Annotated in this window: 66 protein-coding genes, 1 other RNA gene, 1 pseudogene and 1 other annotated feature (1 of these 69 running past the window's edge); of the genes and pseudogenes, 61 read left to right on the top strand and 7 right to left on the bottom strand. The window is 35.4% G+C overall.

Translation table 11 applies throughout. From position 1 onward, the window contains the following. Both F5ESL0225_RS06095 and F5ESL0225_RS06090 read right to left on the bottom strand, forming a co-directional pair. On the bottom strand, positions 1–377 hold the 5' portion of the coding sequence (locus F5ESL0225_RS06095) for a DJ-1 family glyoxalase III (RefSeq protein WP_122022104.1). It extends 208 nt beyond the left edge of the window; 377 of the gene's 585 nt are visible here — the first part of the coding sequence; it begins with the start codon at positions 375–377; its stop codon lies off the left edge, out of view. A gap of 34 nt (positions 378–411) precedes the next feature. Further along, the gene (locus F5ESL0225_RS06090) at positions 412–1,050 is read right to left on the bottom strand and encodes an HAD hydrolase-like protein (protein WP_122024875.1); all 639 of its coding nucleotides are present in this window, start codon (positions 1,048–1,050) and stop codon (positions 412–414) included. A 326-nt stretch (positions 1,051–1,376) separates the two neighbouring features. On the opposite strand from F5ESL0225_RS06090, the gene F5ESL0225_RS06085 reads away from it, so the two are divergent. The 5 genes from F5ESL0225_RS06085 to F5ESL0225_RS06065 all read left to right on the top strand — a co-directional run bounded on the left by F5ESL0225_RS06085 (position 1,377) and on the right by F5ESL0225_RS06065 (position 4,898). Then, positions 1,377–2,057 (top strand): histidine phosphatase family protein, encoded by a 681-nt coding sequence (locus F5ESL0225_RS06085; RefSeq protein WP_122048078.1) that lies wholly within the window; start codon positions 1,377–1,379, stop codon positions 2,055–2,057. Positions 2,058–2,102: 45 nt separating this feature from the next. Continuing rightward, on the top strand, positions 2,103–2,987 hold the full coding sequence (locus tag F5ESL0225_RS06080; protein ID WP_122022101.1) for a cation diffusion facilitator family transporter: 885 nt from the start codon (positions 2,103–2,105) through the stop codon (positions 2,985–2,987). Positions 2,988–3,001: 14 nt separating this feature from the next. Further along, positions 3,002–3,184, top strand: a complete 183-nt coding sequence (locus F5ESL0225_RS06075; RefSeq protein WP_122022100.1) for a hypothetical protein — start codon at positions 3,002–3,004, stop codon at positions 3,182–3,184. Position 3,185: 1 nt separating this feature from the next. Further along, positions 3,186–3,860: a 2,3-diphosphoglycerate-dependent phosphoglycerate mutase gene (locus tag F5ESL0225_RS06070; protein WP_122024873.1), complete on the top strand. Its 675-nt coding sequence runs from the start codon at positions 3,186–3,188 to the stop codon at positions 3,858–3,860. Between the two features lie 102 nt (positions 3,861–3,962). Beyond that, positions 3,963–4,898: an AAA family ATPase gene (locus tag F5ESL0225_RS06065; RefSeq protein ID WP_122022098.1), complete on the top strand. Its 936-nt coding sequence runs from the start codon at positions 3,963–3,965 to the stop codon at positions 4,896–4,898. Between the two features lie 394 nt (positions 4,899–5,292). On the opposite strand, the gene pepC is transcribed toward F5ESL0225_RS06065, so the two are convergent. Next, positions 5,293–6,639: an aminopeptidase C gene (gene pepC / locus F5ESL0225_RS06060; RefSeq protein ID WP_122022092.1), complete on the bottom strand. Its 1,347-nt coding sequence runs from the start codon at positions 6,637–6,639 to the stop codon at positions 5,293–5,295. Positions 6,640–6,718: 79 nt separating this feature from the next. Then, on the bottom strand, positions 6,719–7,018 hold the full coding sequence (locus tag F5ESL0225_RS06055; protein WP_122024871.1) for a hypothetical protein: 300 nt from the start codon (positions 7,016–7,018) through the stop codon (positions 6,719–6,721). Positions 7,019–7,206: 188 nt separating this feature from the next. Here F5ESL0225_RS06055 and F5ESL0225_RS06050 point away from each other — a divergent pair, with 188 nt between their 5' ends. The 22 genes from F5ESL0225_RS06050 to F5ESL0225_RS05945 all read left to right on the top strand — a co-directional run bounded on the left by F5ESL0225_RS06050 (position 7,207) and on the right by F5ESL0225_RS05945 (position 24,063). After that, positions 7,207–7,758, top strand: coding sequence for a dUTP diphosphatase (locus F5ESL0225_RS06050; RefSeq protein WP_122022090.1), 552 nt, complete (start codon positions 7,207–7,209; stop codon positions 7,756–7,758). Continuing rightward, positions 7,758–9,134, top strand: coding sequence for a DNA repair protein RadA (gene radA, locus F5ESL0225_RS06045; protein WP_122048077.1), 1,377 nt, complete (start codon positions 7,758–7,760; stop codon positions 9,132–9,134). Before F5ESL0225_RS06050 ends, radA begins: the two co-directional genes overlap by 1 nt. A gap of 73 nt (positions 9,135–9,207) precedes the next feature. After that, a complete protein-coding gene (gene gltX, locus F5ESL0225_RS06040; protein ID WP_122024870.1) occupies positions 9,208–10,707 on the top strand; it encodes a glutamate--tRNA ligase in 1,500 nt (499 codons plus the stop codon). 121 nt (positions 10,708–10,828) lie between these two features. Next, complete coding sequence (gene cysS, locus F5ESL0225_RS06035; protein ID WP_122024869.1) at positions 10,829–12,253, top strand: cysteine--tRNA ligase; 1,425 nt, start codon at positions 10,829–10,831, stop codon at positions 12,251–12,253. Next, entirely contained in the window at positions 12,246–12,686 is a 441-nt protein-coding gene (locus F5ESL0225_RS06030; protein ID WP_090093799.1) for a Mini-ribonuclease 3, read from the top strand. The genes cysS and F5ESL0225_RS06030 overlap by 8 nt, the downstream gene beginning before the upstream one ends. Beyond that, the gene (rlmB, locus tag F5ESL0225_RS06025; RefSeq protein ID WP_090093800.1) at positions 12,673–13,428 is read left to right on the top strand and encodes a 23S rRNA (guanosine(2251)-2'-O)-methyltransferase RlmB; all 756 of its coding nucleotides are present in this window, start codon (positions 12,673–12,675) and stop codon (positions 13,426–13,428) included. The genes F5ESL0225_RS06030 and rlmB overlap by 14 nt, the downstream gene beginning before the upstream one ends. Positions 13,429–13,701: 273 nt before the next feature. Beyond that, positions 13,702–14,274 (top strand): sigma factor, encoded by a 573-nt coding sequence (locus F5ESL0225_RS06020; protein ID WP_122024868.1) that lies wholly within the window; start codon positions 13,702–13,704, stop codon positions 14,272–14,274. Positions 14,275–14,338: 64 nt separating this feature from the next. Next, complete coding sequence (locus F5ESL0225_RS06015) at positions 14,339–14,557, top strand: hypothetical protein (RefSeq protein WP_122022086.1); 219 nt, start codon at positions 14,339–14,341, stop codon at positions 14,555–14,557. A gap of 138 nt (positions 14,558–14,695) precedes the next feature. After that, positions 14,696–14,845, top strand: coding sequence for a 50S ribosomal protein L33 (rpmG, locus tag F5ESL0225_RS06010; protein ID WP_118895935.1), 150 nt, complete (start codon positions 14,696–14,698; stop codon positions 14,843–14,845). Positions 14,846–14,851: 6 nt separating this feature from the next. Next, a complete protein-coding gene (gene secE / locus F5ESL0225_RS06005) occupies positions 14,852–15,022 on the top strand; it encodes a preprotein translocase subunit SecE (RefSeq protein WP_090093804.1) in 171 nt (56 codons plus the stop codon). 99 nt (positions 15,023–15,121) lie between these two features. Further along, positions 15,122–15,670 carry a transcription termination/antitermination protein NusG gene (nusG, locus tag F5ESL0225_RS06000; RefSeq protein WP_090093805.1) on the top strand — a complete coding sequence of 183 codons (549 nt, stop codon included), beginning with the start codon at positions 15,122–15,124 and terminating at the stop codon, positions 15,668–15,670. A 125-nt stretch (positions 15,671–15,795) separates the two neighbouring features. Then, on the top strand, positions 15,796–16,221 hold the full coding sequence (gene rplK / locus F5ESL0225_RS05995) for a 50S ribosomal protein L11 (protein ID WP_090093806.1): 426 nt from the start codon (positions 15,796–15,798) through the stop codon (positions 16,219–16,221). A gap of 71 nt (positions 16,222–16,292) precedes the next feature. Beyond that, entirely contained in the window at positions 16,293–16,985 is a 693-nt protein-coding gene (gene rplA, locus F5ESL0225_RS05990; RefSeq protein ID WP_090093808.1) for a 50S ribosomal protein L1, read from the top strand. Positions 16,986–17,125: 140 nt separating this feature from the next. Beyond that, positions 17,126–17,992 (top strand): phosphate ABC transporter substrate-binding protein, encoded by an 867-nt coding sequence (locus F5ESL0225_RS05985; RefSeq protein ID WP_122022085.1) that lies wholly within the window; start codon positions 17,126–17,128, stop codon positions 17,990–17,992. Between the two features lie 2 nt (positions 17,993–17,994). Next, positions 17,995–18,987, top strand: coding sequence for a phosphate ABC transporter permease subunit PstC (gene pstC / locus F5ESL0225_RS05980; RefSeq protein ID WP_122022084.1), 993 nt, complete (start codon positions 17,995–17,997; stop codon positions 18,985–18,987). A 7-nt stretch (positions 18,988–18,994) separates the two neighbouring features. Next, the gene (gene pstA / locus F5ESL0225_RS05975) at positions 18,995–19,888 is read left to right on the top strand and encodes a phosphate ABC transporter permease PstA (RefSeq protein WP_090093814.1); all 894 of its coding nucleotides are present in this window, start codon (positions 18,995–18,997) and stop codon (positions 19,886–19,888) included. A gap of 9 nt (positions 19,889–19,897) precedes the next feature. Next, complete coding sequence (gene pstB / locus F5ESL0225_RS05970; protein WP_090093816.1) at positions 19,898–20,698, top strand: phosphate ABC transporter ATP-binding protein PstB; 801 nt, start codon at positions 19,898–19,900, stop codon at positions 20,696–20,698. Positions 20,699–20,710: 12 nt separating this feature from the next. Then, positions 20,711–21,466: a phosphate ABC transporter ATP-binding protein PstB gene (gene pstB, locus F5ESL0225_RS05965; protein WP_122022082.1), complete on the top strand. Its 756-nt coding sequence runs from the start codon at positions 20,711–20,713 to the stop codon at positions 21,464–21,466. 19 nt (positions 21,467–21,485) lie between these two features. Beyond that, the gene (gene phoU, locus F5ESL0225_RS05960) at positions 21,486–22,154 is read left to right on the top strand and encodes a phosphate signaling complex protein PhoU (RefSeq protein ID WP_090093820.1); all 669 of its coding nucleotides are present in this window, start codon (positions 21,486–21,488) and stop codon (positions 22,152–22,154) included. 32 nt (positions 22,155–22,186) lie between these two features. After that, positions 22,187–22,312, top strand: a sequence feature (ribosomal protein L10 leader region). 34 nt (positions 22,313–22,346) lie between these two features. Next, positions 22,347–22,856, top strand: a complete 510-nt coding sequence (gene rplJ, locus F5ESL0225_RS05955) for a 50S ribosomal protein L10 (RefSeq protein ID WP_090093822.1) — start codon at positions 22,347–22,349, stop codon at positions 22,854–22,856. 48 nt (positions 22,857–22,904) lie between these two features. Beyond that, the gene (gene rplL, locus F5ESL0225_RS05950; RefSeq protein WP_090093824.1) at positions 22,905–23,267 is read left to right on the top strand and encodes a 50S ribosomal protein L7/L12; all 363 of its coding nucleotides are present in this window, start codon (positions 22,905–22,907) and stop codon (positions 23,265–23,267) included. Between the two features lie 664 nt (positions 23,268–23,931). Beyond that, complete coding sequence (locus F5ESL0225_RS05945) at positions 23,932–24,063, top strand: IS3 family transposase (protein ID WP_147441728.1); 132 nt, start codon at positions 23,932–23,934, stop codon at positions 24,061–24,063. Positions 24,064–24,168: 105 nt separating this feature from the next. On the opposite strand, the gene F5ESL0225_RS05940 is transcribed toward F5ESL0225_RS05945, so the two are convergent. Continuing rightward, a complete protein-coding gene (locus F5ESL0225_RS05940; protein WP_122048075.1) occupies positions 24,169–24,567 on the bottom strand; it encodes a hypothetical protein in 399 nt (132 codons plus the stop codon). A gap of 587 nt (positions 24,568–25,154) precedes the next feature. Between F5ESL0225_RS05940 and F5ESL0225_RS05935 the strand changes: the two genes are divergently transcribed. The 17 genes from F5ESL0225_RS05935 to tsaD all read left to right on the top strand — a co-directional run bounded on the left by F5ESL0225_RS05935 (position 25,155) and on the right by tsaD (position 36,268). After that, positions 25,155–25,775, top strand: a complete 621-nt coding sequence (locus F5ESL0225_RS05935; protein WP_122048074.1) for a class I SAM-dependent methyltransferase — start codon at positions 25,155–25,157, stop codon at positions 25,773–25,775. Then, entirely contained in the window at positions 25,775–26,305 is a 531-nt protein-coding gene (gene tadA, locus F5ESL0225_RS05930) for a tRNA adenosine(34) deaminase TadA (RefSeq protein ID WP_122022078.1), read from the top strand. The genes F5ESL0225_RS05935 and tadA overlap by 1 nt, the downstream gene beginning before the upstream one ends. 28 nt (positions 26,306–26,333) lie before the next feature. Next, positions 26,334–26,427: signal recognition particle sRNA small type (gene ffs / locus F5ESL0225_RS05925), an RNA gene on the top strand. A 55-nt stretch (positions 26,428–26,482) separates the two neighbouring features. Beyond that, positions 26,483–28,273 carry a DNA polymerase III subunit gamma/tau gene (gene dnaX, locus F5ESL0225_RS05920; protein WP_122048073.1) on the top strand — a complete coding sequence of 597 codons (1,791 nt, stop codon included), beginning with the start codon at positions 26,483–26,485 and terminating at the stop codon, positions 28,271–28,273. A gap of 14 nt (positions 28,274–28,287) precedes the next feature. Then, positions 28,288–28,617, top strand: a complete 330-nt coding sequence (locus tag F5ESL0225_RS05915; RefSeq protein WP_090093831.1) for a YbaB/EbfC family nucleoid-associated protein — start codon at positions 28,288–28,290, stop codon at positions 28,615–28,617. Further along, positions 28,618–29,217 carry a recombination mediator RecR gene (recR, locus tag F5ESL0225_RS05910; RefSeq protein WP_118895926.1) on the top strand — a complete coding sequence of 200 codons (600 nt, stop codon included), beginning with the start codon at positions 28,618–28,620 and terminating at the stop codon, positions 29,215–29,217. It begins immediately after the preceding gene. After that, complete coding sequence (locus tag F5ESL0225_RS05905) at positions 29,217–29,447, top strand: YaaL family protein (protein ID WP_090093835.1); 231 nt, start codon at positions 29,217–29,219, stop codon at positions 29,445–29,447. Before recR ends, F5ESL0225_RS05905 begins: the two co-directional genes overlap by 1 nt. A gap of 103 nt (positions 29,448–29,550) precedes the next feature. Further along, complete coding sequence (tmk, locus tag F5ESL0225_RS05900) at positions 29,551–30,198, top strand: dTMP kinase (protein WP_122022076.1); 648 nt, start codon at positions 29,551–29,553, stop codon at positions 30,196–30,198. A gap of 5 nt (positions 30,199–30,203) precedes the next feature. Then, entirely contained in the window at positions 30,204–30,527 is a 324-nt protein-coding gene (locus F5ESL0225_RS05895) for a cyclic-di-AMP receptor (protein WP_118895924.1), read from the top strand. Then, a complete protein-coding gene (locus F5ESL0225_RS05890; protein WP_122048072.1) occupies positions 30,528–31,388 on the top strand; it encodes a DNA polymerase III subunit delta in 861 nt (286 codons plus the stop codon). Positions 31,389–31,399: 11 nt separating this feature from the next. Next, entirely contained in the window at positions 31,400–31,735 is a 336-nt protein-coding gene (yabA, locus tag F5ESL0225_RS05885; RefSeq protein WP_090093887.1) for a DNA replication initiation control protein YabA, read from the top strand. 12 nt (positions 31,736–31,747) lie between these two features. Then, positions 31,748–32,608 carry a 16S rRNA (cytidine(1402)-2'-O)-methyltransferase gene (rsmI, locus tag F5ESL0225_RS05880; protein WP_122048071.1) on the top strand — a complete coding sequence of 287 codons (861 nt, stop codon included), beginning with the start codon at positions 31,748–31,750 and terminating at the stop codon, positions 32,606–32,608. Between the two features lie 9 nt (positions 32,609–32,617). Beyond that, positions 32,618–33,355, top strand: coding sequence for an acyl-[acyl-carrier-protein] thioesterase (locus tag F5ESL0225_RS05875; RefSeq protein WP_122024862.1), 738 nt, complete (start codon positions 32,618–32,620; stop codon positions 33,353–33,355). A gap of 57 nt (positions 33,356–33,412) precedes the next feature. Beyond that, the gene (locus F5ESL0225_RS05870; RefSeq protein ID WP_122048070.1) at positions 33,413–33,931 is read left to right on the top strand and encodes a folate family ECF transporter S component; all 519 of its coding nucleotides are present in this window, start codon (positions 33,413–33,415) and stop codon (positions 33,929–33,931) included. Positions 33,932–33,956: 25 nt separating this feature from the next. Continuing rightward, the gene (tsaB, locus tag F5ESL0225_RS05865; RefSeq protein ID WP_122048069.1) at positions 33,957–34,697 is read left to right on the top strand and encodes a tRNA (adenosine(37)-N6)-threonylcarbamoyltransferase complex dimerization subunit type 1 TsaB; all 741 of its coding nucleotides are present in this window, start codon (positions 33,957–33,959) and stop codon (positions 34,695–34,697) included. 52 nt (positions 34,698–34,749) lie between these two features. Then, positions 34,750–35,211, top strand: coding sequence for a ribosomal protein S18-alanine N-acetyltransferase (rimI, locus tag F5ESL0225_RS05860; protein ID WP_158592402.1), 462 nt, complete (start codon positions 34,750–34,752; stop codon positions 35,209–35,211). A 19-nt stretch (positions 35,212–35,230) separates the two neighbouring features. Beyond that, a complete protein-coding gene (gene tsaD / locus F5ESL0225_RS05855; protein WP_122048067.1) occupies positions 35,231–36,268 on the top strand; it encodes a tRNA (adenosine(37)-N6)-threonylcarbamoyltransferase complex transferase subunit TsaD in 1,038 nt (345 codons plus the stop codon). Positions 36,269–36,315: 47 nt separating this feature from the next. Here tsaD and F5ESL0225_RS05850 read toward each other — a convergent pair whose 3' ends face one another. Then, positions 36,316–36,720: a GNAT family N-acetyltransferase gene (locus F5ESL0225_RS05850; protein ID WP_090093853.1), complete on the bottom strand. Its 405-nt coding sequence runs from the start codon at positions 36,718–36,720 to the stop codon at positions 36,316–36,318. 53 nt (positions 36,721–36,773) lie between these two features. Further along, positions 36,774–38,684, bottom strand: coding sequence for an ABC-F family ATP-binding cassette domain-containing protein (locus F5ESL0225_RS05845; protein ID WP_122048066.1), 1,911 nt, complete (start codon positions 38,682–38,684; stop codon positions 36,774–36,776). Between the two features lie 262 nt (positions 38,685–38,946). Between F5ESL0225_RS05845 and F5ESL0225_RS05840 the strand changes: the two genes are divergently transcribed. The 17 genes and pseudogenes from F5ESL0225_RS05840 to F5ESL0225_RS08280 all read left to right on the top strand — a co-directional run bounded on the left by F5ESL0225_RS05840 (position 38,947) and on the right by F5ESL0225_RS08280 (position 57,010). Further along, positions 38,947–39,579: a redox-sensing transcriptional repressor Rex gene (locus F5ESL0225_RS05840; protein WP_090093857.1), complete on the top strand. Its 633-nt coding sequence runs from the start codon at positions 38,947–38,949 to the stop codon at positions 39,577–39,579. Positions 39,580–39,764: 185 nt separating this feature from the next. Continuing rightward, the gene (groES, locus tag F5ESL0225_RS05835; protein ID WP_090093860.1) at positions 39,765–40,049 is read left to right on the top strand and encodes a co-chaperone GroES; all 285 of its coding nucleotides are present in this window, start codon (positions 39,765–39,767) and stop codon (positions 40,047–40,049) included. Positions 40,050–40,065: 16 nt separating this feature from the next. Further along, positions 40,066–41,691 carry a chaperonin GroEL gene (gene groL / locus F5ESL0225_RS05830; RefSeq protein ID WP_122048065.1) on the top strand — a complete coding sequence of 542 codons (1,626 nt, stop codon included), beginning with the start codon at positions 40,066–40,068 and terminating at the stop codon, positions 41,689–41,691. 193 nt (positions 41,692–41,884) lie between these two features. Continuing rightward, on the top strand, positions 41,885–42,031 hold the full coding sequence (locus tag F5ESL0225_RS08360) for a hypothetical protein (protein ID WP_158592401.1): 147 nt from the start codon (positions 41,885–41,887) through the stop codon (positions 42,029–42,031). Between the two features lie 218 nt (positions 42,032–42,249). Then, a pseudogene (locus tag F5ESL0225_RS05825) lies at positions 42,250–42,911 on the top strand (5-oxoproline transporter, DUF969 family subunit). Continuing rightward, complete coding sequence (locus F5ESL0225_RS05820; protein WP_122048064.1) at positions 42,912–43,835, top strand: DUF979 domain-containing protein; 924 nt, start codon at positions 42,912–42,914, stop codon at positions 43,833–43,835. Between the two features lie 21 nt (positions 43,836–43,856). Next, positions 43,857–44,504, top strand: coding sequence for a pyroglutamyl-peptidase I (gene pcp / locus F5ESL0225_RS05815; protein WP_122048063.1), 648 nt, complete (start codon positions 43,857–43,859; stop codon positions 44,502–44,504). Between the two features lie 149 nt (positions 44,505–44,653). Continuing rightward, positions 44,654–47,233 carry a DNA mismatch repair protein MutS gene (mutS, locus tag F5ESL0225_RS05810; protein ID WP_122048081.1) on the top strand — a complete coding sequence of 860 codons (2,580 nt, stop codon included), beginning with the start codon at positions 44,654–44,656 and terminating at the stop codon, positions 47,231–47,233. 2 nt (positions 47,234–47,235) lie between these two features. Then, the gene (mutL, locus tag F5ESL0225_RS05805; RefSeq protein ID WP_122022064.1) at positions 47,236–49,119 is read left to right on the top strand and encodes a DNA mismatch repair endonuclease MutL; all 1,884 of its coding nucleotides are present in this window, start codon (positions 47,236–47,238) and stop codon (positions 49,117–49,119) included. 2 nt (positions 49,120–49,121) lie between these two features. After that, entirely contained in the window at positions 49,122–49,706 is a 585-nt protein-coding gene (gene ruvA, locus F5ESL0225_RS05800) for a Holliday junction branch migration protein RuvA (protein WP_122048062.1), read from the top strand. A 43-nt stretch (positions 49,707–49,749) separates the two neighbouring features. Next, on the top strand, positions 49,750–50,763 hold the full coding sequence (ruvB, locus tag F5ESL0225_RS05795) for a Holliday junction branch migration DNA helicase RuvB (RefSeq protein WP_122048061.1): 1,014 nt from the start codon (positions 49,750–49,752) through the stop codon (positions 50,761–50,763). A 62-nt stretch (positions 50,764–50,825) separates the two neighbouring features. Beyond that, the gene (yajC, locus tag F5ESL0225_RS05790) at positions 50,826–51,248 is read left to right on the top strand and encodes a preprotein translocase subunit YajC (RefSeq protein ID WP_122024856.1); all 423 of its coding nucleotides are present in this window, start codon (positions 50,826–50,828) and stop codon (positions 51,246–51,248) included. Between the two features lie 93 nt (positions 51,249–51,341). Then, positions 51,342–52,790, top strand: a complete 1,449-nt coding sequence (zwf, locus tag F5ESL0225_RS05785) for a glucose-6-phosphate dehydrogenase (RefSeq protein WP_122022060.1) — start codon at positions 51,342–51,344, stop codon at positions 52,788–52,790. Further along, the gene (dinB, locus tag F5ESL0225_RS05780) at positions 52,783–53,922 is read left to right on the top strand and encodes a DNA polymerase IV (RefSeq protein ID WP_233551658.1); all 1,140 of its coding nucleotides are present in this window, start codon (positions 52,783–52,785) and stop codon (positions 53,920–53,922) included. The genes zwf and dinB overlap by 8 nt, the downstream gene beginning before the upstream one ends. A gap of 55 nt (positions 53,923–53,977) precedes the next feature. Then, on the top strand, positions 53,978–54,934 hold the full coding sequence (locus F5ESL0225_RS05775; protein WP_122022058.1) for a bifunctional oligoribonuclease/PAP phosphatase NrnA: 957 nt from the start codon (positions 53,978–53,980) through the stop codon (positions 54,932–54,934). Further along, positions 54,927–56,282, top strand: a complete 1,356-nt coding sequence (locus F5ESL0225_RS05770; RefSeq protein WP_122048060.1) for a DEAD/DEAH box helicase — start codon at positions 54,927–54,929, stop codon at positions 56,280–56,282. Before F5ESL0225_RS05775 ends, F5ESL0225_RS05770 begins: the two co-directional genes overlap by 8 nt. Positions 56,283–56,677: 395 nt before the next feature. Next, the gene (locus F5ESL0225_RS08280; RefSeq protein ID WP_147440987.1) at positions 56,678–57,010 is read left to right on the top strand and encodes a TetR-like C-terminal domain-containing protein; all 333 of its coding nucleotides are present in this window, start codon (positions 56,678–56,680) and stop codon (positions 57,008–57,010) included. Positions 57,011–57,149 lie beyond the last annotated feature (139 nt).

Genomic DNA, 57,149 nt, shown 5'->3' with positions numbered 1-57,149 from the left:
TTGTCAAAACCTGGATAACAAGTATAATCAGCGTTGTCTAATATGCCATAACGGGCTAAGGCAATTGGAGCAGCACACATCGCTGCATTCCATTTGCCTTCTTCGTGACGCTTAACCATTAAGTCACGAAGGTTTTTATGATCGCGTAAATTTTCGGCACCGCTTTTTCCGCCTGGGAAAGCAACTAAGTCATAATCTAATAAACTATCATCTAATACTTTGTCACATGTAAGTAGAATTTGGTGATCTCCAGTGATTTTTGGGCTAGTTAGACCAACCATGTCAGTTGGAATGCTTAAGCGTCGCAAAACATCAACTACGCTTAATCCTTCTACTTCTTCACAACCATCGGCAAATACAACGGCAACTTTTTTCATGGTAATACCTCTTCTTTCTATATAATATTATAAACTAGCTGAGATCAAGATAAAATAATAAGTCACTTAACTTATTTAAATGTAAGGTGGGGCGCGGACTAATTGGTAATTTGCTTTTTTTGGGTGCAAGCCATAGTGATTGCAAGTTTGTATTTACGGCTCCTTGAATTTCATCAGCTAAATCTGTTCCAATGACTAAACATGTATCAGGGTCTAATTGCTCTTGGCGGACAACTTGCGCTAAAACTGATTTAGCAGGCAATTCTTGGGTAAAATCATCAGCAAAATAGGTAGCAGCAAAATAAGTTAGCAGTGCACTTTGCTCTAAGCGAGGAGTGATAATCTGTTTTGACTCTTTAGCCAACATGATTAAATTAACCTGGTCAACGACTGCATCTAAAAACGAAATAGTTCCTTTGACTAATTGATGCTGTTTTTGTAAATTTATAGTAAAAATTTCTGGCTGAAGATTGAACGCATTTAGGATTAATGAAATTCGCTTGTTTAATCCTAGTAGTTTGGTTTTTTCTTGTAATTTGGTATATTTTAAACGCTCACTTGGACCAAATGGCTGCTTTGATTTTAGTGTTTGACTTAGAGCCTTTCTTTCAGCGACTTGTTCATTAAGTAAACTACCTTCTGGAATAAATATTAACGTTTCAAATTTTGTCACTTAAATTTACCTTCTTAAATTGGTTTATTAAGTATATTATAATCGATATGATGATCAAGAAGGGCCAATACCTATAATTCTATAATGTGTTTTGATTTTTTGGGAGGAATTATGACAAAAATTTTATTAGCGGTAGTGTTGATAATCGTTCAATTTGATATCTAAGTTTGATCACTATATATTTACCGATAAAAATTTACTGTAGTCCATGCAATTAAAAATATTATTTATAACACTAATCTTACTGCAGGTAGGCTATTTATTTTATAAGGCATATATGTTATAGTTTAATCCACGTTATGCTATAGCTGAAAGGAGAATATAAGTTGGCAACGGAAATTTATTTAGTGCGTCATGGCGAGACCATGTTTAACCAGTTGAATAAAGTTCAGGGCTGGAGTGATTCGCCCTTAACAATAAAGGGAATCGACGACTTGAAAAAAACGGCTAATGCATTAAGTCAAGTTCATTTTGACAATATGTATTCTTCTGATCTTAAGCGAGCAATTGACACAGTTCATTTAATAAAAGATGCTAATCAAGTTTCTGAAATAGGTAAAATAAAGAAATTACCAGAATTTCGTGAGGTTTTCTTTGGCTCATTTGAAGGCGACGATATTGACAATACTTGGCAACAAGTTGCATTAGCTGCTGGTTTGAAAGCAGAAAAAGATATTACGAGTATTATTAATCAAGTTGGAATTGCTAGATTCCGGCAAGCAACGAAAAAAGCTGATCCACGGCATTTAGCAGAAAATAGCCAGGAATTAGATAAGCGAATGGAACGGGCAATTTCTGTTTTACAGGAATTGACTAAAAATGAGCAACGGATATTAATTGTTTCCCATGGTGATTTTATTAAAACTTTAGCAATTAAGTATTGGCAGCAAAGTGATGGTCAGCATGATATTATTTTTCCTAACAACGGCAGTATAAGTCGGGCACTTTTAGCTGATAATGGCAAGTTTGAAATTATTGATTACAATATTGATGCTGAAAATATTTAGAGTCCTACTAAAAGTAGGGCTTTTTGCTATTGAGAGGTGAAGTTAATGAATGATCATCGGACTAAGAGATATATTTATGTAACTGTTTTGAATGTAATTATAACGGTTAGTGAATTTTTAGGCGGTATAATATCTGGCTCGCTATCGTTATTGTCGGATGCAGTTCACAACTTAAGTGATGTTGGTGCAATTATTATTTCATTTATAGCTCATTTAATTAGTAAACGCCGTAGTAATCAGTATAAGACATTTGGTTATGAGCGTGCAGAAACTTTAGCTGCATTCACTAACGGAATTATTTTAATTATTATTAGTATTGTCTTATTTATTGAAGCAATTGAGCGTTTTTGGCAGCCTAATGAAATTAGTGGGCCAATTATGTTAGTAATAGCGATAATTGGGCTAGTGGCGAATGTGATTTCAATGTTAGTCATGCATCAAGCTGAACAAAATAATTTAAATGCTCGTTCAACTTTTATTCATATGCTAAGCGATGCGCTCTCAAGCGTAGCAGTGGTGATTGGTGCAATATGTATTTATTTTTGGCATGTCAGTTGGCTTGATCCAGTAATGACTATCTTAGTGTCACTCTTTGTTTTACACGAGGCTTATGGCTTAACCAAGCAGGCAGCTAATATTTTGATGGAATCTAACCCAGATATTGACTTAGCTGAAATAAATAAAATTGTATTGTCTTTTCCTGAAATTAAAAATATGCATCATGTTCATGTTTGGCGTTATAGTGAGCGCTATATCATGTTAGATGCTCATGTTAATGTAGCTCCCGAATTGACAGCGGAAGAATTTGAACAATTGACACAGGTAATTAGTCAAAAGCTGATAACTTTGGGTATCAACCATATTAACTTTCAAGTTGAATGTGAACGGGGGAAGAATCATCGGCTGATTGAGACTAATCATGATTATTAAGAATAGGAGAAAAAATGAATTTTCAAGTTAATCTTTTTACAGCAATTATTGTTTTAATCGTTGGCTTATATGATATGGCCTATGCTTTTAATAGAAAACGCTACAAGCAAAGTAAAGGTTATAATGCCTTTATGATTTTAGGGCTTATTTTTACAATTAGTGGCATTATTTTGTTAATTATGCATTGGGTGAAGTAAAATGGTGAAATTGGTACTATTGCGTCACGGAGAAAGCATTGCTAATTTTACCAATACTTATACTGGATGGAATGATGTCGCCTTAACTACGAAAGGAAGAGAGCAGGCCAAAGCAGCAGGTCAATTACTTAAGGAAATTGCAGATTTCAATCCTACTCATATTCATACTTCTATTTTAGTTCGAGCTATTGAAACAGCCAATATTGTCGCAGAAGCGGCCAATATTTTATATTTACCGCTAACTAAGACATGGCGCCTAAATGAACGACATTATGGCATTTTACGTGGAGTCAATAAAGACCTGTCACGACAAATTTATGGTGATAAGCAGGTTTTGAAGTGGCGTCGAGGTTTTTATTCAATTCCACCTGCTGGAAAAACACTTTATGATCGGCGCTATATTAATTGTGATATAAGACGTTTACCGCAAGCTGAAAGCCTCTACCAAACGCAACAACGTCTATTGCCGTACTATCAAACAGCAATTATAAGTAAAATGCTTAAAGGTGAAGATCAACTAGTAGTAGCTCATGGCTCTAGTTTACGAGCATTAATTAAAAAAATCGAACAAATAGATGATAATGAGATCGTAAAACTTGAAGTAGCTAATGCAGAACCCATTATTTATACTTTTGATGATTACTTACATATTTGTGATAAAAAAATTTTAAACTAAATTTTTAATTGCTTTTTACTTATAATTAAGAATTAGCCAAATTTATGTTAAAATTTACTACGATACTAAATAAATTTACATTCTTAGTTTGGAGTATAAGGTATGCGTAAAATATTTTTATTACGAGGCGCACCTGGCTCCGGTAAATCTTCTTTCATTTCACGCCATCATTTACAGCCATATGCGATCAGCCGCGACCAAATTCGCTTGTTGTTGGCTAATTTAACCTATTATTATGAAGAAGATACCGATTGCCTGCGTCAAGTTATTCCGCGCTCAGCAAATGAACAAACGGAAAAAGTGGTAGATTACCTCGTAGAAGAAAAAATGAAGCGTGGCGAAACCGTTATTGTTGATAGTACTCATATTTCTGTTGAAACTATTGAGCATTATCAGCCGTTGCTTGAACGCTATCGCTATGAATTATTTGTGGTTGATTTAATGTATCACAAGAATTTGCAAAATTTACTTAATCGTAATGAAATTCGCCGGCAATATGATTGGGTTAAGCCTGAGGTTGTGCGGGAAATGTATTTATCTTATCAAGATAATTTTGACTTGCCAGAATGGGCGCATGTAATCAATCCTAATCAAATGGCTAAAGTTTTGTCACAAAGAGAAAGTAATTTGGATCATTTTGCTCATGTAGTTGCCATTCCTGATCAGATGGCTGAAGCAGACTTTCCCCATGTACATATTTCTAATTTTTATTTTTCATTTAATGATAAATTTACTGCAAAGTATGGTACATATCGTAACGTAGTAACAATTGGTAAAACAAAAGATGAAATTATTAATCAATTTCGTTTACCCTATTTTGTATTTAAGTTTCATCATAAGCACTTTTTAATTTCTGCTTATCCAATTAGAAATGAACTGCTAGATCCAATTAAAAAGGTCAAAGGTGTTTGGACTTATTCAACTGGTTTAGTAAATTTAGCTGACTTCGTTGCACCTTTCCCGTCAAGTAAGCCACAGCATGTTCATCAATTCAACTTAAGTAAATTGCAACCAGACCGACTATTGCATATTTGGTAAAATTACGACGCAAGTAGGTCATTGTTGATAAAGAATTAGGATCTGATTCGATATTTAATCGGCATCAGGTCTTTTTAGTTTCAATTAAGTTGATTTTGGCCACAAAAAAACTGTTAATAGAATTTTCCATTATTAGATGCATAAAAGCGGCAATGTTTTATGGACAAGGCGACTGCTACCACAAGCCAACAGAGCTAAGCTAAGCAATTCTTGATTACATTGTGTATTATAATCAAGAAAACATAAAGTGCAGACTAAAAGGCTTAATGGCGATATTCAATCTCCATTAAGCCTCAGCCCAGTAATTATTAAAATTTATTAATCCAACTGCTGGAACTAACTTCAAATATTTGCAGAAGTTAGTCTTTTTATATTTTAAATTACTTTAAATTTTTTATTTAAAAGCTAAAGCACCCATTGGATCCCATGGTAGGAGTTGAATAGGGTCTTTAGCACCATCGGCAAATTCAGCTTTCAAGTCATCTGACAAGAATTTCTTATTAATAACAGCTTGGTAAACAAAAGCATCAAACCAAGCATCGCTCATCACAAAGTAACCTTTAAAGCCGGGTTTTTCACCCCAAGAGTTTTCAATCTTCCATTTAGTTGGCTTACCTTCAACAAGATCAACGCCCGTAATAACCATTGCGTGATCCATCATGCTTTCACCAGAATCAAGTTTATCAGCTTTTGACATGGATAAATCAATGTCAAATAACTCATCGCGCTTGTAAATATTAGTATCGAGTAAGCCAAGTTGTCTTTCCGAATCCTTACCAACATTGGAACCAAACCAAACAACTTCGCCAGCCTGCAATTGCTTAATGATTAAATCTTTCATTTCAGCAATTTCTAAGTTTAAGTGACGTACTTGACGACCACCAACCACGTTACCTAAGTACTCAACTGAGAAGACTTTATGATAAGGTTTGTCAGCAGTTGGCGAATTGATAATTGAGACATGATCCTCAAGATTCATACCAACATACTTAGCGAAGAACTCTTTTGGAGTAATTCCAGCTTCGCGGTGGTAATTACCTTCATCATCTTTGTATTCAAAGTCAAATTTCTTTGGTGGCATTCCTAATGAAACTACCAGAACACGGAAGACATCGTTTAAGAATTCATTCTTACGTGCCTCAACTTCATCTTCTGACTTACCTTCATTAATCATAGTGCGCAAAACTAGTCCATCTTTGCGTAAGAGCGTATTCAAGGTGTCATTTAAAGCACTTGAATTGGTAGCATTGGCTGTTTCTGGATAAACTGATTTTGGTACGATACCATATTTTTCAATTAAACCGCATAGCATATCCCATTGACCACCATCTTGTTGTGGGGTAGCAAATAAAAAGCTAACTTTGCGATCACCCAATGGTTGCTTAGCACTGGCAATCACATTTTCAAAGAACCAGTTTGATTTTTCAAATTTGTCCCAAAAGTTAGTATAGTTTTGGGATAATTCGAAGTCTTTAACTTTGTATTCCTTTTGTAGGGGATGACGCATCGTATTTAAAGCTGAGAACATCCAACAGCGACCTGATTGCTTTTGATCAGATGGTTTTCCCGTGTCAATTTCAATTGAAAAAGTTGGGTCTAAGTCGATTTTAGATTGTAAATTTTGACTAGCCTTATAGATACCATTTTGTTGGGCAGCGCGGCTAGCAATGTTGATACCGGCATGCTTAGCTAAATCAGCTGTATAGTTGGCAATATTATCATTGGTAATTTCTTTTGTCATAAATATTATTCCTCCTTAAAATATTACTTCTATTTTAGCTTAATCAGCTTAAGTAGTCTATTATAGAAAGCTAGCTTGATTATATACTATCAGGCTTATGGTACCAAATTTTGGCAAATTTAGGGTGCTGCTTAAAATAAGCAATTACTTGTGGGTCAAGTGGCCAAACAGGTGTGGCAGTTGTGGTAGAAATTTCAAAAATATTATGCATTTCATTAATAAAAAAAGCTTGTTCTGCTGCTGGGTTAAAAAAGAAGTGCTCTATAATCCAAACGTCTCTATCTGACCGAGATACTTTATCCATGACCCAGTGACAGACAAGAATATCGTCATCATCATAAACTTTACAAAATTGGTGGGAATTATTTAAATTGAACATCGTATTCCTTTCAGTATTAATAATTTGACCATTCTCTGTTTTACAAAAGTCGCTAATACCTGCAAAGTTTATAAATAACTTAATTGAACAAGCATTTTTAAGAGCTTTTACATATATAATAGTAGAATATTTTAAGTAAAATAGCTAATCTATTGTAAAATAGAGCTTATTAATTTAGAGGAGACAAAATGACGAAACTACGGGGCTTTGAAATTGTATCTAAATATCAAGATAAAAATATTACTTTACCTAGACGCCAGACCATTGCCAGCGCGGGTTATGATTTAGAAGCAGCTGTTGATATCGAGATTCCTAGTATCTGGCGACTTAATTTTGTGCGAATTTTTCGTTTGCTGCGTAATGGTCATCAATTGTATGAACCGGATTATGCTTTAGCTGATAGTATTTTGAAGCCATTGCTTATCCCTACTGGTATTAAGGCATATATGCCTGAAGATGAAGTACTAATTTTGGCCAACCGCTCATCGAATACTTTTAAGCGCAGCTTAAGTCTACCTAATGGTATTGGAGTGATTGATGCAGATTATTATAATAATAAAACAAATGAAGGTGAAATCTTTATCCAGGTACTCAATTATGGTGTTAGACCAATTAAAATTAAAAAAGGGCAACGAATTGGTCAGGGCATTTTTATTAAATATTATAAAACTGATGATGATTTACCAGTTGAACGCCAGAGACAATCAGGCTTTGGATCGACCAATTTAAAGGAGGATTAATGGCTAGAGTAAAAACCAAATACAAATGTCATTCTTGTGGCTATATTTCAGCGAGTTATTTGGGACGCTGCCCTAATTGTGGTGCTTGGAATCAGTTCGAAAAAGAAACTGAAACAAGTCCAACTCGTTCTAGTAAAGGTAGTCCCAGTCGGTTAATTAAACAAACTGGTGGCAGTGAACCCATTAAGATGGCACAGGTTAAGGCAGAAAAAGAAGAACGAATTCAGACTAGTATGGCTGAATTAAACCGTGTTTTAGGTGGTGGTATTGTCCCAGGCTCGCTAGTCTTAATTGGGGGAGATCCAGGTATTGGTAAGTCAACCTTAATGTTACAGATTATGAGTGAATTAGCGCAACAGCATAAAGTGCTTTATGTTTCAGGAGAAGAATCTGCTAACCAAATCAAGTTGCGGGCAGAACGTTTGGGACTAGAGGCTGATAATATGCTACTTTATCCTGAAACAGATATGGAAGAGATTCGCCAGCAAATTGATACTATTCAGCCTGACTTTGTTGTTATTGATTCAATTCAAACAATGAATGAACCTAGTCTTGATTCAATGACTGGTTCGGCTTCACAGGTACGAGAAGTCACTAGTGAACTGATGAAAATCGCAAAAATAGATGCAATTACAGTTTTTGTGATTGGGCATGTAACTAAAGAAGGAGCAATTGCCGGTCCCAAAATCCTGGAGCATATGGTAGATACCGTGTTATATTTTGAAGGCGATGAGCATCACGCTTATCGAATCCTGCATTCAGTTAAAAATCGCTTTGGAGCTGCTAATGAAATTGGCATGTTTGAAATGGCTCACAAAGGTCTTAAAGAAGTAACCAATCCATCAGCAATCTTTTTAGATGAGCGCTTGCCGCAATCGACCGGTTCGGCAATTGTAGTTTCTTTAGAAGGGACGCGGCCGCTACTAGCTGAAATTCAAGCTTTAGTTACTCCGACCGCTTTTGGCTATGCAAAAAGGACAACTTCAGGATTAGATTTTAATCGGGCCGCATTATTGTTAGCAGTTTTAGAAAAAAGGGGTAATTTAATGCTCCAAAATCAAGATGTTTACTTAACTGCAACAGGTGGGATTCGTTTAAATGAACCAGCTATCGATTTAGCAATTATTATGGCGATTGCTTCTAGTTATAAAAATCAAGAAATTTCTCCAACTGATTGTTTCGTAGGTGAAGTAGGTCTAACGGGTGAAGTGCGGCGCGTTAATCAAATTGATGCGCGAATTAAAGAAGCAGCTAAGACTGGTTTTAAACGAATTTTTATTCCTAAGCACAATATGCGTAGTAGTTTGCAAGAATTAGGAATTGATGTGATTCCTGTAGCTAGTATTTTACAAGCTTTAAAGTTGGTATTAGAATAGGAAAGATTGAACTTTTGTCATATTACGGGTAAACTAAAATTGTGTAATTAACTATTTGAAAGAGGCATAAATTTTGGCAAAACAAAAAGTAAGAGTAAGGTATGCCCCGAGTCCAACGGGACACTTACATATAGGAAATGCAAGAACCGCGCTATTTAATTATTTATTTGCACGGCATAACAAAGGAACGTTTGTTTTAAGAATCGAAGATACGGACACTAAACGTAATGTTAAAGGCGGTTCCCAATCGCAAATGGAAAACCTGCATTGGTTAGGAATTGATTGGGACGAAGGACCTGATAAGGGCGGTAATTTTGGACCATATCGACAGTCTGAACGTAAAGACATATACAATCAGTATATCCAACAACTGCTTGATGAAGGTAAAGCATACTATTCATACAAGACACAAGAAGAACTTGAAGAACAACGTGAAGAACAACGGGCAATGGGAATTGCTCCGCACTATACTTATGAATATGAAGGAATGACTGCAACTGAAATTGCGGCTAGCCAAGAAGAAGCCAAGGCCAAGGGTTTAATTCCAGTAGTCAGAATTCATATTCCAGAAATGAGAACATATGCTTGGGATGATATCGTTAAAGGCCATTTGAGTTTTGAATCTGATACTATCGGTGGCGATTTTATTATTCAAAAGCGCGATGGCATGCCAACGTATAACTTTGCAGTCGCCATAGATGATCATTTAATGGAAATTACGCATGTTTTGCGCGGCGATGACCATATTTCAAATACTCCAAAACAATTAGCCGTATATGAAGCATTAGGCTGGGAACCACCGCAGTTTGGACATATGACGTTGATTAATAATCCAGAAACTGGTAAAAAGCTGTCTAAACGTGACGAATCAGTGCTTCAGTTTATTGAACAATACCGTGACCTGGGTTATTTACCAGATGCCATGTTTAATTTTATTACGCTTTTGGGATGGTCACCAGTTGGTGAAAGTGAAATTTACTCACAACGGGAATTAATTAAGCAGTTTGATCCCGCCCGGCTATCTAAATCACCGGCTGCCTTTGATCAAAAGAAATTGGAATGGATTAATAACCAATATATTAAACAGGCCGATCGAGATGTTTTACTTGACTTAGCTCTTAACAATTTACAAGAAGCAGGGTTAATTGAGCTAGATCCTAGTCCAGAAAAAATGGAATGGGTGCGTCAATTAGTGAATATTTATTCTGTGCAAATGTCATATACTAAGCAGATCGTTGATTTAACTAAGATTTTCTTTGCCGCTCCTAAAGACTTGAGTGATGAAGAAATTGACGAAATCCGTAAGGATGAAGCTAGACCAGTAATTGAAGAATTCAAGCGACAACTGACATCATTATCGCGGTTTACGGCCACTCAAATTATGCAGGCAGTTCAAGCAACGCGTGCCCAAACAGGTATTAAAGGTAGAAGACTGTTTATGCCTATTCGAATTGCTACAACTAGGTCAATGGTTGGACCAGGTATTGGTGAAGCAATGGAGCTTTTGGGCAAAAAACGGGTATTAAAACACCTTGATTTAACCTTGAAACAAATGAGTGAAAACGGTTTGTAATTAAGCAAGGAACAGCGTATTACGCCTTAAAAGCGGAATACGCTATTTCTTTTAGTAAAAATCAATTAATTAATTGTGTTTTTGTTAAAAGAAAATTTTTTAGAAAGGCAAGTTAGCCGCTGTGAAAATTTACAATACTTTAACTAAGACTAAAGAAGAATTTCGCCCAATTAAGCCTGGTGAGATTTCGATGTATGTTTGTGGACCAACAGTGTACAACTATATTCATATTGGTAACGCGCGTAGCGTGGTTGCATTCGACACAATTCGCCGCTATTTTGAATATAAAGGTTACCGAGTTAATTATGTTTCTAATTTTACCGATGTCGACGATAAAATGATTAATGAGGCACGGGCGCAAAAAATCTCAGTATCGGCTTTAGCTCAGCACTATATTGAAGCATATCGTGTAGATACGGCCGCACTTAATGTCCAGCCAGCAACGCTAAATCCTCGTGCAACAAATGAAATTACGGCAATTATTAAATTTATTCAGCAATTAATTACTAAAGGCTATGCTTATGAATCTGCTGGTGACGTTTATTACCGTACCCGTAAGTTTGCTAATTATGGTGCTTTAAGCAGCCAAAATATTACTGAACTTGAAGCAGGTGCTTCTGAACACGTTAATGTGGCCGAACAAAAGCGCAAAGAAGATCCACTTGACTTTGCCCTTTGGAAGAAACAAAAGCAAGCTGATGAAATTGCTTGGGCATCACCTTGGAGTTTAGGGAGGCCAGGCTGGCATATTGAATGTTCAGTAATGTCGACTAAATATCTAGGTAATACTATTGATATTCATGGTGGTGGTCAAGATTTAGAATTTCCTCATCATGAAAATGAAATTGCGCAAAGTGAAGCTGCTACTGGCGAAAAGTTTGTGCATTATTGGATGCATAATGGTTTTGTAACAGTTGGAGCTGATCAAGCTAAGATGTCTAAGTCGTTACATAACTTTGTAACCGTACACGATTTGTTGAAAACAACGGATCCCCAGGTATTGCGCTTTTTTATGGCAAGTGTTCACTATCGGCGACCAATTAATTATTCAACTGAAAATCTTGAGCAAGCAAAGAATATTTTGCAAAAATTTAAAAATACGTTGGTAAATCTGGCATATCGGCTAAATGACAGTTCGATAAGTGACAAGTCGCCTGCAGTTCAAGCAGCTATTGCTCAAACAGAGCGTAACTTTATTAAAGCAATGGATGATGATTTAAATGTTCAAAATGCTTTAGCAGCGATTTATGATTTATTGCCAATACTTAATGCTAATCTTAGTTTGGCAAAAGTAGATAAAGAAGCCTTAAAGCATGCGCAAAAATTGTTGACTGATTGGTTAGGAATTTTTGGTATTAGTACTAAAAAATTGCTTACCACAGTTAAAAAACAGGATGATGATGAAATAGTTCGGTTAGTTGCCCAACGAGAACAAGCACGAAAAAATAAAGAATGGGCAAAAAGTGATGAGTTGCGGGATAAGTTGAAAGCAATGGGGATAACTGTAGAAGATACTCCGCAAGGAACAAGGTGGAGACGTGATTAAGAAAAATTTAATTGAGCAAAAAATAAATCCGGATACGCTTAATGGTCAGACTCTAGCTTATTTGGGGGATGCTGTTTATGAAATTGCTATTCGTGAACATTTAATTAAATGTCAAATTGTTAAACCACAGGTTTTACAGCGCCAAGCAACTTATTATGTGTCAGCTAAAGCACAAGCAGCCTTAATTACTAAATTACAAAATGATAATTTGCTTACTCAAGCTGAAATTGCTACTTTTAAAAGAGGACGCAATGCTAAAGCACATACTAAAGCTAAAAATACAAGTTTAGCTACGTATCAGCTCTCTACTGGTTTTGAGGCAGTTTGGGGTTATTTGAAATTATTAGATAAAAACGAACGCATTCATGAATTAACAAAATGGTGTATAGAAACCGTAGAGAATGGTGGTATTGATAATTATGAATTCGAATGAAAAAGATTTTGTTTTTGGCAAGCATGCAGGATTAGATTTTTTAAAGACGCAAAATGCTGATCGAATTAATAAGATTTTCTTGCAAGAAAATCTACAAGCAAGTTTAACTAATGAGGTATACACTTTAGCTAAGAAAAAGAAAATAATTGTGCAACTTGTTCCAAAAAGTAAATTGGATCGTTTAGTAGCAGGAGCTAACCATCAGGGGTTAGTTTTGACGATTGCTAGCTTTGAATATGCTGCTTTGGATGAATTATTGGATCAATTTGAACGTCAAGAACGTGAGCCATTTTTATTAATGTTGGACTCAATTGAAGACCCCCATAATTTGGGCTCAATATTGCGGACAGCTGATGCAACGGGGGTTGATGCAGTTATCATTCCCAAACGTCATGCTACTGGGTTAACATCTGTCGTTGCTAAAACTTCAACTGGGGCCATTGATCACGTACCCGTAGCTAGAGTAAATAATTTAGTTCAAACTAGTCAAATGCTTAAAAAAAGAGGTTATTGGTTATTTGGTACGGATATGACGGGGACAGATTATCGTAAATGGAATAGTAATGGTAGAACTGTTTTAGTTATTGGCAATGAAGGTAAGGGCATTTCACGCTTACTTAAGGAACAAATGGATCAAATGTTAACTTTGCCAATGGTTGGGCAAGTTCAATCACTAAACGCAAGTGTTGCTACTGGTGTCTTGCTTTATCAAATGCTTAATAGTCGGAATCCCTTACAATAATGTTGTAATGAAAAAACTCCTAACTGTCAGATTAAAAACTGACAGCTAGGAGTTTTTTATTTAAAAGGTCAAAGAATATACAAGGACAATACGAGTAATTAATTTTAGAACTTTGTAAAGTAAAACTCAGCTAATATTTCACATGGGAAAATGGTTGTGGCTAGTAAAAAAGCCTTTGAAAAATCATGAGAACAATAAACTAAAGTTCGCTATTTATCTTTTTAAAAACTACGTATTCTGCATTCAAAAATTAAAAATTAAGGAGATAAGAAAATGCAGAAGTTTACGGACAATCTAGCCGAAGAAGCTACTTTAATTAACCAAGTTAAGAATGGCAAAGAAGATGCCCTGAAAAAATTGTATATTCGGTATCAACCACTTGTTAATAGCATTATTAACAAATATTACTTGCGCTGCTATGACAAACAGGATTGGGAACAAGATGCACTTTTTATTTGTTATCAATCAGCGATTAGCTACGTCGACGGCAAAGGTAAATTTGCCAGTTATTATAAGACCAGATTGACTAATCATGCTAAAACATTAGTTCGTTATGAAAATGCCTATCGTCGACGTGCTCTTACCCAGTCGATCTCGATTGAAAAGGCAGTTGCCAGTGGGCTGCGTCCTTTACAGGTAAATCAAGTTAGTCCAAGTGAAGTTCCTTTAAATGATCAATTAGCCGAGATAATTGATCATTTATCAGATTTAGAAGGGATAGCTTTGTTAGTTGTTTTAGGAATTGTGCCGCAAGAAGAAGTATTGGCCAATTTAAAGATTGAAAAAAAATCTCTTATAAGAGCTAAGTCTCGTTTGGCGCAAAAGATGCGTTACCATTTATTGTAATAGTGACTACTAAATAAAAAGATGTATAATGAATCCTTAGAAAATATGTGGAAAGGTATGTAAGATGACAGAGGAGTTAAGCAAATCAACTTTATTAAACCAACCAATGAAAGAAGTATTTGATTGGAGCGACTTGGAACTTTCCGTTAGAGATGTTCTCTGGGATTATTTGCTGGAAAAAGATGGCAGAGATGCTATCAAGGCTGAGGAAGACATGCTTTATTTTTTAAATGTTGGTGATGAAAAAATAAAATTATTCTTAACTGAAAATCTTAAAAAGTAGATTTTTAATTAATTAATTTGCTAATAATTAGTACTTAGACTTAGTTTTAGGTTAAAATAGCTAAATGGCGTAGAAGTATTAAATTAATTGCTTAAGAAAAAAATGTTTGCTAAAATACAATAGTTTGGAAGTGAGATTATGGCAGTGAAAAAAGCAGCTTTAGCTTGTAGCCGTTGTGGCTCGCGTAATTACTCAATCACGGCAAGTAAAAATCGCACTCAGCGACTTGAATTGAATAAATTTTGTAAGCATTGCAGTAAAATGACTTTACATAAAGAAACGAGGTAAGAAGTAGTGATTAAGTTTTTTAAAAGTGTTGTTGAAGAAATGAAACTGGTTACTTGGCCATCTGCCAAGCAGAATCGTCACGATACGGGAACTGTGATTGTTACTTCAATTTTGTTTGCCACTTATTTAGGTTTGTTAGACTTATTGTTTAGCAGTTTGACACAAATAGTGATGTAATGGCATAGATTTGCTAATCGTGTTATAATGCATATAATTAAAGAGACCTCTAGTGCAGAGGTTTTTTTCTTTGCCAAAAATAAAAGGAGAATTTTAATAATGGTTGAAACAACTAAAAAACAATGGTACGTTCTGCATACGTATTCTGGATATGAAGACAAAGTTAAATCTGACTTGCTTTCACGGGCACAAAGCATGGGGATGCAGGATTATATTTTTCGGGTAATGGTTCCTGAACAAGAGAAAATTGAAAAAGTTAATGATAAGAAAAAAGAAGTTGAAGAAAAAATCTTTCCAGGTTATGTATTAGTGGAAATGGTTATGACAGATGAAAGTTGGTTTGTTGTACGAAATACCCCTAATGTCACTGGTTTTGTTGGTTCTCATGGTGGGGGATCTAAACCATCACCATTACTTGATGAAGAAGTGAATCGTCTGTTGCGGCAACAGGGTGAACCAGCCAAGCGTCCGCAAATTGATTTTGAAGTTGGTGAAACAGTTACCATTATTGATGGAGCTTTTAATGGAGTTGAAGGTAAAATTACAGAAATTCAACCGGATAAGTACAAACTTTTTGTTTCGGTTGATATGTTTGGCCGGGCAACTACAACTGAATTAGATTATGATCAGGTAAAGAAAATCAGTTAAAATTATCTCAATTATTGCAAATCAACTTAAACGATGTTACGCTATTAACGTAGTTTTATTATTGTGGGAGGAAGAGTAGATACTCTTCCATTTTAACCGCACACGGAATCAAGGAGGTTTTGACCGTGGCAAAAAAAGTTATTAACGTTGTCAAATTACAAATACCAGCTGGTGCTGCAACACCTGCTCCTCCAGTTGGTCCTGCTTTAGGTCAAGCTGGAATTAACATTGTTGGCTTTACCAAAGACTTCAATGCTAGAACTGCTGATCAAAAAGGCATGATTATCCCTGTAGTCATCACAGTTTACGAAGATCGTTCATTTGAATTCGTGACTAAGACTCCACCTGCTCCAGTACTTTTGAAGCAAGCAGCTAAAATTGATAAGGCGTCTGGCGAACCTAACACCAAGAAGGTTGGTAAGGTTACTAAAGATCAAGTTAAGGAAATCGCTGAAACTAAGATGAAGGACCTTAATGCTGCTGATATCGAAGCTGCTATGCGGATGATTGAAGGTACTGCTAGAAGTATGGGTATCGAAGTCGAAGACTAATCCTGTTATTTATAACAATTTAGGTGGGAGAGCCTTAGGCTTGCTTGACCACATATTAAGGAGGAAATCACATGCCAAAGCATGGTAAAAAATATTTAGAAGCTGCTAAAAAAGTAGATTCAAAGAAATTGTATTCAGTCGCTGAAGCAATGAAGCTAGTTAAGGAAACTTCATATGCAGGCTTTGATGCTTCAGTTGAAGTTTCATACAATTTAAGTGTCGATCCTAAACAAGCAGATCAACAGATTCGTGGTTCAATTGTTTTGCCTAATGGTACCGGTAAAACGCAAAAAGTGATTGTTTTTGCTGAAGGTGCTCAAGCTGAGCAAGCTAAAGCAGCTGGAGCTGATGAAGTTGGCTCTGATGACTTGGTAGAAAAAGTACAAAACGGTTACTTAGATTTTGATGTTGTTGTTGCTACCCCAACTATGATGGCCAAAGTAGGTCGCTTAGGTAGAGTTTTAGGGCCTAAAGGTTTAATGCCTAACCCTAAGACCGGAACTGTAACAATGGATGTTGAAAAAGCAGTTAAGAATGTTAAGGCTGGTCAAGTAGAATATCGTGTTGACCGTCAAGCTTCGATTCATGCTGCAATTGGTAAAGTTTCATTTACTGATGAACAATTGATTGAAAACTTTGATGCTTTGCGTGACGTTATTTTGCGTGCGCGTCCATCAGCTGCCAAAGGGCAATATGTTAAGAGTGTAGCAGTTGCTGCAACTTTTGGCCCTGGAATTAAATTGGATCCACTAAATTTGGATTAATTTGAATAAATAATAAGGACAACTTTGCCGCTTAGCAAGTTGTCTTTTTTTTACTTAATTTTAAGTAATTATGATTGGTTGATTGCTCAAGTTTTGATAAACTAAAATTGAAATTAAAATGTTTAATTGAGGAATTTATAATGCGAAAAAGTAATTTTGTCCAACTGCTGGCCTGCTGTTTGTTAGTGCCGCTTTTTTTAGTTGGTTGCAGCAAAAACGGTCAAAAAATCACTATAGTTGGTTCTAGTGCCTTGCAACCGCTCATCGAGCAAGCAGGTAATGATTATCATCTGGCTCACCTTAATAGTAATATTGTTGTACAAGGTGGCGGTTCAGGTACTGGCTTGAGCCAGGTTCAAGCAGGAGCAGTTGAAGTGGGTACTTCAGATGTTTTTGCTGAGACACAAAAGGGAATCGATGCCCAAAAATTAAAGGATTACCCTGTAGCAATAGTGGGGATAGTTCCAATTGCTAATAAAGCTGTGGGCATCAAGAATTTGTCAAAAAAACAATTAGCTGATATCTTTACTGGTAAAATAAAAAATTGGCATGAGGTTGGCGGAAAAAATTTACCAATCATTGTAATTAACCGCTCGCGTGGTAGTGGGACAAGGTCAACTTTTGAGGATCTAATACTTAATGGTAAAGATGCAGTCAATTCACAAGAACAAGACTCCAATGGTAGTGTTAAAAAAATTGTTAATTCTACCCCAGGAACAATTTCCTATATTTCCTTTCCTTACGCTAATGATCAAAATATTCAAAAGATAAGTATTAATCATGTTGTGCCTGATAATAAGAATATTCCTTCCAATAAGTGGCCATTATGGTCATATGAACATATGTATACTAAGGGCAAGCCTAATAAAGCAACAGCGGCCTTCATTGATTACGTATTGAGCCCAAAGGTACAAAAAGAAGTAGTACCAAAAATTGGTTATTTAAGTATAAATGAAATGAAAGTTGTTCGTGACAGTCAAAATAAAGTTTCAAAGATAAGGAATTAACTATGGTAAAAAAAGAACAGGATTTGCAAAAGGTTGTTGAAAAAGCAATCTCGGCGCAAAAGGTTCCACATGTTAAATTTAAGGGAATCGATCCCAGAAATATTGATGTAGCACGACTGACTAAGCCATCAAAAGAAACTCGACAAGAACGCTGGGGGAAAGGGTTGACCTTTTTAGCAATTATTTTAATTGTAATTTTAATTATTGCTATTATTGGCTTTGTTGGTAGTCATGGCTTAGCTACTTTTTTCAATGATAAAGTTAATATATTCAAATTTTTATTTTCATCTGATTGGAACCCAAGTGCAGGAAAAGATCATGTCGGGGCAGCGGCGATGATTGTTACTTCTTTTGCAGTAACACTTTTAGCAGCTTTAATTGCCACCCCGTTTTCAGTGGCTGTAGCACTATTTATGACAGAATATGTTTCTCATAAGCGGGCAAATTTATTGCAATCTGTGATTGAACTGTTAGTTGGTATTCCATCTGTTGTTTATGGCTTTTTAGGGTTAACGGTGGTAGTACCGTTGATTAGAACAATTTTTGGTGGTACTGGTTTTGGTATTTTAACTGCAACTTTAGTTTTATTTGTTATGGTTTTGCCAACGATTACTTCACTTACCGTTGACGCTTTTAAAGCGGTGCCCAAAGAGCTACGTAAATCATCAGCAGCTTTAGGAGCAACTAAATGGCAAACTATTTATCATGTTGTCTTACGGGCGGCAAGAAGTAGAATAATGACGGCAATTATATTTGGAATGGCTCGGGCTTTTGGCGAAGCACTAGCTGTACAAATGGCAATTGGGAATGCTGTATTGATGCCGTTTAATTTGGTTAGCCCAGCAGCTACTTTAACTAGTCAATTAACCAGTCAAATGGGTAACACAGTAATGGGAACTTTACCTAATAATGCATTATGGTCATTAGCTTTGTTGTTATTAGTGATGTCTTTATTTTTCAATTTCTTAGTACACTTAATTGGAAAGAAGGGCTAGTGTTATTATGAATTCAAAAAGAAATAATCAAATTGCTACCGGGGTAATTTATTTTTTAGTTGCCATCGTAATTTTGTTATTAATTGGTATTATTGGTAATATTATATTTTCAGGGATATCACACTTATCTTGGCAGTTTTTAACCTCCAGTTCTTCTTCTTTTGAAGCTGGGGGAGGAATTAGAGATCAACTGTTTAATTCACTTTATTTGCTACTATTAACTTTAATTATTTCGCTACCAATTGCACTGGGGGCAGCGATTTACCTTGCCGAGTACGCAGCCAATAATTGGCTAACGCAATTAATTAGAACTACAATTGAAATTTTGAGTTCTTTACCATCGATAGTTGTTGGCTTATTTGGTTATTTAGTATTTGTAGTGCAATTTGGGTTAGGTTTTTCTATTATTTCTGGTGCGCTTGCCTTAACCTTTTTCAATTTACCAATTTTAACAAGTAATATTGAAGAAGCAATTAAAGGTGTACCGCAGACCCAACGTGAAGCAGGTTGGGCTTTGGGACTATCAAATTGGAAAACTATTCGAGGAATTGTAATTCCTGCCGCTTTACCCGGAATAATCACTGGAGTAATTTTAAGTGCAGGACGTGTTTTTGGTGAAGCAGCAGCTTTAATTTATACAGCAGGTCAAAGTGGCTCGACAGTCGACTATTCAAACTGGAATATGTTCAGCCCAACTAGTTTTTTAAACGTAATGCGTCCCGCTGAAACATTGGCTGTTCATATTTGGAAAGTTAATACAGAAGGAATTATTCCAGATGTAAATGTTGTTTCAGCAGCTACTTCCGCTCTATTAGTAATTGTGGTAATTATATTTAATTTTGGTGCTCGGGCACTAGGTAATTATCTGTATAAACGATTAACTGGGGCTAAGATAAAATAAGGAACTTCTATGGAAAATTGGCAAAATCAACCTAACTATATTAAAACTTTTGATGAAGACGAGTGTGCTATTTATACACAAGATTTGAGTGTATTTTATGGCGGTACAATTCAAAAACTGTTTGATGTTAGTTTGGGCTTTAAAAAAAATACAATCACAGCACTTATCGGTGCTTCAGGATCAGGTAAATCGACATTTTTACGTTCACTTAATCGCATGAATGATCAGGTTGCTAGAGTTGATGGTAGTATAATTTTTCATGATCTTGATGTGAACCAAAAGAAGATTAATGTTTATGAATTACGTAAGACAATTGGAATGGTTTTTCAAAAACCTAATCCTTTTCCCAAATCAATTAAAGATAATATTATCTATGCTTTAAAAGCAAACGGGCAGCATGATAAAGCTACTTTGGAACAATTAGTTGAAGAAAGTTTGCGGGCAGCTGCTCTGTGGGATGAGGTTAAGGATAAATTAGACCAAAGCGCATTAGCCCTTTCTGGTGGACAACAGCAGCGGTTATGTATTGCGCGGGCGATTGCCCTAAAGCCTGAAATTTTGCTTTTGGATGAACCAGCAAGTGCATTAGATCCAGTTTCAACAGCTAAACTAGAGGATACGTTAAAGCAGTTGCGAGAAAAATATACGATGGTTATGGTTACACACAATATGCAGCAGGCATCAAGGATTAGTGAATATACAGCTTTCTTTCATTTAGGCCATGCACTTGAATATGACACCACCTCTAATATTTTTACTAATCCGCAGGGCTCAATCACAGAAAAGTATATTCAAGGTAGTTTTGGCTAAAGGAGCAAGCGTATGAAAAATGTCATGGAAGCACAAGATGTTAAATTGAGCTATGGAAAATATGAAGCCTTACATGGAATAACTTTAAAATTTCCAGCTCAAAAATTAACAGCATTAATTGGTCCATCTGGATGTGGTAAGTCGACTTTCTTACGTTGCTTAAATCGCATGAATGATGATATCGATAATATTAAAATTAGTGGCAAAATTTTGTTAGAAGATAAGGATATTTATCATACTCATCTTGATTTAGTTTCTTTGCGAAAAAAAGTTGGGATGGTTTTTCAACAGCCGACCCCCTTTCCGTTTTCAGTTTTTGATAACGTAGCTTATGGTCTGAGAGTAGCTGGAGTTAAAGATAAAACTGTAATTGAGCAGCGAGTTGAAGAAAGTTTAAAGCAAGCTGCAATTTGGGAAGAAACTAAAGATAATTTACAGCGAAATGCTCAAGAATTTTCTGGTGGGCAGCAACAAAGAATTTGTATTGCTCGTGCTTTGGCAGTTAGACCAGAAGTGGTTTTGCTTGATGAACCGACCTCCGCATTAGATCCAATTTCAAGTGCAGAAATTGAAGAAACTCTAATGGGATTAAAGAAAAAGTACACCTTTATTATGGTGACCCATAACTTGCAACAAGCTAGTCGCGTTTCAGATCAAGTGGCGTTTCTAATGAATGGTGAATTAATTGAATCTGGCTCAACTGAAGCAATGTTTTTGGCACCTAAAAAAGAAATTACTAGTAATTATCTAAATGGTCGGTTCGGTTAATATATAGGAGTAAGTTTTTATGCATGAAATATTTTTAGATGAACTAAAAAAATTAAATACCAGATTTATGGAAATGGGTGTACTAGTTAATGATTTAATTGACAAAGGAACCCGATCATTTGTGGCCCATGATAAAATGATGGCCCAAGAAATGATTGAAGAAGATAAAGAAGTGGCCAAAGAAGCAATTAGAATTGAAAAAAAAGCTTTAGACTTAATGGCCTTGCAGCAACCAGTTGCAACTGATTTTCGGGTAGTAATTAGTATTCTTAAAGCAACTACAGACCTTGAAAGAATTGGTGAGAATGCTAATAGTATAGCGGTAGAGACTGTACGTGTTAAAGGTAATCCGCGTATCTCAGAAGTCGAAGAAATTATTTCACGGATGACTCATCAGGTGCGTTCAATGCTAATTAAGGTTCTGACAGCTTATGTGCAAGAAGATGAAAAGACTGCGCGTGAAATGGTTGAAGGTCATAAAGAAGTTTATGATGATTATAAGAAAGCCCGAAAAATGATTATTGATGGGGTTGAACAAGATCCCAACGTTGCCGTTGCTTCAGCTAGTTACTTTGTGATTATTCGTTTACTTGAAAGAATTAGTGACCATATAGTTAATATTGCCAATTGGGTAATTTATAAGGTTTCTGGTGAATTATTTGAACTAATTGAGAATAAAAATAATTGATAGCTTGCTTTTACAATGCAAGCCTGCTATACTATTGAAAGTAAATTCTACCTAAGACGCGGGTGGTCTAGTGCCTTAATTTCCCGCCGAGGCCAGAAGATGATGAAGATTTTTAAAACTCCATGTCTTGCTTGGCATGGAGTTTTTAGGCCTTATGGAATTTATTAATGAATTTGATGGAGGTGAATTCGTTTGAGTAAAGCTGCTATTGCTGAAAAAGAAAAGTTTGTTAATGCATTTGCTGAAGAACTTAAAGCTGCCAAAGCTGTTTTGGTGATTAATTACCTTGGCTTAACTGTTGAAGAAGTTACCAACATGCGTCAAGAACTTCGTGCTAATGATGTTAAGATGAAGGTTATTAAGAATACTTACTTAAGACGTGCGGCTGCTAAGGCGGGCATTGAAGGTCTTGAAGACACTTTTGTTGGACCAACAGCTGTTGTTTACACTGATAATGCAGATAATATTACTGAGCCTGCTCGAATTGTTGCTAAGTATGAGAAGGACTTTGATGTTATTGACATTAAGGGTGGTATGCTTGAAGGTAAGATAACTTCTAAAGAAGAAATCCAGGCTCTTGCTGCTATCCCAGGTCGCGAAGGCTTGCTTTCAATGCTTGTTTCTGTATTACAAGCACCTGTGCGCAATTTCGCATATGCTGTTAAAGCTGTTGCTGATTCAAAGGATGAATCTGCAGAATAAATAAAATAATTTTTTTCTAAATATTAAAATTTCGGAGGATACATAAGTATGGCTTTAGATACTGAAAAGATTATTGAAGACTTAAAGAGTGCTTCAATTCTTGAATTAAATGACCTTGTAAAGGCTATTGAAGATGAATTTGGCGTTTCAGCTGCTGCTCCAGTTGCTGTAGCTGGTGCTGCTGGTGAAGCTGAAGCTAAGTCAAGCTATGATGTAGAATTGACTAGTGCAGGCCAAGAAAAGGTTAAGGTTATTAAGGTTGTCCGTGATATTACTGGACTTGGCCTTAAGGACTCAAAAGATCTTGTTGATGGCGCACCTAAGAACGTTAAGGAAGGCGTTTCTGAAGATGAAGCTAACGACATTAAGGCTAAACTTGAAGAAGTTGGCGCTTCTGTAACTTTGAAATAGTTATAGTCCGACTGGACAAGTTAATAAAAAGTAGCGTGATTTCAGTGTTTTTGAGATTACGCTGTTTTTTTATGTTCTAACTTTTAGATCATTCTTTTTTTCTGTTGTTGAGTGGTTTTAGCAGAAGTGTTATTGTTAATTTTACGGCTCTTGCCATTTTAACAGCTGATAATGGTCAACGCAACTAGTACGGATATAGCGCTTAAGCAGCTTTCTTCACTTTTATCATTTTTCACTCCTTGAAAAATCTATCATAGTTTACGTCATTGGCGTGAACTTAAACTCAGCATAGCTTTTATTCTTGCTGCTATGAATGCCAATCCTAATCTCTGTGTTTATTCCACAGTAATTATTACTACACGTTGAAGAATAAAGATAAGGATCGCGGCAATAAGGTCCAATTAAGTCCGATTTGATCAAACGTAATTTTATCGCGATTTACCTAGAACATAAGTGGTACTCAGGGGTAACTTAGTTCAAGCTCAATGGTCATAAGACTTACCTGTCGTCTATTGTTAATGGCTGTATGCAAGAGGCAATTGCCCTGCAGTCCTAATCTTTCTTTCATACAGTTTAAGGCTGGCAGAACCAGCATCTAAGTTTCAAGTATGGCTAATGGAATCGAACAGTCCATGTTGGGTAAGAGTAACTCGTAGATAACGGATTGACGGAAAGCTTCTGTGGCATACTCAAACGAGAAATGTTCAATGGCTTTGAAGCCCAATTAAACGAACTGGAAGAAACAATTCAAAAATATATCAGTACTATAACAGGCAACGAATCAAAGCAAAACTAAAAGGACTAAGTCTGATTGAAAATCGGGAATTAGTCCTTAATTAAATTTTATTACACTGTCCTAATTTTTGGGTTTACATCAGAATTGCAGATACGCGTTTTTGGATTAATCATTATTATTAAAACAGTTTGGATCTAAATCGGATGCATTAATCCAACATTCTCTTCGGCCTGGGAATTTAACTAGTCCAGCCTTTCTCCAAGCTTTATTAGGATAACAAAATTTGTCTCTTGTCATTGAAGACAGTAGATAGATTATTGCTTTTCTCTTTTTTCTTTGCCATATCCAGTATCTAAGGTAATATTCTTGTCCTCCTCCAATTGTATTAGCAACAGTTCTTTTTTTAATTTTTATAGATAATTTGTTGCGGTCATAGTTTGTATTATGATCAATAATGAAACCTATTAAAAAAATAAACATGAACACAATCAGTACAAGTAAAATGATGTAAAGCAATAAATGTATATTTCTGTATATATTTTTATCGTCAATAGTTATTATCATCCTAATATTTCTCCTTAAAAAGTTTTTATTTAAAATTGTATAACTAATGTTTATAAATAACAATACGTAATATAGTAATATAGATTAATTTGAGCAAAAGGTAAAATTACGTTTTTTATTTACATAGCTACAATTACTATTGATTTTGCTTTATAATGTAAGTAATTTAGATAAATAGGAAGCGTAAACAAATGAAAAAGCGACCTTGGCTACTATTTATTAACAACAATTACGATGTTTGAGTTTGAAACGGTAAAAGTAAGGACTGGGGTAAGTTTAACAGCAATAAAGAATAAGCTTTTGCATTCCTATTTAGTCGTAGTTTAGGTTAGTGGAATTGATGTTTTTTTCAATCACGCATTAACATTAACTGGATATTTAAGAAACGACTTTATTATAATGATCCATGGACTGGAAAAAAGCATCAATTAGCGCTCATGAAAAAAATTAAAAATTAGCTAGTTTGCTTAGGGCTAGAACCATGAGTCAACTAATTTTTTTATTAATGATTAAGTAAATCGATTTGCAAAAAGCATTGTGTTCGCTAAAATTATCTAGGACAGACTGTTTTAGGAAACGAGAAAATTATGACTGAGCAAAAAAATCAAATGTATTATGTGGCTAATCCGACTTCGGACCATGATGAGCACATAGTTGACTATCATGTTGCTGGAATAGATCTAAAATTCACCACGGATGCAGGTGTTTTTTCAAAAATGCGGGTCGACTATGGTTCAGGTGCTTTAATTAAGCAGATGGCCCAAGTTTCTTTTCCCGCTAAAGGAATTTTAGATGTCGGAGCAGGTTATGGTCCGTTGGGCCTTTTTGCTGCGAAATTTTGGCCAGAGCAAACTGTGGAGATGATTGATGTCAATGAGCGCGGTTTGGCGCTAGCAAAGAGAAATGCCGCCATGAATCAAATAAGCAATGTGGCAATTTATCAGTCTAATGTTTATGAGAAAATAGCGAATGACAAAAAATTTGGGCTAATTGTGACTAATCCGCCAATTCGTGCTGGTAAAAGTGTTGTTACCAGCATCTTATCGGGTGCTAAAAATTACCTGGTTAAAAATGGCAAAATTCTTGTTGTCATCCAAAAAAAGCAAGGTGAACCTAGTGCACACAAGCTTTTAAAGGCTACTTTTGGGAATTGCACCATCTTGGACCGAGACAAAGGTTACTACATTTTGCAGGCGGTGAATAATTAATGTCTTTTTCAAGTGAAGAAAAGAAAAAGTACATGCAATTAGCCTTTGAGCAAGCAAATAAAGCGCAAGAAAAAGGTGAAGTTCCTATTGGTGCAATTTTAGTGGATCCAGCTGGTCAAGTTATTGGTAGCGGGTATAATCGGCGCGAACTTGATCAAGATGCTACGCAACATGCTGAAATGATGGCAATTAGGCAGGGATGCACTAAGCTAAACACTTGGCGATTAATCGATTGTAGCTTGTTTGTCACACTAGAACCATGCCCAATGTGTGCTGGGGCAATTATCAATTCCAGAATAAAAAGCGTCTACTTTGGCGCCTTGGATCCTAAAGCTGGTGCGGCAGGCAGTGTGATTGACTTGTTTAGCATTAGTAAATTTAATCATCATCCTCAGGTTATTCGCGGCTTATACCGTGAAGAAGCTAGTCAAATGTTAAAGGATTTTTTCCGGGCAATTCGCCGGAAACAAAAATTAGCCAAAAAAGCTTTAAAAAATGATCAGGAAATCGGAAAAGATTCCGCAAATTAGTGGAAAAATTTAGTAAAATAAGTTATTATACTTTATGGGCAATGTTCGACCTCCAAAGCGTGTCAGGACCGGAAGGTAGCAGCACTAAGGTTGCTTGGACATGTGCCTTTTATTAGACATTTACAAACTCTTAACTCTTTCGAAGAGTTAAGAGTTTTTTACTAGGGAAGATTATCAATGGTTTATCAAGCTTTATACCGCAAATGGCGACCACGAACTTTTGGCAGTGTAGTTGGTCAAGCAGATATTACAAATACTTTAAAAAACGCGATTAAGCGTGGTACCATTTCGCATGCTTTTCTTTTTGCTGGACCGCGGGGAACAGGGAAAACTTCGTGTGCAAAAATTTTTGCCAAAGCTTTAAATTGTACTAATCTCCAAGATGGCGAGCCCTGCAATGAATGTGCTAATTGTATTGCTGCTGATAAGGGTGCTATGGCTGATATCATGGAAATTGATGCTGCCTCAAATAATGGGGTTGACGAAATTCGTGAGATTCGTGATAAAGTAAAATATGCGCCTACGCAGGGTAAGTATAAGGTATATATTATTGATGAGGTTCACATGTTATCAATGGGGGCATTTAATGCACTATTGAAGACATTGGAAGAGCCACCTGAGCATGTAGTTTTTATTTTGGCAACAACCGAATTGCAAAAAGTTCCTGCTACCATTATTTCTAGAACGCAGCGTTATAATTTTAAACGGATTACTAATCATGATCTTAAGCAACGGATGAAGTATATTCTTGAGCAAGAAAATATCAAATATGAAGATCGAGCTTTAAAGGTGATTGCTCAAGTTGCTGATGGTGGTATGCGGGATGCATTAAGTATCTTAGATCAATTATTAAGTTATGAACAAGATACAGTAAAATATGCTACTGCCTTAGAAATTACAGGTTTTGCTGCTAGAGAAACGATTGAACAAATTTTATTAGCAATTTTAAATAAGGATGCCGTTAAGGCAATAGAACTTGCCCATAAGCAGTTACAACAGGGTGCCAGCTCAAAAAATATTTTAGATGAGTTAATTGATTTGGCAACTAACTGTTTGTTAGTGCTCAAAACTGGGACTGATGATCATAGTAATTTTTGTAGTGAAACTTTCATTGAGCAAATTAAAGAATTTACAGTAGATAGCTATTTTGATCTGATAGTTTTTGCCAATAATGCTTTGACTAATTTGAGATATACCAATCAGCAACAAATCCCACTTGAAGTATTCATAGTTGAAAGTACTAGTCAAACTAGCTTAGGTGAAGCGAATAGCACTAATTCTGAAAAAAAATTAAGCGAAGAAATTCATGCTTTAAAAGAGCAAATGGTCGTTTTAAAGCAAAAAGTATCTTCCTTAAGTGAGACTACAACTAGCATTAATAGTAGCCGAGTCTACCATATTAATAGTGAAAATAATAGTGTGACGAAAAAGAGCAAGCCAGTCAAAGAAATTAAAAGCGTAAAAAGAGCGAAAAAGAGTGGGCACACTAGCCAACAGAATCGGCAACGGGTTTATCATGTTTTGGAAAATGCGACCAAACATGATTTGCAGACAATTAAAGATGTTTGGGCTGATTTACAGTCGGTTCTAGGTGTTTCACAAAGAGCCGTTCTTGAGGTCTTAGAGCCAGTAGCAGCGAGTTCAGACCAAGTTGTAATGAAATGCAAGTATACCCTTTGGTTTGAAAAAGCAAGTTCAGATGAAGATTTATTACAAATAATAACTAATCAAATTGCCAAGTCGACGCAACATAATTATGAAATTGTTTTAGTCCCAGATAAGGATTGGTTTACTGTTCGCAGTGAATTTTTACAAAGCCATCGGCAAGAGCTGGCAAATAAAAAAAAGCAGACTGCTAGTCCCAAAAATAGTAGTAAAGAATTAAGTGAACTTAAGGATAAAACTGATATTGAAGTTGTTGCCAAAGCCAAAGACTTATTTGGTGAAGCAGTAAATATAAAAGATTAATAAAGGAGAAAAAGATGAGTAAAAGACCTAGTTTTGGTGGAATTGGTGGCATGAATATGCAACAAATGATGAAACAAGCTAAAAAGTTACAAGAGCAAATGACGCAAGAACAACAAAATCTCACTGAGCAAGAATTTACTGGTAGCTCGGTTGATGATTTAGTTGTGGCCACCTTTAGTGGTGATCGCCACTTAAAGGGGATTAAAATTAACAAAGATGCCATTGATCCAGATGATCCAGATATGTTACAAGACTTAGTGATTGATGCAGTTAATAAGGGATTAACAAAAATTGATGAGGCTACACAAGCTAGTTTAGGTAAGTACACGAAGGGTATGATTTAATTGCAATATCCAACACCAATTGCACATTTAATTGATTCTTATATGAAGTTGCCCGGAATTGGTGAAAAAACAGCAATTCGCTTAGCTTTTTATACACTTGATATGCCTGATGATGATGTTCATGATTTTAGTATTGCACTAAATGAAGTTAAAGCAAAATTGCATCGTTGTTCGATTTGCGGCAATATCACAGAGCACGACCCATGTGTAATTTGTAGCAATTCTGAGCGTGAGCAGTCAACGATTATGGTGGTTGAACAACCTAAAGATGTCATGGCTTTTGAAGAAATGGGCGAATATAGCGGTTTATATCATGTTTTACATGGTGTTTTATCGCCAATAGATGGGATTGGTCCAGAAGAAATCAACATTAAATCGCTTATTGTTCGCTTACAAAAACAAGACCAGGTTAAAGAAGTGATTTTAGCCCTAAACTCAACGCCAGAAGGTGAAGCAACAGCGATGTATATTGGAAAGTTAATTAAGCCGGCTGGAATTAAAGTGACACGTTTGGCTGCAGGTCTTGCTGTAGGTAGTGATATTGAGTATGCAAATTCAATTACTTTAAAGCGGGCAGTACAAGGGAGAACATCAATTTAATGTCACAAAATAAAGTTAAAGAATTAGGCGATCAGCGATTAATAACTACTATTGAAAAATTACAAGCCGAAATTGCAGTAGAAAAAAGTTTAGATGCAACAACGCTTGATATGTCAGAAAATAATATAGTTGCAGGGAAAATTTTACTTGCTAAATATGCTTTTTTGTATGACGAGGCACGGCACCGAAACACAAGATTTAGTGGTTTTACCAATGCGATTTCAGAATAAAAAGTCCTTGATTATAGGACTTTTTTATTTTTGTTTAAATTAAAAGTACGTTAGGGTGTTCATATAGAACAAACTCTTGTAGAATAGACTCATGGAGAGTTTTATGAAAAGTTATTTTATCAGTTTTGAGGGGCCAGATGGGGCCGGAAAAAGTACAGTTTTAGAACATGTGGTCGCTAAAATTGCGCCACTCATCAAAACACAATATCTAGTAACACGTGAACCAGGCGGTTCACAAATTGCAGAAAAAATTCGGCAGATCATTTTAGATCCCGACAATGAAAAAATAAGTGCCAAAACAGAAGCGTTGCTATATGCAGCAGCTCGTAGTCAGCATATGGCAGAAACTATCATTCCAGCTCTTAAAGCAGGAAAAATTGTATTTTCGGATCGTTTTGTGGACAGCTCACTTGCATATCAGGGGGTTGGCCGTAATCTGGGAATTTCTGCTATTAAAGAAATTAATGATTTTGCTACTAGTAAAATTGAACCAAATTTAACAATTTTTTTAGATATCGAACCTAAAGTTGGTTTAGCTAGAATTGTAAAAAATCGTTCAATAAAAGTGGATCGCTTAGATCAAGAAGAATTAGTTTTTCATCAAAAAGTTTACCATGGTTACCTGAAACTTATTCAAGAAAATCCTGTACGGATCAAAATAGTTGATGCGCAAAAGCCACTTAATCAAGTGGTACAGGCTTGTGCTAAAATTATTATAAACAGTTTACCAAAAGAATTGTTAAAGGATTAAATATAATGAAACTAATAATTGCAATTGTTCAAAAAGAAGACGCTAATAAGTTACAACATGCCTTTGTTAAGGAAAGTATTCCAGTTACTAAATTATCAACTACCGGGGGCTTTTTAAGCGAAGGAAATACTACGTTTATGATTGGAGTTGATGAGCAACGTGTTAAAAAAGTTTTGCGCATCATTAAGGATGAATCAAAAGCACGCGAAGAGTATATGAACCCTAATATGATGATGACTGGTTTTGATGTGAGCCGGCAACCAGTTAAAATTACTGTGGGCGGTGCAACGTGTTTTGTGTTGTCAGTAGAAGAATTTAAGAAATTTTAAATGCTAGTTGATATTACTAATCCCGCTCAAAAGCAAGTTGCTTTCTTAAGGCGTACTTATGAACAAGGGAAATTAGGCCATAGTTATCTGTTTATAGATATCAATGGACAAGAAGCAGTAAATACAGCCTATTGGCTTGCTTGCTTATCCAATTGCACTGGGATGGAAAAGCCGGATGGAACTTGCAAGAATTGCCAGCAAATCATTTCAGGTAATCATCCTGATGTTTTACTTATTGAACCTGAAAATAAGCAAAGTTTAAGTATTGATCAAATTCGTTTTTTAAAAGAAGAACTAGCTAAGAGCCCAGTTCAGAGCCCTATAAGGTTCTTTTTTATTAATCAAGCTGAAAAATTATCTCTTCCCGCTGCTAATGCGTTGCTTAATTTATTGGAAGAACCGATTGCACCGGTAGTTACAATTTTAATCGCAAATAATGTGAATCAAATCTTGCCAACAATTAAATCGCGCACGCAAATAATCAATTTTGTACCTAATTCACAAAATACTGATAGGAACGAAAAACTAATAGAACAAGGCTTTAGTCAAAATGAGCTTGAAGAACTTGATGATACAACAAATTTAGCAAAGTTGGGCAAATATTTTTACGAAGAAATGGTGGAACAAAATCCACTAGCTTTAGTTAGCGCCCATCAACTTGCTGATACAGTCAAAAGTAGAGCAAAACAAGATTATTTATGGTTTTTATTAAAAGATTTAGCCCAAAAAGATATTGATAGTGGTAATTTGCAGTCAGGTGGCAAAATGCTAAACGACCTCCTTAAAATAGATCAAATGCGTTGTAGTAATGTTAATTTTCGTAATCTTCTTGATTATCTGGCTTTGCAATGGAAACGGTAGGTGTATAGATGGTGGATTCTTATTCAAAGTTACAACAACTCCATGAATCAATGGTCAGGATGACTAAGACAATTGAGAGTTTAGAAAACAGTATTTTAGATACACTTAAAGAAAATACTGAGCTAAAAGTGGAAAATCAATTACTTCGTGAAAAGATGGATAAACTAAATGCAGCCAATAATGGTTCAATCAAAAATCAAAGTGGTTTAGAATCGTTACGGCAAATTTATAACTCAGGCTATCACATTTGTAATATGTACTATGGCTCGCATCGCGATCCTAGTTCAGATTGCATGTTTTGTTTAGATATTCTCGACAATTTTGGTGAGAAAAAGAAATCACGGTAAAGGATAGATTAGATGCAACGGCAAAGTAGTTATGATAAAGATGAAGGTAAACTTTATTTAGTACCGACTCCTATTGGAAACTTAGAAGATATCACAATCAGAGCAAAAAATATTTTACAAAATGTAGATTATATTGCAGCAGAAGATACAAGAACTAGTGGAATCTTATTAGAAAAAATTGGTGTTCACAATCACATGTTAGCTTTTCATAAATATAATTCACAAGAACGGGCACCAGAATTAGTTAAGATGATGAAAGAAGGAGCAGTAATTGCTGAGATTAGCGATGCCGGTATGCCAGTCATTTCTGATCCAGGTTATATTTTGGTACAGCATTGCATTGAAAATGATATTGCAGTAATCCCTTTGCCTGGGGCATCAGCTTTTACAACAGCTCTAATTGCATCTGGCTTTGATGCACAGCCATTTACATATTATGGCTTTTTGCCACGGAAATTAGGTGAGCAACAGCCATTTTTTAACCAAATGAATGCTGCACATGTAACTTCAATTTTTTATGAAGCACCGCATCGTTTATCTAAAACACTAGCTAATATGAAGACTGTTATTTCACCTGAGCGTAAAATTGTCGTTGCACGTGAATTAACTAAAATTCATGAAGAATTTATACGTGGTACACTTGAAGAAGTGACCAATTATTTTAAGCAGAATACTCCTCGAGGAGAATTTGTGATTTTGATATCGCCAAATTCTGACCAGCCCCAATCATTAACATGGCCTGAGTTAATTGAATTAGTAGATAGACAAGTTAGTCAAGGTGAAAGCAAAAAATCAGCTATTAAGCAAGTTGCAACCACAAATAATGTATCTAAAAACGAATTATATGAGCGTTACCATCAAGAAAAATTATAGGTAGATCAAATGAGATATAGTGAAAAACATCAAGTAGAATTTTATGAATGTGATGAAAATGAAAATTTAAAATTACCGGCAATGATTGATTTAATGATGAGTGTTTCCGAACATCAGTTAAGTAGTGGAATTGCAAGTACTAATGCCTTAGCTAAAAAGGGACTTGGCTGGGTGGTAACGCAATATCATATCGAAATTAATCGCTTACCCAAACCAAACGAAGAAATTATTGTCTCGACTGAACCGGTAGGCTATAACCGCTTTTTAGAATATCGAAATTATCTTTTCAGTGATCAAAAAGGAAATGAACTAATTAATGTAGAAAGTGAATGGGTTTTGTTTGATTTACAAAAGCGTAAATTAGTTTCGACTGATCAAGAAATGATGGCCGAAATTGGTATTCCTTTTTTGAAAAAATTGCCACGTTTTCCCCGATTAAGAGTTCAAGCAAAGTATGACAAAAAGCGGCAGTATCGGGTGTGCTATGATGATTTAGATACTAATCATCATATGACCAATGGGCACTATTTTAATTGGTTTATTGATATGTTTGATCGGGAATTTTTAAAGCAGCATGTAGCGAAAGTAATTGACATTAAGTTTAATTTAGAAGTCCGTTATGGTGATCTACCATATTCATGTATAACTACTGTTGATCATGAAACAGAGATTAAGTCATATCATGCAATTAGTGATCAAGATCGAAATGACAAATCAGTTTGTGAAATATTATGGCGCAAGTTATAATATAATTTATGCTTTTTTATAAAAAACTAAATTAAATATGGAAAGAAAGTGCTGTGAATGCCAATAAAAAAAATGCTAGAGATCGAATTGCGCGATTTGATTTTGTTGGGCATTATAGTTGCAATGAAAATTATTCTTGAGCGCTTTACTATTGGAACTAGCTTAGCTCATATTGGACTAGGTTTTATCGGTAGTGTCTTATTAGGTTATATGTTTGGTCCAGTTTGGGGTGCTGCTGGAGGTGGAATTGCTGATTTGGTTTCTTCAGCATTATTTGGCAATCAAGGGGGCTTTTTTATTGGCTTTACACTAAGTGCAATGGTAGGTCCATTTATTTATGGTTTATTCTTTTATCAAAAGCCAGTAAAAATATGGCGAATTGTGGTTGCAGTATTATTAGTTTCAATTATTGTAAACGTTGGTATGAATACCTTATGGCTTCATCTTCTCTATAATGTAGACTATAAGGCAGCATTAGTTCAGCGAGCACCAATGGAAATAATAGTTCCCTGGGTTCAAATGATAGTGGTTTACTTTGTTTTAATGGCAATTTCACGCATCAAGATTAATCGATAATTTGAAAAAGGTAAAGTAGTTAAAAATGAAAATTTTAAGTGTGTCAACCGCAACTAATAATTTAAGTGTAGCCTTAAATCAAGATGATACAATTGTAGTTGAAAAAAATGAAATTGATGAGCGCAATCATAGTGAACATCTTGATCCATTGATTAAAGATATTTTAGAGTCTAATCACTTGGAACTTAAAGATATTGATCGTTTCGCAGTAGCGCTTGGACCAGGATCATATACGGGATTACGTATTGGCGTAACTACAGTAAAAATGTTCGCCAGTATTTTACAAAAAGAAGTGGTTGGAGTTTCAACTCTACAGGCATTAGCGGCAAGTTGTAACGCAACCCAAACTCTTATTGTTGCTGGTCTTGATGCGCGCAATGACAATTTCTTTGCTGGTGCGTATGTAAATGCAGATAAGCAGTTGACTAATGTAATTGTTGATGGTCATTATCATATTGATATATTACTAACGAAAATTAAAAATTATTTTGTCGATCATAAACTTAAGCAAGTTATTTTTGTGGGTACAGGTTTTGAAAAACAGGCAGAATTAATTAAAAACATTGATGTACCATACAGTTACGGCTCAATGCAACAAAATCAAATTCATGCGGGTCTTATTGGGCGATTAGCAAATTCTGAAAAAACAGTCAAGCCAGATAAATTATTACCTAATTATCTGCGCCGAACGCAAGCAGAAGTAGACTGGCACAAAAAGACGGGGCAAGATTTCGGCCCAGATAGTAAGTATGTGGAAGAAGTTTAGCCAAGCATTCTATTCAGAGCACGGACTTGCTTTTAAGGCGTTTACCTTTAAAATGAACAACCATTGTTTAAAAATAGTGCCAGCTCAACTAAGTGACCTTTCTAAGATACTTTTACTGGAAAGCAGGGTTTATCAAGGCTACTTACCATGGAATAGCACAATTTTTCAAGCTGAATTGTGTAAAAATGACTCGCTCTATTTGCTGGTTTACAAGGAAACAGCGTTAATTGCTTTAGCTGGAATAAGGCTACAAGGTAAGGAAGCGCATATTACTAATTTAGCAGTCGATCCAGCATGGCAAAATCATGGTTTGGGCACATATCTAATCCAACTTTTATCTAAATTTGCTAAAAAGCAGCAATGTTACTTGATTAGTTTAGAAGTTAGGGCAGACAATGAAAGGGCACGTCTGCTTTATGAAAGTTTAGGCTTTCGAGTTAGATTTGTACACGCGAATTATTATCAAGATGTTCAGCAAGATGGTCTGGGCATGATTTTGGAATTAAGGCATTAACAAAGGGAAGGATTTAAATTTGGATAGAAAAAAAGAAGTCCGTATTTTAGCTTATGAAAGTTCCTGTGATGAAACTTCAACTGCAGTAGTTAAAAATGGTTGTGAAGTAGAAAGTATGGTGGTGGCTACTCAAATTAAAAGCCATCAACGCTTTGGTGGCGTTGTTCCTGAAGTTGCTAGTCGACACCATATTGAAGTGATTAGTCAAATCACCACAAAGGCCTTAGAAGAGGCAAAGGTTACTTGGAAGAATATTGATGCGATTGCTGTAACTTATGGACCAGGCTTAGTTGGTGCACTTTTAATTGGCGTCAGTGCTGCCAAGGCAGCTTCAATGGCAACTGGTATCCCTTTGATTGGCGTTGATCATATTATGGGTCATATCATGGCTGCGCAATTAACTGCTAAAATTGATTATCCTGCACTTGCTTTACAAGTTTCTGGTGGACATACTGAAATTGTTTTGTTGAAGGACGCAACCCATTTTGAAATTGTTGGTGATACGCGCGATGATGCTGTAGGCGAAGCATATGATAAAATTGGTCGAGTGCTGGGTGTTAATTATCCCGCCGGTAAGACGATTGATGAGTGGGCGCATCGGGGACAAGATACATTTAACTTTCCGCGAGCTATGATGGAAGATGACAATTACGACTTTTCTTTTTCTGGTCTGAAAAGTGCCTTTATCAATACCTGTCACCATGCAGATCAGCTTCATCAGAGCTTGAATAAGTATGATTTAGCGGCTAGTTTTCAAGCAGCAGTAGTTGATGTCTTAGCCAAAAAAACAGTACGCGCAATTAAGCAATATCATCCTAAAACTTTCATTATGGGCGGTGGAGTTGCAGCTAATCGAGGTTTACGTGATCGGATGAAGATAGAAATTAAGCAACTTCCTTCAAACTTTGACTTGAAAGTTATTCTTCCAGAATTAAAATTGTGTGGTGATAATGCAGCCATGATTGGTGCAGCTGCCTATAACTTATATAACGAAGGAAAGTTTGCTGATTTAGCGCTGAATGCCGATCCTTCACTTGAATTACCTTATGCTGATTAGATTTTGAATTAAAAAAGTTGACCTCTTTATTAAAGAAGTCAACTTTTTTAATATTCACGATAAAAGGCTACTAATGATCCTTGATCGCAGGACATAAAACCACATTTTTGATAAAAGGAACGAGTGTTAGGTTCATCAAGGGTTAATAATAATTTTTGTCTTACATTTTTGTATTTTTTTAAGACTAGTGTTACTAGATGAGAACCGATTCCTTTATGCTGATATTTAGGTTGAATTAATAAATCTTGAATATAAATAATCGAAATACCATCACCGACAACTCGAATTAAGCCAACTAATTGTTGATTATCAAAGGCTGCAATAACATCTAGGGAATTTTCAAGAGCAATTTTTAAAGAGGGCATGTCTACAGTGTATGAAGTCCAACCGACACTTTCATATAAAGATTTTAATGCTGCTAAACTTATATTTTTAGTTACTTGATACTCCATTGACGCTCCTTTCTAATGTTAAAGTTAATATTAAATTAAATTTATTATTAACTTTAAAAATTTTCAAGCTCAATCATGATCTTTTCCCATTTCTCATTCGTTTTAGTTAGTTCAGTTTGAATTGCTGCTAAGTCTTCTTGTAAAGGTCCAAGTTTGCTAAAGTCAGTTGCAATTAGCGGATCAGCCATTTCGCTCTGAATTGTTTTCTGTTGTCTTTCTAAATTATCAATTTCAACTTCAATTTCTTCAACCTGTCGCTGTAGTTTACGCTTTTGTGAGTCTTTTACTTTTTGCTCCTGGTAAGATAATTTAGTGGCTTTTTGTGCGTCTTCATTGTCTAGCTTAGGCACAATTTTGGTGGTGTTAAGTTGCTTATTTTTTTTATCTAAATAATAAGTGTAATCTCCTTCATAGACTGTTGCCTGTTGAGGATTAACTTCAACAATCTTATTGGCTAATTGATTAATAAAGTAGCGGTCGTGTGAGACAAATAGTAAGGTACCATCGAACTTTTGTAAAGCTTGCTCAAGCACTTCTTTGGCTTCCAAATCTAAATGATTAGTTGGCTCATCCATCAATAAGAAATTACTATGTTCTAAGGACAAAACGGTTAGCGTTAATCTTGCTTTTTGTCCACCAGAAAGTTGTCCGACCGTTTTATCAATATCTTTTGCTGTAAACAAAAAACTAGCCAAAACAGCACGGATATCACGTTCAGGCATAGTTTGGTGGCAATCCCAAATAGTATCCAGCACAGTTTTACTAGAATCCAGCAATTGTAATTCCTGATCATAATAACCAATATCAAGCGATGCTCCGTATTTAATGGAACCCGTCTTAGGTCGCAATTTCTTCATAATAGTTTTTAGTAAAGTAGATTTACCTATGCCATTAGGTCCAATAACAGCAATGCGATCGCCTTTATTAACTTGCAGATTAATATTATTAACCATGACCTTATTAGGGTAACCAATTGATAAATCATGCAAGATTAACACCTCTTTACCAGAGGGACGATCACTTTTGAAATTAATTTTGACCTTGTTTTTATGCTTTGGTGGAGTAATGCGCTCGATTTTTTCGAGTTGTTTACGTCTACTTTGGGCTCTTTTAGTAGTTGTGGCGCGAACAAGATTTTTTTGGATAAATTCTTCATCTTTTTTAATTTTTTCTTGCTGCTTTTCGTAAGCCTCTTCTTGCTGACAATCCCTTAATTGACGCTGTTTTACGTAATCGGAGTAATTACCTTTGAAGGCTGTTAATTGGCCAAATTGTAATTCAAAGATTTGGTTGGCCAAATGGTCTAAGAAGTACTGATCATGTGAAACTACTAAAATTGCTCCATTGTAACCTTTAAGGAATGCTTCTAGCCAATCTAACGTATTTAAATCTAAATAGTTAGTTGGCTCATCAAGTAGAAGTAGGGGGGGCTTATGTAAAAGTAGTTTGACTAAGGCTAAGCGGGTCTTTTCTCCACCAGATAGGTTGCTGATAGTTTTAGACCAAGTTTCTTCTGGGAAATTAAAGCCATGTAAAATACTTTTAATATCAGCTTGATAGCTGTAGCCACCTTTTTGCTCAAAATCAAATTGTAATTGATCATATTTTTTTAAAAGTTGACTATCTTGAGGATGTTCAGCTATTTTTTGTTGCATTACTTGCATTTGTTTATTCATTTCGATTAAAGAAGAGAAAACACCGAGTAATTCGTCCCAAATGGTTTTATTTTCATTTAAAGCTTTTTCTTGAGCGATGTAGCCCACTTCAATTGCTTTATTAACAATAAACTCACCGTGTGTAGCTTCTTCTTCACCTGTCATAATTTTTAAAAGAGTAGTTTTACCTACCCCATTTGAGCCCACTAAGCCAATTCTTGCATTTGAATTGATTGAAAAATTGACATTTTTAAATAGTGTAGTAGCTCCAAATTGTTTTTCTAAATCGTGTCCTTGTGCAATTATCATATTTTTCACCTAAAAACTATTTTAGCATATGAAGCGAGTTAAAAGTGACTATGGTCTGTTTCAAAATATAGCAAGATAAATTAATAGTTGATTTTTGAGGCATTGAAAATAATTAGATAAGTAGTGTTTGTTGTGTTAAAATCTAAAAGATTGTGAAAAATATTTGCAACTAACACTAGTTTATAGGTAAAATAATAAATAATTGATGAGTAATTCACAAATGAAATTTGCTAGCATAATTAAGTTGGAGGCTTTGTAATAAATGGAAAAAATAAAAATTCCCACGGCGACAGCAAAAAGACTGCCGCTTTATTATCGATACTTAATCATCTTGAATGAAGCTGGCAAAGAGAAAGTTTCCTCAACTGAATTATCTGAAGCTGTTCAAGTTGATAGTGCATCAATTAGGCGCGATTTTTCGTACTTTGGTGCATTAGGTAAGCGTGGGTATGGATATGATGTAAAAAGCTTACTGACTTTTTTTAAAAAAATATTGAATCAAGATACTTTAACCAATGTGGCTTTGGTAGGAGTTGGTAATTTGGGACATGCTTTGCTTAATTATAATTTTAAGCGAAGTAATAATATTCGAATTTCTTGTGCTTTTGATATAGATCAAAAAATAACAGGCAAAATTTTAAGCGGCGTTCCTGTATATGATATGAGTGAGCTTAAAAAGCAACTGAGTGACCAACAGATAACAATTGCGATTTTAACAGTTCCTTCTAATACAGCTCAAAAAACAGCAGATGAAATGGTTGAAGCAGGTATTAAAGGAATTATGAACTTTACGCCGATCAGACTCTCAGCTCCGAGCGGAATACGAATACAAAATGTTGATTTAGCTACTGAATTGCAAACATTAATTTATTTTTTAGAAAGTGATAAGAAGTAGCCCGCATAAATATTAGGTAGACTTAGTGATTAAAACAAATTAGCACTTTAATTGAAAAAGTGCTAATTTTTTCTTGCATTTTAAACAAAAAGGGGTTATTATCATAATTATAAGTTAGCACTTAGCTAATTTGAGTGCTAATGACTAAAATTAAAGATATTAAATTGAATTTAGGAGGGACAAACGTGTTACAACCAATAGGTGATCGCGTGATCGTAAAAGTTAAAGAAGAAGAAGAAAAAACTGTAGGCGGAATCGTCCTTGCTTCTAATGCTAAACAAAAGCCAACTGAAGGTGAAGTTGTTGCTGTAGGTGCAGGCAGCTATGCTGAAAATGGTAGTAAAATTCCAATGACTGTTGCAGAGGGTGATATTGTGCTCTACGATAAGTACTCAGGCACTGACGTTAATTACGAAGGTGAAAAATACTTAGTCCTTCATGAAAAAGATATTTTGGCAGTTGTTAAGTAATTAAGGAGTAAGAAAAATGGCAAAAGATATTAAATTTTCTGAAGATGCAAGACGTTCTCTATTAAAGGGTGTCGATAAATTAGCTGATACAGTTAAGGCAACAATTGGTCCTAAAGGAAGAAACGTTGTTTTAGAACAATCTTATGGTAATCCTGATATTACTAATGATGGTGTGACCATTGCTAAAGCAATTGAATTAAAAGATCATTATGAAAATATGGGTGCTAAGCTTGTTGCTGAAGCTGCTCAAAAGACTAATGATATTGCTGGTGATGGAACCACAACTGCTGTTGTTTTAACGCAAGCTATTATTCGCGAAGGGATGAAGAATGTTACTGCTGGTGCTAATCCAGTTGGTGTTCGTCGCGGAATTGAAAAGGCTACGAAAGCTGTTGTTGATGAATTACATAAAATTAGTCATACAGTTTCTTCTAAAGAGCAAATTGCTCAAGTTGCTGCTGTTTCATCCGCTTCAAAAGAAGTTGGTGATTTGATTGCTGATGCAATGGAAAAAGTAGGCAATGACGGAGTTATTACCATTGAAGATTCACGTGGTATTGAAACTGAGCTTTCTGTGGTCGAAGGAATGCAATTTGACCGTGGTTACTTGTCACAATACATGGTTACTGACAATGATAAGATGGAAGCTGATTTAGACAACCCATACATTTTAATTACTGACAAAAAGATTTCGAATATTCAAGATGTTTTGCCACTATTACAAGAAATTGTACAACAAGGTAAGTCTTTATTAATTATCGCTGATGATGTTTCAGGTGAAGCTTTACCAACTTTGGTCTTGAATAAGATTCGTGGTACTTTCAATGTCGTTGCTGTTAAGGCACCAGGCTTTGGTGATCGTCGTAAAGAACAATTGCAAGATATTGCGGCTTTAACAGGTGGTACAGTGATTACTGAAGACCTTGGTCTTGAATTAAAAGATACTACACTTGATCAATTAGGCCAAGCACGGCGTATCACAATTACTAAGGACTCAACCACTATTGTTGATGGTGCTGGTTCAGAAGATGCTATTAAGGATCGTGAAGATTCTATTAGAAAACAAATCGCTGAGACTACTTCTGACTTTGATAAACAAAAGTTGCAAGAACGTTTAGCTAAATTAACTGGTGGTGTAGCTGTTATTCATGTTGGTGCTGCTACTGAAACTGAATTAAAAGAGCGTCGCTACCGGATTGAAGATGCGTTAAATTCAACTCGGGCAGCTGTAGATGAAGGCTATGTTGCCGGTGGTGGTACTGCTTTAGTAGATGTTAAGAGTGCTGTTAAGGATTTGAAGGGTGACAGTGTTGATGAACAAACTGGAATTAACATTGTTTTGCGGGCATTGACTGCTCCAGTTCGTCAAATTGCTGAAAATGCCGGTGAAGATGGCTCAGTTATTTTGAATAAACTTGAGAGTCAAGAATTAGAAATTGGCTACAATGCAGCCGATGGCAACTGGGAGAATATGGTTGAATCTGGAATCATTGACCCAACTAAGGTAACTCGTACTGCTTTGCAAAATGCTGCTTCAATTGCTGCTTTATTATTAACAACTGAAGCAGTTGTAGCAGAAATACCTGAAGATAAGCCAGAAGTTGATCCAAATGCTGCTGCTGGTGCACCAGGCATGATGTAATTTTATAACCGATATTTAGAAAGGAACTGTTGGTCGGAACAGTTCCTTTTTGTTATTAGCTAATTATTTTTTACCTTTGACATCAGTTATCCTATGCTCTAATTCGACCGTACAACTTGTCTAGGTAAAGCGATTCAATGTGATCAAAACAGATTGTGTAGGTTCAAGGAAGTGAAATTGACATACATTTATAATGATAAAAGGAAAATGGATAAATGGTTTTGGCGTAGCTTCTAGTTTGCGTTTGCAATTAGGACCAAAGTTAGCAGTTGCGATTTTTATGCTGTTTAAGCCTTATTGTGTTACTGCTAAAAATGTGACTGGCGTTTATTATGATTAGCGAACGAAAACCCTAAAAATTTATAATCGTTATGGTAAACAAAGCGGTACAAGTATTTGTAATTATGGGGATGCCTTTAAAATTAAAGGAAAGTTTTATGGGGCTATTGCTAAAGGTCATCTGATTAATCCGAAGGAGTTTTAACCATATTAATAAAACAGTCATTTAGTTGTTATCAGAATAAACTGAGTTGACTGAAACCAATTTGACAAAAAATAATGGAATATTTGAGTTTACTTGGCATCCTAGTGATCGTATAGGTTTTGCTTTAGGACTAGATACGGTTGCCGTAGTTGTAATTGCAGCATTAGTTACTGCATTGGTATCAGGAATTGACTTTGTTTCTTTTTTGAAAATTCTGGGGAAAGGTTTCATTGATAACCGCATGGTCTCATTATTTTTCTTAACCTTACCAACAATTGGTATATCAGAACGCCATGGTCTTAAGACAGCCGCAGTTAATCTGATTCAAAAAATGAAAAATCTAACACCAGGAAGAATTTTTGATATTTATACAGCTATTCGTGAACTTGCTTGTTTATTTGGGATTTCTGTCCAAGGGCAGGTACAATTTATCGCTCCGTTGATCAATCCAATGGCACAAGCTGCAGGCAAAGTTAATGGAGAAATGACAGAATTAGAAGTTGATCAAATTAAAGCAAGAGCTGCTGCTAGTGATAATTTTGGTAATTTCTTTGCACAAAACTTATTTGTTGCTTCATCTAGTGTATTGTTAATTTCTAGTACTATGAAATCATTAGGATATCCAATTAGCACGTCAGCTGTGGTATTAATTACTATTCCGATTGCTGTGATTTGTTATATTTTATGCTTACTTTACAATCATGCTTTTGACAAAAAAATAAAAAAGGGGAAATAAATGAATATACTAATTAATAATCTTTTGTTAGCTTTTTATATTTTAATTGGTTTGTTCTTTTTGGCAGCTACAGTTGAATCCTGGCGTGATAAAACTAATCCTGCACGTTGGGGAACGGGTCTTTTTTGGCTTTTATTTGCAATTTTATTTGCAGCTGGTCAATGGATACCCAATGAAATAAATGGTGGAATTTTATTAATTATTGCGCTACTGTCTCTTCTTAAACAAGTTCGAGTTGGTAAAATTAAGGAACTTGATGAAAAAATTGCTAATCAAACAGTTAAGCGTATTGGTAATTGGATTTTCTTACCTAGTATTTTATTGGCAATTTTAGCATTAGTGATTGCGCAGTTTACCAAATTAGGTGGACAGGTTGGCATTGGCATTGCTACTATCGTTTCACTAATTGTAGCGATGGTTTTGACTAAATCAAGTCCAAAAACGGTTTATGAAGATACACAAAGAATGGTCCGTTCGGTAGGCTCAGCTGGAGTGTTACCACAATTACTTGCTACTTTGGGTGTAGTGTTTACTGCTTCAGGTGTAGGTAAAATTACTGCTAAGGCAATTTCGGGTTTATTTCCTATCGGTAATCACTTATTAGGTGTATGTTTGTATTGTATAGCAATGGCTGTTTTTACAGCGATTATGGGGAATGCTTTTGCAGCATTTGCAGTAATTACCGCTGGTATTGGAATTCCCTTTGTTGTGGCACAAGGCGGTTCACCAGTTGTTGTTGCATCATTAGGAATGACCGCTGGCTATTGTGGTACATTAATGACGCCAATGGCTGCCAATTTTAATACTTTGCCAGTAGCTCTAATGGAGATGCAAGATCCATTAGGAGTAATTAAACAGCAGTTTCCTATTGCCATTAGTATGTTAGTTGTCCACATCGTTTTAATGTATTTCTTAGCTTTTTAATTTTTAGAAAAGAGAAAAACAATGAAAATATTAGTTACCGGTTTTGATCCGTTTGGTGAAGATAAAATTAATCCAGCAATTGAAGCAGTCAAGCTTTTAGATGATGAGATTGCTGGTGCTAAAATCATTAAGTTAGAAATTCCAACTGTTTTTGGCGATTGTGCTCAAGTAGTACGTGAGGCAATTGTCAAAGAAGAGCCTGATTATGTCTTAAATATTGGTCAAGCTGGTGGGCGCTTTGCTCTAACTCCTGAGCGAGTAGCAATTAATTTTGATGATGGGCGAATTGCTGATAATAAAGGCTATCAACCAATTGCCACTGCCATCCATAAAGACGGTCAAAATGCCTATTTTACTCAATTACCTGTTAAGGCAATGGTTAAAGAAATTCGCAAAGCAGGGTTGCCAAGCTATGTTTCGACAACTGCTGGAACCTTTGTCTGTAATCATATTATGTATCAAGTTCAATATATGATTGATAAAGAATTTCCTAATCTTAAAGCAGGTTTCATGCATATTCCGTATTTACCTGAGCAAGTGATTAATCACCCTGAAACACCGAGTCTTAGTTTGCTTGATGATGTGAAGGGAATAACAGCTGCTATTCAAGCAACTGTTCATAGGGATGGCCAGGATGATATTAACAGTATTGAGGGACAGATTTCCTAGTTATGATTCAAGCTTTGAATTTTGGAACATAAATCATAAAAGATTGCCTAATTGCAGTCTTTTTTCTTTTGGCTTATTATTTTAGCGTATAATAAAGATTAATTAACTATAAAGAAGAGGATTAAATGGCTAACGCAAATACAACTCCAATGATGGAGCAATATTATAAAATTAAGAAGCAATATCCCGATGCTTTTCTTTTTTATCGCGTCGGTGATTTTTATGAATTATTTGAAGATGATGCAATTAAAGGAGCTCAAATTTTAGAATTAACTTTAACTCATCGTTCGAATAAAACGGATAATCCAATTCCGATGGCCGGTGTACCGCATGTGGCTGTGAATTCATATGTAGATACGCTAGTAGAAAAGGGTTATAAAGTTGCTTTGTGTGAACAACTAGAGGATCCTAAGGAAGCTAAAGGTATGGTCAAAAGGGGGATTACGCAGTTAGTAACGCCTGGCACGTTAATGAATGATAATCCTAGTGATGCAAAAGAATCTAATTATTTAACTTCAGTTGTTTCAAGTCACAATTGCTTTGGACTTGCCTACAGCGACTTGTCTACTGGAGAAATTTTTGCCACCCACTTATTAACTTTTTCGGCAGTTGCCAACGAACTTTTGTCGCTTCGAACTAAGGAAGTAGTTTGTAATTCACATTTAAGTGAAAAAGCAAATGAATTCTTTCATCAGGCTAACATTACTGTGTCTAAACCAGTTACTCTAAGTGAAGAACATGCCGAAATTTCTTTCGCCCAACAAAATTTAACTAATTTGGCAGAAAAAGCAGCAGTTAAACAATTAGTAGGTTATTTGTTGCAGACACAAAAGCGTAGTTTAGCCCACTTACAAGCAGCACAAAGCTATGAAGTTAGTCAATATTTACAAATGTCACATACAGTACGTGAAAATTTGGAAATAACGGCTTCCGCTAAAACTGGTAAAAAGATGGGTTCTCTTTTTTGGGTTCTTGATAAAACTCATACAGCAATGGGTGGTCGTCTACTTAAACAGTGGCTGTCAAGGCCACTCATTGCAACTGATCAGTTGGCTCAGCGTCAAGCAATGGTTCAAGCACTAATTGATGGCTATTTTACTCGAGCTAATATAAGTGATAGTTTAAAGGGCGTATACGATTTAGAACGATTAAGTGGTCGAATCGCCTTTGGTAATGTTAATGCGCGTGAATTATTGCAGCTTGCCACTTCTTTAGAAGCAGTACCAGCAATTTTGACTGCTTTGCAAGCATCTGCCAATGAAACTTTACAAAAATTTGCTCAAAAAATTGATCCTTTGAAGGGAACTGCTAAATTAATAAGTTCCACTCTTGTTGAGCAACCGCCAGTTTTAACTACAGAAGGGGGATTAATTAAATCTGGTGTTGACAGTCAGCTTGACCGTTATCGTGATGCAATGAATAATGGTAAACAGTGGCTGGTGGAGATGGAGCAGAATGAACGGCAAAAGACAGGAATTGAAAATTTAAAAGTTGGTTATAATAAAGTTTTTGGCTATTATATTCAAGTGACTAATTCCAACAAGAAAAAAGTACCACTTGATCGGTATACACGTAAGCAGACGTTAACTAATGCTGAACGTTATATTACACCGGAACTTAAGGAACATGAAAATTTGATTTTAGAAGCGCAGACAAAATCAACTGAGCTGGAGTATAACTTATTTGTTAAGTTACGCGAAGAAATTAAAAAGTATATTAGTGCCTTACAAAAGTTGGCCAGTCAATTAGCTGCGCTTGATGTGTTTTGTTCTTTTGCTCAAATTGCTGAAGAAAATAACTATTGTCGCCCAATTTTTCATTCAAAAACGCAAGATGTAAAAATAGTCGCAGGAAGGCATCCTGTGGTTGAAAAGGTTCTTAAGGATAATTCTTATATACCTAATGACGTTAATTTGGACCAAGAGACTGATATTTTACTAATAACAGGTCCTAACATGTCTGGTAAAAGTACTTACATGAGACAGTTAGCGCTAATTGCAGTTATGGCGCAAGTTGGTTCTTTTGTACCAGCACAAAGTGCTGAATTACCAATATTTGATCAAATCTTTACCCGTATTGGGGCTGCTGATGATTTAATTTCGGGTCAAAGTACTTTTATGGTTGAGATGACTGAAGCAAATGATGCGCTACAGCATGCAACTAAACGCAGCCTTGTTTTATTTGATGAAATTGGTCGCGGTACTGCAACCTATGATGGGATGGCACTAGCTGGAGCGATTGTCAAATACTTACATGATGAAGTAGGAGCAAAAGTTTTATTTGCCACACATTTTCATGAGTTAACAGCAATGGAACAAACATTAGCGCGGCTAAAGAATATTCATGTTGGTGCAACCCAAGAAAAGGGTCAATTGATTTTTTTGCATAAAATTTTACCTGGGCCGGCAGACCAAAGCTATGGTATTCATGTGGCGCAATTGGCAGGATTACCGCCTAAAGTTTTACGGCAGGCAAGAAAATTATTAAAGCATTTAGAAAATCAAGGTAGTGGTTTGAATACCACAACCCAACTTGATTTATTTAATACACCTGCACCCAGTGCTACTAGTAGCGAAAACAAAGCTGCTCAAACTGAGACTAATGATTTGACAATTAAGGAGCAAGCTATTTTAGCTGAAATTTCTCACTTGTATCTAGCCGAACAAACACCACTACAAGTGATGCAATTAGTTGCAAATTGGCAAAAAGATTTAAAGGATAACGATTAACAATGGTACAAATTAGTGAGCTACCGGTTAATTTAGCTAACCAAATTGCGGCCGGTGAAGTGATTGAACGTCCAGCAAGTGTAGTGAAGGAATTAGTGGAAAACGCAATTGATGCTGGCAGCAAGCAAATTCAAATTGACTTTGTTGATGCAGGACTTAAAAAAATCACTGTTCAAGATAATGGGAGTGGTATTCCAAGCAATCAACTTGATCTAGCCTTTACTAGGCATGCAACTAGTAAAATTAAAAATGAGCGTGATTTATTTAATGTTGGTACTTTGGGATTTCGAGGTGAGGCTCTAGCCTCAATTGCAGCTGTTAGCCATGTCGAAATATTAACGGATAGTGCTGGTCAAGTTGGGCAACGAGCCGAATTTTCGGCTGGGGTAAAACAGTTGCAAGAAAAAGCCGGGGCAGCAGTGGGTACAAGGATTACAGTTAAAGATTTATTTTATAATACTCCAGCTAGATTAAAATATTTACGGAGTCCACGTACGGAAATTATGAAAATTGTTGACATTATTAATCGCTTAGCTCTGGGGTATCCTCATATTGCTTTTACTTTAAAAAATGAGGGTCGCATTTTACTTAAAACGGTTGGCAACGGAAATTTAAAGCAAACAGCAGCTAACATCTATGGTCGCAACATAGCTGAAAAAATGATTTCATTAGACGAGGCTGACCAGGATTTTGAAATTACGGGTTTAATTTCAAAACCAGAAATAACGCGATCAACCCGTAACTTTATTTCCATTTTATTAAACGGTCGGTATATTAATAATTTCCAAATAGTTAAAGCTGTTCTAGCTGGTTATGGTAATAATTTAACTGATAAGCATTACCCCTTTGCAATTATAAAAATTAAAGTTGATCCTTTATTGGTTGATGTTAACGTCCATCCAACTAAAAGAGAGGTTAGACTGTCTAAAGAAACCCAATTATGCCGTTTAATTACTAAGACAATTAGTCAGAAATTATTGTTAAGCGATGTTCAAGCTAGTGGTAGTGGAAATTTAATTAGTAAGAAAGCAGATACATTAGTTGATCAATTAAAATTCAATTTGAATAAAAATGTAGTCGAAACTAAGCGTGAGACAGCTACAATTGATGAAGTTAATGAAAGTCAACCACTTGAAGTAAGGCACGATGAAGCAATTCAATATGTTGACTTAAATGTACCACGAGAAGATGATTATTATGTTATTACAACAACATGGCTAAAAAATGTTGCAAGGCAAAAGCAACTTAGTCCTTTTCCAAGTAAAAATAAAGCAGCTACTGTTATTTCGATTGGTGATGAAGTCCTCTTAAACAACTTACCAGAATTGAAATTTGTTGGTCAAACTGGTGCCTATATTATTGCAGAAAACAATGATAACTTATATTTGATTGATCAAGTTGCAGCTAGAAGATTAATTTTGTTTACCAAAATAAAACAGGAATTAACTGATCAAAATGTTAATCAGCAAGGATTATTAAGTCCCTTAGTTTTAGAATTTAGTAGTTTGGATTTTATTCAAATTAAGAGTAAGCTAAAGCAAATTAAAGAAATTGGTTTATATTTGGAAGAATTTGGCCAAAACACTTTTATATTGCGCTCCTATCCTACTTGGCTCAAAGAAGACGTTGAAGGTCAAGTCCGTTTAATTTTAGATGAGTATTTAAATGTTGATCAAAATGATACAACTAAATTAATTACAAGAATTGCTGGTAAGCAAGCCCAGCGGCAAATTACCGGACGCCAAAAACTAACGGTTACAGAATGTAATGCAATTTTAACTGCGCTTGGAAAAACAAAGGATCCATACCATGATGCGCAAGGCAATGTGGTGATTATTTGTTGGCACAAATCTGAGTTGCGTAAGATGTTTAAAAAGGATAATTAATAATGTATGAATATTTATTAGGGATAGTTGTGGCAATCAAACCGGATTATTTAGTGGTAGATGTTAATAATATTGGTTATAAAATTTATAGTCCAACACCATTTGCTTATCATGAAGGCCAAAAAACTCGTGTTTTTGTTGAGCAAATTGTGCGTGATACTGGTGTTACTTTATATGGCTTTCAATCTGAAGAAGATAGAGACCTATTTTTAAAGTTACTGAGTGTTAGTGGTATTGGACCAAAGTCAGCCTTAGCAATTATGGCTGCTGAAGATAGTGATTCATTAGCAGCAGCAATTGAGCAGGGCGAAGTCAAATATTTAACTAGATTTCCAGGTGTTGGCAAAAAAACAGCTTCCCAGATAGTTTTAGACTTGAAGGGGAAATTAGGTGACTATGTTCAACGAATTGATCAAACGGCTGATCAAAATATTTCACCGGAATTAAATGATGCTTTGCTAGCCCTACTTGCTTTAGGTTATACGAAAAAAGAAGTAGACAAGATCACGCCTAAATTGATTGCTGAAAATGAAACAACGGCTGATCAATATATTAAAAAGGGCTTAGCTTTTCTACTAAAGAAGTAATTATTGCTATAATAAGTTAAAGTATTTAAAGGAAGTGAAACTGGTGGAGGATAAAGAAAATTCAATTGTGTCTGGTAAAAGCCAGGGAATAGAAGAGGAACAGACAGAATTTTCATTACGACCGCAGACCTTAAAAGAATATTTAGGGCAAAATAGAGTAAAGAAAGAATTAGCCGTATATATAGAGGCTGCCAAAAATCGGGATGAAGCTCTCGACCATGTTTTGCTATACGGTCCACCAGGATTAGGTAAAACGACACTCGCCTTTGTGATTGCTAATGAATTAGGGGTTAATTTAAAAAGTACTAGTGGACCAGCAATTGAAAAAGCCGGTGACTTAGTTGCTTTATTGACAGACCTTGACCCAGGGGATATTTTATTTATTGATGAAATTCATCGCTTAGCCAAGCCAATCGAAGAAGTGCTTTACTCAGCAATGGAAGATTATTATGTCGATATTGTTATAGGTGAAGGACAAACAACTCATGCCGTGCATGTACCGTTACCACCCTTTACTTTAGTGGGAGCAACTACTTTAGCGGGACAGTTGTCTGCTCCTTTGCGTGATCGATTTGGAATTGTTGAGCATTTGCAATATTACAGCATAAGTGAACTTGAAAAAATAATTTCCCGATCTAGTAGCGTTTTTAAGATTGAAATTGCTGCTCAGGCAGCTCATGAATTAGCTAGACGTTCAAGAGGCACGCCTAGAGTAGCTAACCGTTTACTTCGAAGAGTGAGGGATTTTGCGCAAGTAAAAGGTGAACAAATAATTTCTTTTACTACCACGACAAATTCTTTAAAGCAATTGCAAGTTGATGATGAAGGGCTTAATCAAACGGATCGTAAAATCTTAAGGGTCATGATTGAAAATTACCATGGCGGTCCTGTGGGAATTAGAACCTTGGCTGCTAATACAGGAGAAGATGTTGAAACAATTCAGTCCTTATATGAGCCATATTTGTTGCAACAGGGCTTTTTATTAATGACACCAAGAGGTCGTGTTGTGACAGAGAAAGCATATCTTCAATTAGGCTTGCCGCTTCCAAACGAGTAGTGCAATTGGCACATATTTTCTGTATAATTAAGTGGTAATATTTTTAATAATGAGGTGTAAAAGTGAATACTTTATTTTTGGCAGCTAATAATGGTATAGGCAATATGGGAACAATTATAGCGTTTATAGTTCTTATTGCGTTAATGTATTTTATGATGATTAAGCCGCAGAAAAAGCAGCAACAGAAAAAAGCAGAAATGATGAATCAATTAAAAAAGGGTGATAGTGTAATTTTAATTGATGGCCTCCATGGTAAAATTGATTCTGTTAATACTAAAGATAACACGGTTATTATTGATGCTGATGGCATTTATTTAACTTTTAGTAGAATGGCAGTACAACAAATTTTGCCAGTTAATTCTTCAGACAATGAAAATTCAATAAATGAAAGTGAACCAAGTGAAGGTGAATCAGAAAAAATATCTGCAGCTAGTGAAGATATTTCAGAAAAATCGCCAGCAGATGATTCTTCTACTAAAGAATAAATTAAATAAAAGTGCCGTTTTTGGCACTTTTTATTTTACCCAATTATTATAAAATAGATCTAACAGAAGTATTGTATTTGGAAAGGATTTCCTATGAAAAATATCCCAGTTATTATGATTATTTTTGGTGGTAGTGGAGATTTAGCACATCGTAAACTTTATCCTGCTTTATTTAATTTATATGAGCAAGGTCTAATTCATGACAATTTTGCTATTATCGGAACGGCAAGACGACCATGGTCGCATGAATATCTGCGTGAACAAGTAAAAGATGCAGTACATGAAATGAATACTGAAGTTAATGAAAATAATTTAGCTAACTTTGTTAATCATTTTTACTATCAAGCCCATGATGTTACGAATATTGAACATTATGTGACACTAAAGAATTTAGCAGAAGAGCTTGATGGCTATTATAGTGCCCAAGGTAACCGTATATTTTATATGGCGATGGCACCGCGCTTTTTTGGGACAATTGCGGAACACATTAACGATCAAAACTTAACTGGCAATGGTTTTAACCGAATTGTTGTTGAAAAGCCATTTGGTCATGATTTAACCTCTGCCAAAGAGCTTAATCGACAAATAACAGCATCTTTTGCTGAAGATGATATCTTTCGAATAGATCACTATTTAGGTAAAGAAATGATTCAAAATATTTTACCGATGCGCTTAACTAATCCCTTAATTAATAATATTTGGAATAGTGAAACAATTAAAAATATTCAAATAACTTTAGCAGAACGTCTGGGTGTTGAGGCTCGTGGTGGCTATTATGATACATCGGGAGCACTCAGAGATATGGTGCAAAATCATATTTTTCAAATTATTACTTTGCTGGCAATGCCTGAACCTAAAGCTTTAACTGCTAAGTGCATTCATGAAGCCAAAGGTGAATTACTTAATAGCTTAATTATTCCAAATGAAAATGAAATTGCAGCGCATTTTGTACGTGGTCAATATCTTGGTAGTGATATGACTTTTGGCTATTGTCAAGAACCGAATGTTGCTGCAGATTCGAATACAGAAACCTTTGTAGCTGGCGAAGTTAAATTTGCTGCTGGCCCACTAGTAGGAACACCAATTTACTTTAGAACAGGTAAAGAGATGCGGGAAAAGAAAACTCAAATAGATATTGTTTTAAAGCAAAAATCTAATATATATGGTCAAGCACATTCCAATATTATTACTATTGTTGTTGATCCCGAAATGCAAGTGTATATTACAATTAATGGTAAAAAAATTAATGCTTTAGGGATCCGTCGGCAAAATTTAATTTATCAATTTTCTAGTTCAGAGCAAAAAGAGATTCCAGATGGTTATGAGCGCCTTTTGCATGATGTATTTGTAAATGATTCTACTAATTTTACTCATTGGAGCGAACTAAAAAATTATTGGAAGTTCATTGATGCAATAGAATCTGCCTGGGCAAAAGAAAATGAAACTGGACAAAAACCAGAGCAGTATTTGCCATATCGGATGGGGCCAAAAGCGGCTGAGCAAATTTTTGACTTGCCAACTGAGCATTGGATTTATGAATAGTGTCGTGACGGCTGAATTATTACCTAAAAATGATACCCATCGCCGGATAATTCACCTTGATATGGATGCCTTCTATGCCTCAATAGAGATGAGGGATAATCCTATTTTAAAGAATAAGGCCTTAGTTATTGGGCAAGACCCTCGTCAAAATAATGGGCATGGTGTTGTAGCTACGGCTAATTATATTGCCCGAAAGTTTGGTGTCCATTCAGCAATGCCTTCAATTAAGGCATTGCAGTTAATACCAGCTGAAAAATTAGTTTTTTTGCAGCCGGATTTTGAAAAATATCATAGAGTATCGGCTGAAATTCACGAGCTGATGTATGAAATTACTGATATGGTTCAGTCAATTGCATGGGATGAAGCATATTTAGATGTAACTAAAAATAAGTTGGGTTTGACATCAACAGTTGAAATTGCAGTCAAATTACAGACAAAAATAGTTCAAGAACTCGGATTAACTTGTTCCTTTGGAGCTACTTATAATAAGTTTTTGGCAAAAATGGGATCAGAATATGCAAAGCCTTTCGGGCGCACAGTCATTTTACCAGGTGAAGCAAAAGAATTTCTAGCTAGACAAAAGCTTACCAACTTTTATGGTATTGGTCCCAAAACGCAAGCAAAATTAGCTGAAATGGGTATCTATACTGGAAAAGATTTGCAACAAACGAACGTACGAACTCTAATCAAGTATTTTAACAAGCTGGGTTATCTAATGGCTGCTCATGCTAATGGAATTGATCCATCTAGAGTAGTTCCTGATGATGAACAGAAGCGTAAGTCAATTGGAATTGAACGTACATATGAACCTTGTATTTATGATCAACAAACGGCTTTGACCAAATTACGTAATTACACTGTAACTTTAAGTAGAAAATTAGAAAAAAGTGATCTCTATGCTCATACTTTAGTTTTGAAAATTCGTAATAATGAATTTCAAACTATTACCAAAAGACAAAAATTAGCTCATGCAAGCAGAAATTCATTTGAATTTTATGATGTTGCTAAAGAATTATTTATGCCACTTGCTAATTCATTTTTAAGTTCAGGCATCAGATTATTGGGGATAACCGTGACCGATTTTTCTAAAGCGGATTTTACAAATATTGATTTAGACTTATTTTCGGATTAATTACATTTTCTGGTAAACTAACTAAAGTACTGAATGAAGGATTAAAGGAGAAATTATGAATACCTTTCCAAAAATATATGAAAAAATCAAGCAATATTCTACTATTATTTTGCACCGCCATACTAGTCCAGATCCGGATGCCTTAGGATCACAAGCTGGATTAGCCAGATCTTTAAAACTTAAGTTTCCTGATAAGCGGATTCTATGCGCAGGAGAAAATGATGAGGGTGACTTGATTTGGATCAATGAGATGGATAAAGTAACTGCTAGTGATTATCAAGGTGCGTTAGTAATTACTACAGACACAGCTAATACAGCTAGAATTGCTAATAAACTATATGATCAGGGTGATTTTTTAATAAAAATTGACCATCATCCAGATGTTGAACCTTATGCCGATTTAAGTTTTGTTGATGATGAAGCACCAGCTGCTTCAGAAATAGTGGCAGATTTTATTATTGCTCAAAATTTACCACTTACTAAAGAAGTTGCCTATCCTTTATATGCTGGTATTGTAGGTGATACTGGTCGTTTTATGTATCCTGAAACTTCGACACATACTTTTTTAGTGGTAGCTAAATTAGCTGCAACTGGTATCAATATTAATGAAATTGCCCGTAATATTAGTGATGTTACCTTTGCCCAAGCTAAGCTACAGGCTGAAGTATTAGAATATATGAAAGTTGATGCAAGTGGTGCTGCATATGCAATTTTAACCCAAGAAACCTTGACTAAATTGGGGATTGATTTTAATGAAGCCTCATGTACAGTCTCAACACCAGGGCGAATTAAGGACATTATTGCTTGGAATGTTTTTGTAGAAAAACCTGATAAAACATTTAGAGTACATTACCGTTCAAAAGGTCCAGTTATTAATGAACTTGCAGCTAAACACGATGGTGGTGGTCATGCTTTAGCTAGTGGAGCCAATGCTAAGGATATGGTTGAAGTAAAGCAAATTTTTGCTGAACTGGTACAAGTAACTAAGGAATACCGAAAAACACATGAATAATATTTTTAAAAGTAATCGCATTAAACCCAAAATTCAAAACGGACTAAGTAATATTAACTTTGCCGAGCCAACAAAAGTGCAAGAAAAAGTAATCCCTGTTTTGCTAGAACACAAAAATGCAGTCGTACAAGCTGTTACTGGATCAGGAAAAACCCATGCTTTCTTAATTCCAATTTTAAATGAAATTGACGAAAGCTTAGGCTATACGCAAGCTGTTTTAACTGCTCCAAGTAGAGAATTGGCGGATCAATTATATCAGGTGGTACGTCAATTGCGTGATGCTGCTGAACTTAACATATCAATTGCTCATATAGCTGGTGGGACGGACCGTGAGCGACAATTAAAAAAAATTGGCAGTAAAAGACCACAAATTGTGATAGCAACTCCAGGAAGATTATATGATTTTGTGGAAAAGAAAATTTTATTTTTAGACTATGTAAGAAATTTTGTGATTGATGAAGCAGATATGACGTTAGATATGGGATTTTTGAATGATATTGATTTTATTGTACAAAAATTACCTAAAAATACTACAATTGCTGCTTTTTCAGCTACTATCCCAGTTAAATTAACTAATTTTTTGCGAAAATATATGTCAAAACCGAAACAAATCGTAATTGATAATCCAGCAGTGATTGCGCCAACAATTAAGAATGATTTAATTGATATTGGTGCTAAAAGTCGAAAGAAAATTTTATATCAATTATTGACGATGGGGCAACCATATTTAGCTTTAGTTTTTGCCAATACGAAGCAAAAGGTTGATGAATTAACTACATATTTACAACAAGAAGGCCTAAGGGTCGCTAAAATTCATGGTGGGATTACTGAACGTGAAAGAAAGAGAACCATTAGGGATGTAGAAGCAGGAAAATACCAGTATGTTGTTGCTTCTGATTTAGCAGCGCGAGGACTGGACATTGCAGGCGTTAGTCTAGTAATCAATTATGAAATTCCTCGTGATTTAGAATTTGTTGTGCACCGCATAGGTAGAACGGGACGTAATGGGCTATCAGGGCATGCAGTAACCTTAATTCGGGAAGAGGAACTAAATCGCATTACTGGATTAGAAAAATCTGGAATTCACTTTGATTTTGTTGAAATAAAAAATGGCGAGCTAGTTGCACGTAAACATCACAATCGTCGAGAAAGTTTAAATTTTGCTACACATAAAGTTGATAGTAGGATTAAAGGTTATGTGAAAAAGGTAAAGCATAAGCGTAAACCTGGGTATAAGAAAAAAATTAAGCAAGCAATTAAGGAAGATAAGATTCAAAAAAGTAAAATTGAGCAACGACATAAAATTCGTAAAGCAAAAGCTCAACGCAAAAAAAGACGCGATAAATAATAAACAGGCAAAGTTAAATTTTAACTTTGCCTGTTTTAATTGTCATAATACGAATATTTTATTAGATTTATTTATGGTTATATTAGTTAATATCTACTTATTTATCAAGTTTTAAATTACACATATTTTTTAATAAAAAAATATTGTATATTTGACTATTTATTGATATATTTGTTTTGCAAAATAATAAAAGGTGGTAAATACAGTTGATAACAGTAAAAGCAGAACATATTTTGCAAAATAAACTTTCAAACAATATCGTGCACAGATATACAGTTATCAGTTTTTGTGCAGATGCCAATATAAATAGAGGCGTATTTTATCATTATTATAGAAATATTAGTGATTTGTTTATCTCAGTTCTATCTTTACAAATAAGAAGAGCACTTAGAAGTGTGAGCAACGAGACGATAGAAAAACTGTTTTATCAGATGCTAATTAAAATTCGTGATAATAAGCTTTTCTATCTAAATATGCTAATGATTACAAAAGAACCGCGAGAGTTCTATTCAACCTTACGCAAAGAAATTGCTCATGCGATTGAACTTTATATGCGACCGAGAGGATCGTTTTCAGTAAGACAAGTTGAAGTTATATCAAACGGGATTTATGCAATTATTTTCAATTGGATATTAAATGATTGTAAACCTGATATTCGTGATGTCTACCAATCAATCAATTTACTATTAGAGCACTTAGAAAGTAATACCAAGACATTAAAAAAATAAATGCAATTTTTTTAAAAAAGGGTTGCAAAAACCAAAAAAGGTTGCTAATATAAATAACTGTCGTCAGGGCAAAGCCAGTAAGGCAAAGGCAAGGCGGCAAAAAAGATATAAAAAACCAGTTGACAAAAGCGACTGAGTT

Origin of the sequence: Lactobacillus sp. ESL0225, from assembly GCF_003692905.1 — a bacterium.
Lineage (GTDB): Bacteria > Bacillota > Bacilli > Lactobacillales > Lactobacillaceae > Lactobacillus > Lactobacillus bombicola.
The sequence above is the reverse complement of the archived record's forward strand: the minus strand, read 5'-3'. Positions and strand labels throughout refer to the sequence as shown.

Excerpts from the sequence above, each read along its gene's own strand:
- F5ESL0225_RS06080 (WP_122022101.1), top strand. The coding sequence starts at position 2,103 with ATGAATGATCATCGGACTAAGAGATATATTTATGTAACTGTTTTGAAT.
- F5ESL0225_RS06075 (WP_122022100.1), top strand. The coding sequence starts at position 3,002 with ATGAATTTTCAAGTTAATCTTTTTACAGCAATTATTGTTTTAATCGTT.
- F5ESL0225_RS06070 (WP_122024873.1), top strand. The coding sequence starts at position 3,186 with ATGGTGAAATTGGTACTATTGCGTCACGGAGAAAGCATTGCTAATTTT.
- F5ESL0225_RS06065 (WP_122022098.1), top strand. The coding sequence starts at position 3,963 with ATGCGTAAAATATTTTTATTACGAGGCGCACCTGGCTCCGGTAAATCT.
- pepC (WP_122022092.1), bottom strand. The coding sequence starts at position 6,639 with ATGACAAAAGAAATTACCAATGATAATATTGCCAACTATACAGCTGAT.
- F5ESL0225_RS06055 (WP_122024871.1), bottom strand. The coding sequence starts at position 7,018 with ATGTTCAATTTAAATAATTCCCACCAATTTTGTAAAGTTTATGATGAT.
- F5ESL0225_RS06050 (WP_122022090.1), top strand. The coding sequence starts at position 7,207 with ATGACGAAACTACGGGGCTTTGAAATTGTATCTAAATATCAAGATAAA.
- radA (WP_122048077.1), top strand. The coding sequence starts at position 7,758 with ATGGCTAGAGTAAAAACCAAATACAAATGTCATTCTTGTGGCTATATT.
- rlmB (WP_090093800.1), top strand. The coding sequence starts at position 12,673 with ATGAATTCGAATGAAAAAGATTTTGTTTTTGGCAAGCATGCAGGATTA.
- F5ESL0225_RS06020 (WP_122024868.1), top strand. The coding sequence starts at position 13,702 with ATGCAGAAGTTTACGGACAATCTAGCCGAAGAAGCTACTTTAATTAAC.
- F5ESL0225_RS06015 (WP_122022086.1), top strand. The coding sequence starts at position 14,339 with ATGACAGAGGAGTTAAGCAAATCAACTTTATTAAACCAACCAATGAAA.
- rpmG (WP_118895935.1), top strand. The coding sequence starts at position 14,696 with ATGGCAGTGAAAAAAGCAGCTTTAGCTTGTAGCCGTTGTGGCTCGCGT.
- nusG (WP_090093805.1), top strand. The coding sequence starts at position 15,122 with ATGGTTGAAACAACTAAAAAACAATGGTACGTTCTGCATACGTATTCT.
- rplA (WP_090093808.1), top strand. The coding sequence starts at position 16,293 with ATGCCAAAGCATGGTAAAAAATATTTAGAAGCTGCTAAAAAAGTAGAT.
- F5ESL0225_RS05985 (WP_122022085.1), top strand. The coding sequence starts at position 17,126 with ATGCGAAAAAGTAATTTTGTCCAACTGCTGGCCTGCTGTTTGTTAGTG.
- pstC (WP_122022084.1), top strand. The coding sequence starts at position 17,995 with ATGGTAAAAAAAGAACAGGATTTGCAAAAGGTTGTTGAAAAAGCAATC.
- pstA (WP_090093814.1), top strand. The coding sequence starts at position 18,995 with ATGAATTCAAAAAGAAATAATCAAATTGCTACCGGGGTAATTTATTTT.
- pstB (WP_090093816.1), top strand. The coding sequence starts at position 19,898 with ATGGAAAATTGGCAAAATCAACCTAACTATATTAAAACTTTTGATGAA.
- pstB (WP_122022082.1), top strand. The coding sequence starts at position 20,711 with ATGAAAAATGTCATGGAAGCACAAGATGTTAAATTGAGCTATGGAAAA.
- phoU (WP_090093820.1), top strand. The coding sequence starts at position 21,486 with ATGCATGAAATATTTTTAGATGAACTAAAAAAATTAAATACCAGATTT.
- rplL (WP_090093824.1), top strand. The coding sequence starts at position 22,905 with ATGGCTTTAGATACTGAAAAGATTATTGAAGACTTAAAGAGTGCTTCA.
- F5ESL0225_RS05940 (WP_122048075.1), bottom strand. The coding sequence starts at position 24,567 with ATGATAATAACTATTGACGATAAAAATATATACAGAAATATACATTTA.
- F5ESL0225_RS05935 (WP_122048074.1), top strand. The coding sequence starts at position 25,155 with ATGACTGAGCAAAAAAATCAAATGTATTATGTGGCTAATCCGACTTCG.
- tadA (WP_122022078.1), top strand. The coding sequence starts at position 25,775 with ATGTCTTTTTCAAGTGAAGAAAAGAAAAAGTACATGCAATTAGCCTTT.
- dnaX (WP_122048073.1), top strand. The coding sequence starts at position 26,483 with ATGGTTTATCAAGCTTTATACCGCAAATGGCGACCACGAACTTTTGGC.
- F5ESL0225_RS05915 (WP_090093831.1), top strand. The coding sequence starts at position 28,288 with ATGAGTAAAAGACCTAGTTTTGGTGGAATTGGTGGCATGAATATGCAA.
- F5ESL0225_RS05905 (WP_090093835.1), top strand. The coding sequence starts at position 29,217 with ATGTCACAAAATAAAGTTAAAGAATTAGGCGATCAGCGATTAATAACT.
- tmk (WP_122022076.1), top strand. The coding sequence starts at position 29,551 with ATGAAAAGTTATTTTATCAGTTTTGAGGGGCCAGATGGGGCCGGAAAA.
- F5ESL0225_RS05895 (WP_118895924.1), top strand. The coding sequence starts at position 30,204 with ATGAAACTAATAATTGCAATTGTTCAAAAAGAAGACGCTAATAAGTTA.
- F5ESL0225_RS05890 (WP_122048072.1), top strand. The coding sequence starts at position 30,528 with ATGCTAGTTGATATTACTAATCCCGCTCAAAAGCAAGTTGCTTTCTTA.
- rsmI (WP_122048071.1), top strand. The coding sequence starts at position 31,748 with ATGCAACGGCAAAGTAGTTATGATAAAGATGAAGGTAAACTTTATTTA.
- F5ESL0225_RS05875 (WP_122024862.1), top strand. The coding sequence starts at position 32,618 with ATGAGATATAGTGAAAAACATCAAGTAGAATTTTATGAATGTGATGAA.
- F5ESL0225_RS05870 (WP_122048070.1), top strand. The coding sequence starts at position 33,413 with ATGCCAATAAAAAAAATGCTAGAGATCGAATTGCGCGATTTGATTTTG.
- tsaB (WP_122048069.1), top strand. The coding sequence starts at position 33,957 with ATGAAAATTTTAAGTGTGTCAACCGCAACTAATAATTTAAGTGTAGCC.
- rimI (WP_158592402.1), top strand. The coding sequence starts at position 34,750 with ATGAACAACCATTGTTTAAAAATAGTGCCAGCTCAACTAAGTGACCTT.
- F5ESL0225_RS05850 (WP_090093853.1), bottom strand. The coding sequence starts at position 36,720 with ATGGAGTATCAAGTAACTAAAAATATAAGTTTAGCAGCATTAAAATCT.
- F5ESL0225_RS05845 (WP_122048066.1), bottom strand. The coding sequence starts at position 38,684 with ATGATAATTGCACAAGGACACGATTTAGAAAAACAATTTGGAGCTACT.
- F5ESL0225_RS05840 (WP_090093857.1), top strand. The coding sequence starts at position 38,947 with ATGGAAAAAATAAAAATTCCCACGGCGACAGCAAAAAGACTGCCGCTT.
- groL (WP_122048065.1), top strand. The coding sequence starts at position 40,066 with ATGGCAAAAGATATTAAATTTTCTGAAGATGCAAGACGTTCTCTATTA.
- F5ESL0225_RS08360 (WP_158592401.1), top strand. The coding sequence starts at position 41,885 with ATGATAAAAGGAAAATGGATAAATGGTTTTGGCGTAGCTTCTAGTTTG.
- F5ESL0225_RS05820 (WP_122048064.1), top strand. The coding sequence starts at position 42,912 with ATGAATATACTAATTAATAATCTTTTGTTAGCTTTTTATATTTTAATT.
- pcp (WP_122048063.1), top strand. The coding sequence starts at position 43,857 with ATGAAAATATTAGTTACCGGTTTTGATCCGTTTGGTGAAGATAAAATT.
- mutS (WP_122048081.1), top strand. The coding sequence starts at position 44,654 with ATGATGGAGCAATATTATAAAATTAAGAAGCAATATCCCGATGCTTTT.
- mutL (WP_122022064.1), top strand. The coding sequence starts at position 47,236 with ATGGTACAAATTAGTGAGCTACCGGTTAATTTAGCTAACCAAATTGCG.
- ruvA (WP_122048062.1), top strand. The coding sequence starts at position 49,122 with ATGTATGAATATTTATTAGGGATAGTTGTGGCAATCAAACCGGATTAT.
- zwf (WP_122022060.1), top strand. The coding sequence starts at position 51,342 with ATGAAAAATATCCCAGTTATTATGATTATTTTTGGTGGTAGTGGAGAT.
- dinB (WP_233551658.1), top strand. The coding sequence starts at position 52,783 with ATGAATAGTGTCGTGACGGCTGAATTATTACCTAAAAATGATACCCAT.
- F5ESL0225_RS05775 (WP_122022058.1), top strand. The coding sequence starts at position 53,978 with ATGAATACCTTTCCAAAAATATATGAAAAAATCAAGCAATATTCTACT.
- F5ESL0225_RS05770 (WP_122048060.1), top strand. The coding sequence starts at position 54,927 with ATGAATAATATTTTTAAAAGTAATCGCATTAAACCCAAAATTCAAAAC.